Genomic DNA, 57,671 nt, shown 5'->3' on the forward strand with positions numbered 1-57,671 from the left:
TATAGTCTTTGCACCAAAATACAGAAGGCAAATAATATATGGCCAGATTAAAGCGGATATAGGAGTAATATTGAGGCAGTTATGTGATCATAAAGGTGTAGAAATAATAGAAGCTAATGCATGTAAAGATAATATACATATGCTTGTAAGTATACCGCCGAAATTAAGTGTGTCACAATTTATGGGATACTTGAAAGGAAAGAGTACACTTATGATATTTGATAGACATGCAAATATGAAATACAAATATGGAAATAGACAGTTTTGGTGTAAAGGATACTATGTGAGTACAGTAGGAAGAAACAAAAAGGCAATAGAAGAATATATAAAAAAGCAAATACAAGAAGATATAGCATATGAACAAATGAGTTTAAAAGAATATATCGACCCGTTTCACGGGTGGTCATGATTTTATTGGGAATAACTAAATACTGAGATAGTGTAACTGGTTATGCTATTAGTTTAGATAAATAGAAAGTTTTTATACATACTTTTTATAAAAAAATTAAATACTATAGGTACTGTTCAAGCCTATCAGGATACATGATGCTGAGCTGAGCCAGTGTGCTGTGCCAGTTCTGCATCGGCGAAATCCACTTAACCATAATCTTCTCTGTAGCTAGGTATAATGCCTTTCTCAGCGCATCATCAGTGGGAAATGAAGTTCTTACTTTTGTGAAATTTCTTAACTGCCTATTAAAACCTTCAAGAGCATTTGTCGTATAGATTATGCGGCGAATTCCGGAGGAAAATCAAAGTAGGTAGATAGATTACCCCAGTTATTAAGCCACGACTGAGTCACTATTGAGTATTTCTCTCCCCAGGTTTCTTCTAAGGATTCCAGGGCCTTCAACGCTTGTTCTTCGTTAACAGCTTTGTAGACTTCTTTAAGGTCGGCCATGAAATCTCTGCTATCCTTAGAAGAAATATATTTTATGGATTTCCTTATCTGGTGTATGATACAGCTCTGTATATTGACGTCTGGGAAAACCGCCTTAATGGCGTCGGGCAGGCCTTTGATTCACCAAAGCTGCTTTTTATAGTTTTAGGACTGTATCCATTCCTATAATTTCTTGAGTCAGGGGCTGTTCTCTCGTACTTCTCCCTCCCGATGTGCTCTTCCATCTCTGCTTCTAAAAACTGTTGAATTATGTTTCCGAAGAGCCTCTGCATAAGGCCGTTCTTTCCCACTAAATCTTCCATGCTGCTACACTTCTTCAATTCTTCATTAAGGTCTATGTTAGTTAAATTCAAATCAGGCATAATCTCATACTCCTTCTCTTTTTTCTTATAGTTATTATTTCCTATTTTTCCAGTTCACCATACATAGAAAAAACGCCAGAAGATTTGTTTACACAAAATCTCTGACGTTCCCTCTTTGCTTTGATTTGTAATTATATAAACAGATAACAATGGATCCAGCTATTGTCAAAATTAACACAGCAACTGGTAAGTTATCATAATGATCTAAAATAAAATTTGTTATTTCAAGCATATTGTCTCCCCTCGTTATTGTTGTGTGGTACTTCTGTACTATATGATAGTATAACTAACACACTCAATCCCGTCAACTCTATCTGTTTATCCTTACATCTCTCCATTTCATTATATTATGTTAATATAATCACTTATAAGAAACAAACCAGGTTGCCTTTTCATATTATATCAACCTGGTTTATGACTATTTAAAATGTTTTATTTCTTCCATATATTTTTTTGCATCCTTTAAGAAACTCCATACGATTAATACCATGATAATTCCAACTGGAAATGCTGCAATAATACTAACTGTCTGGATATTGCTCATAGAACTGTCTGAGAATACCAATGCGATTGGTAACAAAATCAGTAATAAGCACCATAATAACTGAATAGATCTGTGTGGATGTTCATTGTCATTCAACTCTTTGTAGCTGTAACAAGAAGCTGTATATGCGATAGAGTCAAAGGATGTTGCATAAAATGCAACCATAGTAACCAATACCCAAATTAATAACACTGTTGCCCAAGGGATTGTCTCGATTATATTGATAATCATACCGTACAAATCTCCTGTTTTGCTGTATTCTGCAATAAAGTCTGCGATTCCAGATGTCTGTAATCCCAAAGAATAGTTTCCAAATACCACAAAACTAATAATTGTGGAACCTACACCGAAGATATATCCTCCTAAGATTGTCTGACGTACTGTTCTTCCTCTTGAAATGTTTCCGATAAAGAATGGAGCCGCTACACACCATACCATCCAGTATGCCCAGTAATAAATTGTCCAATCTTGTGCAAAGTTTGTTGTTCTCTGTGGATCGATATATGTAGATAATCCGATAAAGTTCTGGATCATTCTACCAAATGACTCAATTCCTGTTTCAATAATGTACTGTCCCTGTCCTCCTACGAGAAGAACAAAAATCATCAAACCATAAAATAAATAAATACATACATTTGCAAGAATACTGATCCCCTTAAATCCATGAAGGAGAGAATAGGTATAAACTGCACATGTAATTAAAATAATAATAATTGTAATTGCTGTTCTGCTGATAGTTACATGGAACAAGCTCTGAATAATTGTTGCCATTAATGGTGTTGCTACACTAAATGTTGTCGCTGTTCCTGCCAACAAAGCAAATACTGCTAACAAGTCAATTACTCTTCCCCAAACACCATCTGTATGTTTTCCCAATACCGGACGACATGCCTCTGAAAATCTCTGTTTATTTCTTTTTCTTACGTGGAGCATAAAACCAAATGCTACTGCAAGTACAAGATAGAATCCCCAAGGGATAAAACTCCAGTGGAACAACGGGAATACTCCTGCCCATTCCTGAACTGTTCCCAATTCAGCAATATGTGGGTTTGTAGCATACATTACCCATTCTGAAAAAGAATAGAATAAAATATCCGCTGCAAGACCACAAGTAAACATCATACTTCCCCATGCAAAGAATGAATACTTCGGCTTTTCATCTGGTTTACCAAGTACAATATCGCCATACTTTGACGCACATACATAAAGTGAAACTAAGAAAATTCCCAATCCAACTACAATATAAAATGTTCCCATTGTGTCACCAAAGAAAAAACGTACCTGGCTCAACACTGCATTTGACTGTTCTGGAAATAAGAGGAATAAAATACTCAACCCTCCAATAATCGCCAATGGTACCAACGTAATCATCCAATCAATTCTCTTTTTCATTCATCTTTCTCCATTCCTTGAGTCTCATAAAAATATCTGTATCTGTCCCCTGCGCAAAATATAAAGCCGGCCGCTGCATTATTTTTATCCTTAAATGCTTTGATCTCTGTCAAATTTTTTTCTTCCACGCCCAACTCTTTTGCACATTTCTGCAAAATGCAAGAACCTGTTTCGTTCCAGTAAGCCGGATCGAATTCTCGAAGTTCATCCCAAGGTATCAAATTCAAAAATAAAACCTCCCGGATACTTTCGAATCTTTAAAGGAAGTTCCTGCATATGCTCGATGTAAATTAGTCTCCCAAAGCTTATCTACCGTCTCTGGCTTCTCATATTCTTCTTCCAAGATTGATAAGAACTTTTGAGAAAACTCATTAGACCAGAATACATGTCCCAACATGATCCATGAATCTGTTCCGCCTACCTTTACATCCTGAATCCATCCATCTTTCTCTGTCACACACCACTCTTCTGTACTTCCCTCTGCATACACACAAGAATAGTAGGAATCCTCTACTTCACATTCAAAAGGATCCTGTAAAAAATAGTTATCTGAAGAACAAATGTAAGAATTCTTCAAATATTCACGGGCTGCAAAAATGCTTCCATTATTGTTTCGATTCAAGAACTCTGGATTGTGTACTAAAATCACACCAAACTTCTCTTTCAAATACTCAAACTGTTCTGCTTTATATCCTGTAACGATTACAATTTCCTCAATTCCAGCCTCTCGCAACTGACGAATCTGTCTCTCGATCAGGACCTCCCCTCTCACTTCAATCAAAGCCTTTGGCTTCTCATAAGAAATAGGAGCAAATCGACTTGCGGCTCCTGCTGCCATAATAATTGCATTATCTACTTGCATTTTTCTAACTCCTCTTTCACAATCTTGTAGTAATCTTTTGCATAACGATACTGTCTCAAAGAATACTCACCAAATTCTACTCCCAAGTTTCTCTTATATTCACACCAGTTACTCCATAGCAATCCACATACAGCAATATAACAATATATTTTAATTCTTATCTCATGAGGGCATCCTTCTACAAAATACGCATCAATCAGACTATCGACTTGTTCTTTATTGTAAAGAGAATATATACAAAACATAGCTACATCAACATGTGGATCTTGCATTCCAGCGTATTCCCAATCAATCAAACGAATTTCTTCTTTGCCATATTTTTCAATAAACAAAAAATTATCGGGAACAGCATCTACGTGTGTCAATACCTTTTCACCTACATGCGTGTTAATATATTCTTTTAAAGAATATACTTTTTCTTTTGTTTTTGTATAATCCTTATAGATAGATGGCGTTCCTTCCAATAATGTCTCATAAAACTCCATTTGTCCAAAAATATCAAATTCGTGATCTACTTTTAATCCTAACTCGTGAAATTCACGTAGCCTACACATACATTTTCCCACATCATCTCTATTATCAGGATTACAAACTCTTGCATTTTCTAAAAACTCTGTGATTTTATAACCACTCTTTGGATTGATATAAGCAATATCATCACAAATTTGCTTGCCATCAATAACACCATAAACTGAAGCTTCTTGTCTACGGTTAATTAACTTATCTGTTCCCTCTCCTGGAATACGCATAATATACTTTTTATTTTTACAAGAAAAAAGAAAAGAACGATTTGTCATTCCTTTTTTAAGCACAGTAATATCAGTTATTTCTTCCTCTCTTGCATCTAATGCATCACAAATTATATGTATAGCATCTGTCTTTAATTGATTTGAATCACTATCAAGTTCTCTAAGTTGTTCATATGTGTTAATCTCAACTACATTTGCTGAATGAACTACATTCGCAGCCACGATCATACGGTCTTTCTGATACAAAGCTTCTTCCCAGAATACGCCATCATATCGTGGTTTTCGGGATAACGCTTCAATCTTTTCAACCACTACTTTCGCATCTTTCTCAGCCAGATAACAAATTCCAATCATGGCATTTCCAGCGGAACTCTTTGGAACACTGACCAATTCCATCTTACGATTCACACGCACATCACTTTCATCGTCTACCAGATCACTTACCATATACCAGGAGTACATCTCATGTCTGTGGAACGGATTGTTATTACACCAGATATCACAAGGAATCACGTAAGCATTGCTCATATGCTTTGTAACCAACTTCATAGAATGAAGATTGTTCTTTGTCGCATAATCTGCATTCACAACTAACTCTACTCCATATTCATCTATCAAATATTCATAGCGTTCTTTCAAAAATCCAACAACGACATAAATCTCTGTGATTCCAACTTCATGCAGCTGCTTAATGATTCTCTCGATCAATGGCTCTCCATTGACTTCCAACAGTCCTTTTGGCATTTCCGTATTGATTGGAACCATACGCATTCCAAATCCTGCTGCCAGAATAATGGCTCTGTTTGGAGTTTTTTCCTTATATTCCTCCATCGCCTTTTCTGTTGGACGAATCTCTTCATCGATATAACCAAGTTTTATCAAATCCTTCAATGTACGGTTGACTACACCCAATGAATGACCCGCTCTCTCAGCGAGCACTCTCTGATTAATATATGGCTCTGTTAAAAGTGTATTTAAAATATCGCTCTCTTGTTTGTTCATATTTTACCTTCCTTCATTTTTTATGAACACTGCCTCGTAAAAATTCTACTCTCTCTGCCGTTCTTCACAACAAGCATGACAAAAAGCGTAGAATCATAATTTGCCAAAATATCTTTTAGATATCACGTTCACGTTACTACAAAAATTATTTTCATGAACAACGTTATGTTAACACATTAAAAACGGAAATGCACCTATTTTATATCTTAAGCGCATAGTTTTAGTCTCGTTTGAAAATATCTCTAGTGTATACTTTTTCTTGGACATCATCCAATACACTATCATATCTATTAGCAATAATTGCCTGGCTTAATTCTTTAAATTTTTTCATATCATTAACAACTTTAGATCCAAAGAAGGTTGAACCATCTTCCAATGTTGGCTCATATACGATAACTGTTGCGCCTTTTGCCTTAATACGCTTCATAACACCCTGAATAGATGATTGACGGAAATTATCAGAATTGGTTTTCATTGTTAATCTATACACACCAATCACGCATTCTTTTTCCTGATCTGCTGCAAAGTCTCCTCTATTATAGTAATCGTAATATCCAGCCATAGACAATACTCTATCTGCAATAAAATCTTTTCTTGTACGATTAGACTCTACAATAGCTGACATCATATTCTGAGGGACATCCGCATAATTAGCTAATAACTGTTTTGTATCCTTTGGAAGACAATATCCACCATACCCAAAAGATGGATTGTTGTAATGAGCACCAATTCGAGGATCCAAGCATACACCATCAATAATCTGATGTGTATTCAATCCTTTCATTTCTGCGTAAGTATCTAATTCATTGAAATAAGAAACACGCAATGCCAGATATGTATTAGCAAATAACTTCACTGCTTCTGCCTCTGTAAATCCCATAATTAAAGTATCTATATCTTCCTTAATAGCACCTTCCTGCAGAATCTGAGCAAATGTATTTGCTGCCTTTACAAGTCTTGCATTTTCTACATCTGTTCCCACAATAATTCTGGATGGATATAAGTTATCATATAAAGCTTTTGATTCACGTAAAAATTCAGGACTAAAAATAATATTATCGCAATGATATTTTTCTCGTACATATGCTGTAAACCCAACTGGAATTGTGGATTTGATTACCATAATCGCATCTGGATTATATTGAATTACCAACTGAATTACTTTCTCAACTGCTGATGTATCGAAAAAATCTTTTTGACTATCATAGTTTGTCGGCGCTGCAATCACGACAAAATCTGCGTCTTTATAAGCCTCTTCCGCATCTAGTGTTGCCTTAAGGTTTAACTCTTTCTCTGCCAAATACTTTTCAATATATTCATCCTGTATTGGACTAATTCTATTATTTATTTTCTCTACTTTTTCTGAAATAATATCTACAGCAATTACTTCATTATTTTGAGACAAAAGTGTTGCAATAGATAGCCCTACATACCCTGTTCCTGCTACTGCAATCTTCATCATTACTCATCCCCTTCCAAATTCTTCAAAAGTGCATAATAATTACAAATGTATTGCTCATCATCTTTTTAATATTCTAATTGTCGCTTGCATAATATAAATCTCTTGCGCATTGCTACCTATTTAATTCCTTTAAGAACAAACGCTTGTGCCATTAATTTTACATTTGGTCGCATATCCTTTATAAAACAAGGAATAATCATGCTTGTTCCAATCTGAGTAATCACCGAAGCTAACGCTGCACCAGACGGTCCCCATAACGGAATAAATATATAGTTAAGAACAATATTTAAAATAGCCGCAGTACAATACATATATTTCAAATACTTTTGTTTATTTTCACAAACAACCCATGCATTTCTCGCCACTCCAAGATATGAAAATATTGTATACCATGTAATAATTTTTAACGGTTGAACAGATGCCATGTAAGCATCACCATACAATATTGTAATTATATATTTTCCAAAAACAATAAAACTAAACGCAACAGCTATTGAAATATATATAACAATTGCATACAACTGCCTATTTTTACGTTCAAAGGCTTCTTTATCTTTTTTGTGCAACTGCATAATTGTTGGAAATAGCGAATCTATAATTGCTTGTAGTACAAATACCCACATTAAATTTACTGTTAAAGCTAATGAATAATAACCAACAGAGACTTCATCCATCATTTGCTTAAGCATAAGCTTATCTGTCTGAGCGTAAATAGCAACCATCATTCCTGACAATATATAATGATAGCTTTTTCTTAAAAGATTTTTTCCTTTTTCCCAAGAAAAGGATAACTTAGGTCCCCCATTTTTTTTGTAAACTATATATAACATTGTGCCTAAACAAATATAGTCCACTGATGTTGCAAATGCAAACCAATCCACACTTTTGCCAGTAACAAGTAGAAAGATACGATAAGCCGAAGTTACAAGATATGCAATTAATGTTGCTATCGATGTAATCTTAGATTGATATCTGGATTGAAACCAGTAATTAATGGTATCGAGTGTTTGAAAAATCAAAGCAACACTACACAATGCTGTAACCGCTAATGTCAATGGTTCATTTTTGTCAATAACACTTACAACCCCTACTATCATAATAGATGATACTAGTGCAGAAACTAATCTTAATACTAAGGTAGTTCCTATTGCTTTTCCTTGTTCATTAGGATTATCCATAAAATCTTTTATAATAACGTAATTAATTCCCAGCGAACAGAAAGATGTAAAGAATGCCACATATGCTCCTGCATAATTAATTATGCCATAATTACCAGGGCCAAGATACCGAGCTGTAAGAATACTAATAAAAAAAGACAAAATCATTTGTACAACGCGACCACCAATTAACCAAATCGCATTTTTTGCTTCTTTACTATTCATCACTTTTATTTTTATTAATCTCAATATCCTATGCAAATCATATCCTCCATAATTAATACTTTTGAAACCTATTTATTTTAATTCAGCAATTATCTATTTCCATACATTTTTTTATAATAATTTTGATATTCTCCAGAGATAATAGTTTCCCACCACTCTTTATTATCCAAATACCACTGGATTGTTTTTTTAATACCATCAGCAAACTTAGTTTCCGGTAACCAACCAAGCTCATTATGTATTTTAGTCGGATCGATTGCATAACGCATATCATGTCCTTTTCGATCTGTAACATATGTAATAAGGCTTTCTGGCTTTCCAAGTTCCTTGCAAATAATCTTTACAATATCAATATTTCTCATTTCATTATGACCACCAATATTATAAACTTCTCCAATACGTCCCTGGTGTATAATTAAATCAATTGCTTTACAATGATCTTCAACATACAACCAGTCTCGTACATTTAAGCCTTCCCCATAAACTGGTAATGGTCTATCATTTAATGCATTTGCAATCATTAAGGGTATCAATTTCTCTGGAAAATGATATGGTCCGTAGTTATTGGAGCAACGGCTAATAGTTACAGGTAAATTATATGTTCTATGATACGCAAGAACTAAAAGATCCGCACTAGCCTTTGATGAACTATATGGACTACTTGTGTGAATTGGTGTATCCTCCGTAAAAAACAAATCTGGTCTATCAAGAGGAAGATCACCATATACTTCATCTGTTGATACCTGATGACATCTCTGTATTCCATACTTACGGCAAGCATCCATAAGAACTGCTGTACCTTTAATGTTGGTATCAAGAAAAACTTCCGGATTGTGAATAGAACGATCCACATGACTTTCTGCGGCAAAATTTACGATAATATCTGGATTTTCTTCTTCAAAAAGCTTATATACTGCATCTCTATCAGTAATACTCTCCTTAACAAATCGAAAATTCGTATTATCCATAACTGGCATCAACGTTGACAAATTGCCTGCATATGTTAAACAATCTAAACAAATAATACGATAATCAGTATATTTCTTTAACATATGAAATATAAAATTACTACCTATAAATCCAGCTCCTCCAGTTACAATAATTGTCTTTTTCATAAATCTCTCTCCAATCTTATAATTTTACCTCTTTGTTGCAAGTTACTTTTCTTTGTCCTAATTAATGAAACAGAAAGTCCTAAAAGCAAATAAAAATAAGGTTCTGTCAAGTAACTACCTGATATGAACAATTTTACAAACCCCATACAGAATGAAATTAAATATATACTTCTAACACATGAATCCTCACTAACAATCCTTAAACCTGAAACTATTTTTACTAACACTATGATAAGAATTATTCCTCCAATAATTATTCCAAAATTGATCAACAATTCCAAAATAATACTATGTGCATACTGCTCTACAAAATATCTATCGCTTCCAAGTCCATATCCAAATGGATATTGAGCCAATCGCTGCCAAAGGACTTTTTGAATATCCAACCTTCCGCTATCAAAACTGGTACCTGCCGTATATTCACCTAAAAAAGTCTGAAATACTCGCGTGCTTAAGTTATGATCTAATGCATACTGATAAAGTCCCTTAAGTGCAATATCATATAAATTTGTAAACGTCGCGATAAATATAAAAACACCGATTCCCAAAAGTAAAAGTACTCTTTTTTTTACATTCATACTAATTGTTTTATAAATTGTCAATAGTAGAAACATTACTAGGAAACACACAATAGAACCTCTATTTCCAAGCATTACCAAATTAAAAAAACCGTATAAAACTACTAATAACTTTATGATAGACATTTTTTTGAAAATATCCGCCATAAGCAGTAATATATGTGGTAATAATGAGTAAGGTATATATTGATTCGATGACCACTCGTATTCAAAACCTCCGTTGGTATTATTAAATACAATAGTCAATATTAGAATACTTAGAATAGATACGATACTCAATATATTTAAAAGCCCATTATCTATGTGTAACTTTTTATGTAATGCAAGTCCCACATAATACATTACAAAACATTGTAGTAAAAATTCTGGCCATATTTCATTAAACGGTTCTGTTGTTTTTGCATTAACAAGTAACGTTACTAACACAACAATAATAGCAAGGAATCCCAAAAGCAAATCCTTACTTCGAACACATTTTGAAATATAAGGAATTGATCCGATTATTAGAAAGGAAACGATTAATGATAGAAAAATAAATCCAATACTCGGAATTCTCTTCAACACTATCCCAAAGTAGCGAAAAAAAGCATGATACCCCCATAAAAAGGTAACTAATCCTAAAAATATCTTCTCACTGCTCATTCTTCGTATCATTTTTCCCTTACACCTCATTTATTTTCAAGTTAAAACTTCAATATTCCATCGGCAACTTTATGTAAATGTTCGCCATATGGAGATTTCCCATATCTATTGGCAGAAGCAATCAATTTTTCTTTACTTATCCAGCCTTTACGGAAAGCAATTTCTTCTGGTGCAGAAATCATTACACCCTGCCTTTTTTCCGTAATCTGCACAAATTCAGTTGCTTCAACTAAACTATCCATTGTTCCTGTATCAAGCCAAGCAAATCCACGTCCTAATATTTGTGCTTTTAATCTATTTTCTTTTAAATACATATCATTAAGAGAAGTTATTTCAAGTTCTCCACGTGCAGATGGTTTCACTTTCTTTGCCATCTCACACACACCCTTTGGATAGAAGTAAAGTCCTGTAATACAATAACTACTTTTTGGCTTAGTTGGTTTTTCTTCCACTGACAAAATATTCATATTCTCATCAAATTCCATGATTCCAAAACGTTCTGGATCATTAACATAGTAACCAAAAATAGTTGATTTATTATCTTCTGTATTTTCTAAAGCTATTTTTAAAAAACTAGATAATCCACCACCATAAAAAATATTATCTCCAAGAACCATTGCGCATGAATCATCTCCAATAAATTCTTCTCCAAGAATGAATGCTTGCGCAAGCCCATCTGGATTAGGTTGAACTTTATATGCAAAATTTACTCCAAACTGTGAACCATCCCCCAAAAGTCTTTCAAAATTAGGAAGGTCAGTTGGTGTTGATATAATTAATATATCTTTAATACCTGCTAACATTAGAGTTGATAATGGATAATAAATCATCGGTTTATCGTATATAGGTAAAAGTTGTTTTGATGTAACCATTGTTAATGGATATAATCTTGTACCTGCCCCTCCTGCTAAAATAATTCCCTTCATTTTATACTATCTCCTTTTCCTTAATAACAATTGAATTTTCTTAGGTATATGGATTAACCGATTGAAATTAAAAACTAATTTCACTTTAAGTTCCAACCTTTTTTTCTCAACTCTTTCTTGACTATCTAATTCACCACCAAACTTGTACAATAACCAAGTAAAATGAAATAATTCACTCGGTATATTTTGCACTAAGACTGCTACACTATCTTTATCTTCTTGTGAATAGTTCTTGAAAATATACCGAAAATCATATAGATGACGAATAAAAGCTTCTTTTTTTAACATTTTATTTATATTAATTTCCAAATCATAAAGAATCATATTTCTAAAACATCCATAAACCCTTTTTTTTCCGGTCCACAGTCCCTCACCTGTTAAATTATACTGTGCCCATAACTTGTCTAAATAGTATATCTTTCCGTACTGCAAAATAATATAGGTAATAAAATTGTCATTAAGATAATCACGATATTTTTCATCTAGCATCTTTTCTTTACATATGCTTCTAAACAAAATCGTATTTGTGTGAAAATATAACTCTTTCCAATATTTTCTACTATCTACACGACCTTCTCTTAATCTATTCTCCATTAGAGGATATTTTCGCTTTTCCGATAAATCATTTGCCAAAATATTATGTGCAACACAAGAACAATCTATATTTTCTGGTTTATCTAAAATCTGAACTTGCCTTTTTATTTTCTCATTACCCCGAAAGCAATCATCTCCATCCAGATAAATTAAATATTCTCCTGTAGACTTTTCTAATAAATTCGCTCTATTCCTTGCGGCTCTTTTACCATCCTTTTTAGTATTTACATCCCTTTTCATTACGAATAATTTAATATTCTCTGGATATTTTTCTATCCATCCATTAATAATAGATACTGTACTATCACTAGATCCATCGTCTCCAATTAATAATTCCCAATTAAAAGGCATTTCTTGAACAACTACACTTTTAATTGCATTATTTATGTATTCTTCACAATTATAACATGTCAGCATTATACTCACTTTTTTTTTCATTTTCATACCCTATCTTCTATTTTTTATTTTATATTGAATGATACTCTATTGAAAACGTTCTTTCATTCTTCTTAAAAATTTTCGAGTATTCGTGAGAACATAGTAAAAAATAGTGTCTACATATGTCAACATAATACCAGCTTGTTTAATCACACTCTTACCATCTTCTTTTGCCTTTGCCATATCATATACAAATTTACTTAATCTAACCTGCTCAGTACAATATATCTTTCCATATATTTCCGGATGCTTTGCAATATCTAATTGTGCATACGTTATACAATCCTGATAATACAATAATCTTCGAGGTGCAAACAACTCACGTGAAGTAGATATTCCAACTTTCGCTCTGTGCTTAACTGAATAATCATTGAAAAATGATAATTTTTTATTTGCCGCTAAAAGTCGATTAGCCAATGCAATATCTTCAATCAGTACATATTTTTCATCACAAAATCCTCCATCTGCAAAAAAGTCTCTTCTATAACAGACAGCTTGATTAGCAATTGGAAATATATCTTTTTTAGCTATGTATCTTCTTCCACTAATATAATCCATATGCAATACTTTTTCTAACGCATTGTTAGACTTTTCTACTCGCGGATCATAAAGTGAATTCATCATATGATCACATTGCTCTAATTTTCCTACTACAGCAATAGAATTATCTTTTTTCAATAATTCAATCATTTTAGAAAAGGCATCAGGAACAGGATAAGTATCATCGCCACCCAATATTCTAATATATTCTCCTCTAGAAATAGCAAGTGCATTATTAATATTTTTCACAGTCCCAATATTTTTTTCTCGATGTATTATTGAATAAGTAACATTTCCATTTGCATTATTATCGATATATAATCTAATCTTTTCTTCATCAAAATCCTTTGATCCGTCATCTGAGATAATTAACTCAATTAATGGATAATCTTGTTTGATAACTGATTCAATAGCTTCAAACAAATACTCACCAGAATTATAAGACAAAAGAATAACTGAAACCATATCTTTAATTACTTCATTCTTAAATCTACTAGCCATTTTAATTCACCATTCACACAAATTATTTAAAACTATTTATGCAATCAATCACATATTGAATTTCTTCATCTGTCATTCCATAATACATAGGAATACTAAGTTCAGTAGCACTAATCTCTTCTGCAATTGGAAAATCGCCTTTTTTAAACCCAAGATTCTTATAACACTCTTGTAAATGCATTGGAATTGGATAATGTTTATTTGTAGATATCCCTTTTCCATTAAGGAATGCTTCTAACTCATCTCTTCTTTTACAACGAATACCAAAATATGCCAAACAGGAACCATATTATCCGCTACATAAGGAAGAATCACCTCTGGATTTTTAATCTCGGCTAAATATCTATCTGCAATTCTTCTTCTTTCGATATTAATTCTGTCAAGATGAGGAAGTTTAGCAGATAAGAATGCAGCTTGCATCTCATCGAGTCTTGAATTATTTCCCTGATAAATATGATGATATTTATAATCAGATCCATAATTTCCTAATGCACGTACCATATCAGCAATTTCTTTATTATTAGTAACAGTTGCTCCGGCATCGCCTAATGCCCCAAGATTTTTTCCAGGATAAAAACTAAAACCTGCCACATCGCCAAAAGAGCCTACCGTTTTCCCTTTATATGTTGCCCCATGTGCCTGTGCACAATCTTCAACAATATACAAGTTATATTTTTTTGCAATTTCCATTATTGGATCCATGTCACAAGCCTGGCCATAAAGATGAACTGGCATTATTGCTTTTGTTTTTGCTGTAATTGCTTGTTCTATAAGGCTTGGATTAATATTGAAGGTTTTTAAATTCGGCTCAACAAATACAGGTTTAGCGCCAACATAAGTTACTGCAAGTGCTGTCGCAATATAAGTATTAGATGGAATAATTACTTCATCATCGTCACCTATGCCCAATGCTTTTAACGCAAGCATTAATGCATCTAAACCATTACCTACGCCAATACAATATTTAGTGTCACAGAACTCTGCAAAAGCTTTTTCAAATGCCTCATCCTCTAACCCCTCAATATACCAAGATCTTTTATATACCCTTTCAAAAGCTGCTCTTAACTCTTTGTCTAATTCGTGCTCCATTGGAAGGAAACTAACAAATGATACTTTCATATCAATTCTCCTTTTTTATATATTTTTTAAATTCATTATAATCTCTAATATAATCTTCGACTTCATAATACTCTGATGCCGCTACACATAAAACAGAATCCTTCTGCAACCACAACATCTCTCTCCATGTTGGACGATCAATGACAACTCCAATTGAAGGATCACTTAATTCTATTTCCTCTCTACCCAACTCATTTTCTAAAATAAGTTGAATTCTCCCATATGGACAAAATAAAAGTTGTTTTAACTCTTTATGTGCATGAAATCCTCGCCTTATTCCTTCGGGTACTTTTGAAATATAATATTGTCTCTTAATTTCAAAATCAATGTCGTGATTAGCCTCATAAAACGACAGTTCTCCTGCTCCTACTGTTGGAATTGTTTTTATATGTACAATTTTGCATCCTACTACTGTATCGCGATTTTCAAAGATATCTCCTCTTAAAGCTGAATACCACTTTAAATCATCTTCATCACTATATCGATTTAAGATTTCAGGCGCTATATCAATAGCTTCATGAAAACTATGCTTATCGTAAAATCTAACTGCTCTATTATTCTTCCTTGATACGCACCAATAAACACTTTCTAAACCATATTCCGAAAATGCTTTTTCAATAATGGCTGTCATTCCAAACCATGAGTACCCGCGCCCCATTGCTTCTTTACGAACTGTGATTGCAAACTCTGCACTTGAATTTTTCTTGTCAATATGCTTTAAACTGACTGTTCCCATATACTCATCCTCATCAGATGCAATCGCTAAATTTACATTTTCAGTAAAACTCTGATTATTTTTAATAAATTCTTCACAATCACTTAATGTTTTAGATTTAAAATTTATGTGTAAATCTTGAACCACACTTTCATCATGCATCCATTCAAGCATTAATGGTGCATCTTTAAGTTGTAGTTTTCTTAAATACATAATCTACCTACCTTTCTATATGTTCAATTAATACATTTACTAACTTTTTATAATCATATTCTTCTGCTAGCCTTCGAGAATTTTTGCAATACACAGAATACTCTGACTTATCCATTTTTTTAAATTTTTCAATAGCATTTGCAATACTTTCTGGATTGTTATCGACTGACATGCCTGCTTTATTTCCTTCGACTAAATCATACTCCGGTTTTATCATTGACAATACCGGCTTCCCACTGGCGAAATACATAAATAACTTATTTGGGCTTACACCGTACTTTAATAAATTTGTATTTTTAAATGTAAATAGTGTCAAATCACTTCGAGATAACAGATTCATCGCATATTTCTTATCTAATGCACCTTTAAATTTAATATTACGTAACTGCAAATCACTGCACATCTTTTTAAGTCTTTCCTCTTGATTACCATATCCGTACACTAAAATGTCAACATCTTGAATAGAACGATCCTGTAATTCTTTTGCTGTTAACACCAGAACATCCAAACCATTAAATTCACTCACTGATCCTAAATATACAACTTTAAATTTATCATTTTCTAAATCATTATCAACTAGCTGAAAATCTTCTGTTTGTTTATCTACTGTTTTAAGATCCACTCCATTATTTAGATATCCAATGTTCTCTGTATCAACATCACCACCAAATTCTTTACTCCAACCCTTATCAATAATATATTGTTTTCCTCCTTCGAAGGAAAAAACAATTGAGTCTGCTTCCCTATATGATTTATGTTCCAACTTATACAAAGCTTTCGTTACAATTGAATTTTTCCTCATATGTCCCATATCTACAAAAAGCTCAGGCCACAAATCAAGAATATCAAAAATAACTTTTGTATTATATTTTTTCTTCCACTTCAAGGCAATATTCCCAAACAATCCTGCAAAATCACTGATAATTACATCTGGCTTTGGTATCTGATTTCTTAATTGCCATAACCTTAATTGGAATTGAAGCGCGACTACAACCCTTTTAATATTTGAATTATAGTCATCCGTTCGAATCACATAAAACTTCTCACCATCATGTTGAACAAATTTTATTTTTTCATTTTTACTCATATAATTAGGTCCATGCTTATAATCAGCACTTCCAGCTATTATAAAAACATCATATCCTTTTTCTCTCAAATGTTCACTCAACACTATTTGACGTGTTCGAATACCTGCATTTGGCCCATTATACTCGTTAATTATCCACACAACTTTTTTCTTATTCATTATATTTACGCACCTTTACATTCAGTAACAGTAATAACCACCCAAATATATTTCTCACCTTAACTTATGTCCAACAAACATCTTAATTTGATCAACATTTTCCCATTCAGTAACTCTAAGGATTGCGTCTGTTCCTAATACATCAAAATAATTTTCTTCAATATGACATATCTGACCAGGTATACCTATTACATTTTTATTCTCTACAACTTCTGCCCTCCATATAATAATCTGGTGTAAATTATCATACATACCAAAAGCACCAGGATATGGATGAGATACCGCTCTTATCAGCCTATGTATGTTATAAATAGGTTCCTTCCAATCAATACGACCATCTTCTGGTCTTCTAATTAATAGGTACGTAGCATCTTCCTCGTTTTGTTTTTGAGGCACTATAGAATTTTGCATCAAACCTTTTAAAACTTTTTTACTCAAAGACCTCAATGCCACACATAGCTTTTTTTCTACATCTTTTGCATAATCTGTCTTTTCAATTATGTACTCCTCCTGTCCCAAAATATCTCCTGAATCTATTCCTTCATCAATCATAAAAAGAGAACATTTTGTTTCATGAACCTCTAATAAAACTTGCCATACCATTGCTGCTCTTCCTCTGAATTTAGGAAGCGGAGTTGGATGAAAGCCCACACATCCTTTCTTGGGGAGATTTAATATTCTTTTGTCAATTAATTGAGATAATCCTATTACAAATATGTAATCTGGCCTTATTTCCCTAATTACTTTTATATTTTCATCAGTACTAATTTTTTTAAATTTTTTATATGGTATATTATGTTTTTTTGCTGTTTCATGAATTGGATAATATCCGGAAACATTATCAGAATATTTTTCATCTAATGAAAATACCATATCGATTGGAAACCCTGTTTCTATCATCTCCTCTAACATAATTTGACTTGAAATAACAGAACCAACTAATATTCCTTTCATCTCGACACCTTACCTTTTTGGATTTTTAAATCTATTTTCTCCACAGAAAACGACCATCACAGTTTTTATCAAAATCTTACAATCTAACAAAATATTAAAATTATTCACATACTCCACATCATAATCAATACGTTCTTCCCAACTTAGTGCAACATTTCCATTTACTTGTGCCAATCCTGTCATACCAGGTCTCATATTTAAACGTTGACGTTGGTAATCATTATATAAATCTGTTTGTTCTTTTACAGTTGGCCTTGGTCCTACTAATGACATATCTCCACGAAAAACATTAATAAGTTGTGGTAACTCATCAATCTTAAACCGTCGAATGCAATTTCCAAATATTGTCATACGTTCTGCATCCTTTGTAAAATCATGCTTTGCTTCTACTTCTTTATCAACTTTCATACTTCGAAATTTAAGAATATTAAATGTTTTTCCATCTTTACCAACACGGCATTGACTAAAAAAAACAGGTCCTGGCATAAATATTTCCAACAAAATCACTGTAATGATTAAAATCGGTGATATAATTATCAATCCAATCCCACTTCCAAAGATATCTACAAACCTTTTTATTACTAAATTAGTTTTCCTCATACTTACTTTATCTCCCTAATCAAACTAAATGCTTCTGCCACTTTTAAATTTACAGTTGCTCCTCTGAACTTTGCTAAAGCTTCAATTGCTCCAAGGGATCTAGCGTTAGGAAAATCAGATAGTTGTGAATGAAATTCATTCATTGCTTGTATTTTCAACGCATATGTATTTGTAATATCTTCATATACTGTGGGAATAAACTCATTTACAGTATTAGGAATATTCCATCCTGTTTCAGAAAGAGTTTCATACGAATAAACTCTCTTAGGATATTTTTTTCCTCGAGGCCTTACAGCAACCATAACTGCATCAACCACAATTTGATGGTCAAGTTGCATATCTCCACGATGGGGGATATAAACTTCATCTGGCTCTATCTTTTGTACAATTTCATTTATTTTTCCATTTAAAATATAACGTGGTACGGATTCAAGCATCACTGCTGGAAAATCAAGAAATATTGTTTCCTTTACACCAATTATCTCGTCTGCCTTAAGACATTCCCTTCTTCCCTGCTCAATAAATTTGACATCGAAAAGAGGTTCTACTCCTTTTGTCACAACACATACATATACTTCGTCACCTAATTTTGCTCTTTTAGCAATAGTTCCACCAACCCCAATTATCTCATCATCTGGATGAGGAGCAAAAACTAATATCTTCATCATCTAACCCTCTTTACTGGAACCCCTATATAAGTTCCTGATTTAACCAAATCACTAACTACAACTGCACCTGCACCTATCATACAATCGTTACAAATATTAACATTATTACTTATTACCGATCCTGCTCCGACCCAAGTTCTATTACCAATTTCACATGTGCCTGCAACATGAGCACCTACTGAAACATGGACATAATTATGAATCATACAATCATGATCTACTGTTGCTCCAGTATTGATAATGCAACCATCACCAATTAACGTATCAGAATTGATAATTGCCCCTGCCATTACAACAGTTCCTTTTCCTATATGTACTCTTCTGCTAATTACTGCAGCAGGATGGATTAATGAAATAATATTATCTAACTGATTTTGGAATTCACATCGTATATCAGCATTACCAATGGCAACTATCTTGTCTCCAAACATATCTTTAGCATCAGTTGTTTTCCCTACAATCGGATATCCAGCACATTCTTTTAGACTTGCATCATCATCAAGAAAAACAATATCTGTGTACCCTTTTTTTATTGCAATATCTGCAACAACTTTCCCATGTCCACTTGCTCCAATTATAATTAACCTATTCATCCTACTAAATTCCTCACCAAAATAATTACTCAAAACAAGCTCGAATCACTTCTATAATTCTATCCTGCTGTTCTGGTGTCATTTTATTATCACTTGGTAAACATAATCCTCTTTCAAAGATGTCCATACCAACATCGGCCACCCCACCTGTAGTAAATGCATTTGTTCTTGCACGACCATTACCATCTCATGTAATAAATGGATTTAATCTGTAAATTGGCTGCATGTGCATTGGCTTCCAAATTGGTCTACCTTCTGCATTGATAGATGCAATAGCTTCTAAAATCTCTGTTGGACAAGTTTCTCCTTCTTCTTTGATATAGCACACATCCTGTTCACCACGTACCTGTTTGCACATTGCGTCTTTATCAATAATCAAACACGAAAGCCAATAGTTTGGCTCACAATTTTCATAATCGATTGGATTCATAGAAACTGGCAATCCCTTAAAGCCTTCTTTGTATCCTCCATAAATTGCCTTTTTCTGTGCAATATGTTCATTAAGATATGAAAATTTCCCCCTTACTACACCTGCAATTACATTACTCATGCGATAGTTGTATCCAAGCTCTTCATGCTGATACCAATCTGCATTTTCTCCTGCCTGTGTTGACCACTTACGGACTTTATTTGCAGCTTCTTCATCATCTGTTAAGAAACATCCACCTGAACTACCTGTAATAATCTTATTTCCATTAAAAAAAACTGTATTATATTTTCCAAAAGTTCCTGTCTGTACTCCTTTATATGTAGCCCCCATGGATTCTGCTGCATCTTCAACAAGAATTGCATCATGTTTTTTAATGATAGCATTTAATTCATCAATTTTTCCTGGAGTTCCATATAGATGAGCAATAACTACTACTTTTACATCTGGATATAATTCAAATGCTTTTTCCAATGCCACTGGATCCATATTCCATGCTTCATACTCTGTATCAATAAATATAGGTTCTCCACCTTCATATACAACAGGATTTACCGTTGCATCAAAAGTCATATCAGAACAGAATACTTTTTTCCCTTCCAATGCACCATGTCCAACCTTTGGCATACCATAAGCAGCAATTCCTGCAAGCTTCATTGACATATGCAAAGAAGCAGTTCCCGCAGATAATCAACCGCATATTTACATCCAATATATTCACAAGACATTCTTTCAACTTCAGAAATATTTTTTCTAACTGTAGACATCCAGTTCATTTCATATGCTTCTTTTACATATTCTATTTCTGGCCCATGCATTGTAGGGCTGCTTAACCATACTTTTGAATCAAATTTTTCAAATCTGTTTTCTTCTTTAAACATCTTTAGCTCCTCTTTTTATGCTTTATCATTCTCATACACTGTCTCTTTTAATTTGAAACAGTTTTATTGATTTCTTCAGGGTTTTTAAATGTAGGAACAGCCTTTCTTAACGCTTCTTTTGCTTTTAAATCATCTCCCAAATCACAAGCTTCTTTAAGCATTGACAGTTTATCTTCAATATCGACTTTACTCAAAGGCACATCACGTTCTACAAAGATCATACTATTAGATGTCTTATCTAATTCTTCTGTTTTTACCAAAAGCTCTTCAAAGAGTTTTTCACCTGGACGAAGACCTGTCTCAACTATCTCAATTCCAGGTACACCAGATAAACGAATCATATTTTCAGCAAGATCAAGAATCTTGACGGCCTTCCCCATATCCAAAACGAATAATTCTCCATTTCTGGCAAGAGCTCCACTCTGCAATACAAGCTGAGATGCCTCTGGAATCGTCATAAAATATCGAATAATACGTTTATCTGTAATGGTCACCGGTCCACCGTTTGCAATCTGACGTTTAAAAAGTGGAATAACAGATCCAGCACTTCCCAGTACGTTTCCAAAACGTGTTGCACTATATTTTACTTTTCCGTATGTACTTGCACTCTGAACAATCATCTCACATACGTTTCGTAGCACCCATTACATTAGTAGGGTTTACTGCCTTGTCTGTAGATATCAGAACAAATCTCTTGACTCCATATTTATCTGAACATTCAGCAGTGTTTAAAGTTCCATAATCGTTGTTTTTTATGGCTTCCTCCGGATTAAACTCTATTAACGGCACATACTTATGAGCTGCAGCATGGAAGATTACATCCGGTTTATATTCACCAAATACTTTTTCTAGCCTTCTTTTGTACTTTACAGTAGCTATAATCACTTTTAAATTAAGCTCCGGATATTTTCTTAAAAGCTCATTTTGTATATCGTAAGCATTGTTTTCATATATATCTAATATAATAAGTTCTCCTGAATTATAGTTTACTATCTGCCTGCAGAGCTCCGACCCAATAGAGCCTCCTCCTGTGACAAGTACAGATTTACCGGTAAGATAATCAGATATACCTTTATTATCAAGAGTTACAGGTTCCCTTCCTAATAAGTCTTTAACATCCACATTTCTCATCCTGCTTAAAGAAACCTTTCCGCCTAAAAGCTCATATACTCCAGGGATTATCTTAGTCTCACAGTTTGAATTATTACATATTCTTACCAGATTTTTTCTTTCCTCCATGGATAATGACGGAATTGAAATTATAATTAAATCTATATCATATATAACAGCTATTCCTTCAATATCATTACGGTTTCCCAAAACCCTATGACCTGGATAATATAATAACTGAGTAAGGCATTCTATTTTGAAAAAAGAACTCAGTATAAGAATAGCAGAGTTTGCTTCAACATTACCCAATCCTCCTAAAGTGAATTCATCTATGCTGGCAAGGCTCCAAAGACTTTTGTAGAGGTTAAATAAATAAAATATAGCAATATATATTAATGTAACAACAAGAGCTGCTCTTTTATAACCAGAAAGATAAATTTCAGGAATATCAGTATCAAAAATGCAACCGCATCTTTCAGATATCAATCGCTCTACTTCGTTAATATTCCTTCCTACCGTGGAATCCAATTTGTTTCATAAGCCTCGGTGACACACTTTAATTCGTCACCGTGCATTATGGGCGATGACAGCCAAATTTTGTTTTTAAACGGACTAATCTTCATCTCTTTTTCTACCTTTCACATTCAACATCATCAATTAGCAGGGACATATTGGGACTATAACACGACAATTAGCCGAGAATGGTAAAGCTACCACTCCTCGGCTAAGTCAACCTCCTTATCCAATTTTGTACGCTTATCAGATTGGGTCAAAATAAGCAATCAAGAAGCCATTTTGACTTTTCACCGTCCTCAATTGCTACTCCACCCAATTCGCACAAAACTACAGAACGGGACTGACTTACGCCGTGACAACGCTTGAAAAATCAATGTTTTTCTTGGTTGTCCCTATTATATCTCTTACCCCTTTAATTATATTAAAAAGTTCTGGAAGTTCATCCAAGCTAGTACTTCTTAAGAACTTACCAAAGGGTGTAAGTCTAACCTCTTCGGGAAGAAGTTCCCCATCATCATCTCTTTCATTCTTCATAGTTCTAAATTTATAAAGAGTAAAGATTTTTTCATTTAATCCAGGTCTCTTCTGCTTAAATATCACAGGACTTCCCAGTTTAACCTTTACCAAAATCCCTATAATAATTAATACTAGACTGAGAATCACTAATGCAAGTAAAGATAATACAAAATCCATGGGTCTTTTTAAATAATCCCTGTATATTCTTCTTTTCTTTTTATACTCTGGTCTTATTTGAATCTGAGCATTCATTCCATAACCCCTTTATTATTTTACATACTCTATCTAGTTCCACGTCACTCATTTTTGTATCACTTGGCAGGCAAACACCATTCTCAAATAACCACTGTGACTTACTCACTTTGTTTTCCGAAGTAGCTGCTACTTCCTGCATTGTCATATCTTCAACTTCTTCATATTCACTACTTATAAAGTCATACTTCTCAAAAACAGGCTGCATATGCATAGGCTTCCATATAGGTCTTGATTCGATATTTTCCTTTTCAAGGGCTAATATCACATCTAAAGGTCTAACAGCACCACTTAGCATCATACAGCTAAGCCAGCAGTTTGGCTGATTCCATTCATTAACTGGCATGAAGTCAACTCCATCTAACCCGCTAAGTTCTCTCTTATAGTATTCATATATATACCTCTTCTTAGCCACTCTCTTATCCAGCACCTTGAGCTGTCCTCTTCCTATACCGGCTACTACATTACTCATTCTATAATTAAATCCTATCTCGCTGTGCTGGTAGTGTCTTGCTTGATCTCTAGCCTGAGTTGCCCAAAATCGAACTTTTTTAATTTTTTCTTCGTTATTGGATACAAGCATTCCTCCCCCGGAAGTTGTAATTATCTTATTACCGTTAAAAGAAAATACGCCATAATCTCCAAAAGTCCCCGTATGCTTTCCTTTATAATAGGTTCCTAATGATTCCGCTGCATCTTCAATTAATGGCACATTATGCTTTTTACAAATCTCAGATATTTTGTCAATATCAGCTGACAGTCCATATAAATGGACAACAATCACAGCTTTGACATTAGGATATTTCCCAAAAGCTTTCTCTAATGCTTTTGGACTCATATTCCAAGTTTCATAATCACTATCTATAAATACGGGAGTCGCATTTTGATAAATAATTGGATTTGCTGTTGCTGAAAAAGTGAGCGACTGACAAAAAACTATATCTCCTTCCCCTATACCAACAGCCTTCAAAGCCATGTGAATAGCAGCTGTACCGGAAGTTAATGCTGCTGCATGTTTTGCTCCAACCTTAGCAGCAAGTTCCTTCTCAAAACTATTTACATTCTCTCCAAGAGGCGCAATCCAGTTTGTATCAAAAGCCTCTTTTATATATTCCATTTCATAACCCTCATCACTCATATGTGGAGATGATAGAAAAATCTTTTCACCCATTCCCCTTATTCTCCTTTGCTTGATTTTAAAAATCTATTAGTTAAAACTCTTCCCTACAGCAACTTCGTCAAAAACTTCTCTCATATTGTTTTTTCTAGTGTCAGCTGCAACTGTGGTATTTAAATTTCTTTTATCCTGAATCATTCTCTTATATGTAGGAACCATCTCCTGTATTTTTTCTAAAATCTGATTATCTGTTCCAAACTGTATTATATCAATAATATCTCTTATCTGAGCTTTTAATTTATCAATATCATAGCTTGCAGGCTTGCCAATAAAGATTTTATTATGTTCTGTTTTTTGAAGTCCTTCTTCATCCATAAGAAGCTCTTCATAAAGCTTTTCTCCTGGCCTTAATCCTGTTACTTCAAGTTTAATATCCACATTGGGCTCATAGCCGGAAAGTCTTATAAGATCCTTTGCCAAATCGTATATTTTTACCGGACTTCCCATATCCAATACAAATATTTCGCCACCCTTAGCATATGCTCCTGCTTGAAGCACCAACTGCGCCGCTTCCGGTATAAGCATAAAAAATCTGGTTATCTCCTTATGAGTTACTGTAACAGGACCGCCCTCAGCAATCTGTTTTTGAAAGAGAGGGATTACTGAACCGTTACTGCCTAATACATTTCCAAATCGTACTGCTACGAATTCGGTTCTACTCTTAGCATCTATAGCCTGAATTACCATTTCGCACATCCTCTTAGATGCACCCATTACATTAGTAGGGTTTACTGCCTTGTCTGTAGATATAAGAACAAATCTCTTAACTCCATACTTATCTGCACATTCAGCAGTGTTTAAAGTTCCATAAACGTTGTTTTTTATGGCTTCCTCCGGATTAAACTCCATTAACGGCACATGCTTATGAGCTGCAGCATGGAAGACTACATCCGGTTTATATTCATTAAATACTTTTTCTAGCCTTCTTCTGTCCTTTACAGTAGCTATAATCACTTTTAAATTAAGCTCCGGATATTTTCTTAAAAGCTCATTTTGTATATCGTAAGCATTGTTTTCATATATATCTAATATAATAAGTTCTCTTGGATTATAATTTACTATCTGTCTGCAGAGCTCCGACCCAATAGAGCCGCCTCCTCCTGTTACAAGCACAGATTTACCGGTAAGATAATCAGAAATACCTTTATTATCAAGAGTTACAGGCTCTCTTCCTAATAAGTCTTTAACATCCACATTTCTCATCCTGCTTAAAGAAACCTTACCATCCAAAAGCTCATATACTCCTGGAATTATCTTGGTCTCACAGTTTGAATTATTACATATTCTTACCAGCTTTTTTCTTTCCTCCATGGATAATGACGGAATTGCAATTATAATTAGATCTATATCATATATAACAGCTATTCCTTCAATATCATTACGGTTTCCCAAAACCCTATGACCTGTGATAACTTTTCCCTGTTTATTTTTATCATCATCAATAAAGCCTATTACCTGGTATTTCATTTCATAATGCCTGTAAATTTCCTTGACTATGGTTATTCCTGCATCTCCTGCTCCAACCACCAGCACTCTTTTAAAAGAGCTTTTATCTGCTCTTCTGCACATCAAAACCACTCTTCTGTAAATTCTAAAAAGAAGCCTGAAACCTAATGTAAATATTGTTATAAATATACCAGATAATATAATAACTGAGTAAGGCATTCTATTTTGAAAAAACGAACTCAGTATAAGAACAGCAGAGTTTGCTGCAACATTACCCAATCCTCCTAAAGTGAATTCATCTATGCTGGCAAGGCTCCAAAGACTTTTGTAGAGGTTAAATAAATAAAATATAGCAATATATATTAATGTAACAACAAGAGCTGCTCTTTTATAGCCAGAAAGATAAATTTCAGGAATATCAGTATCAAACCTGAATAAAAGTGCTAATACAAAACTAAAATTAATAAAAATGATATCGTAAAATAATAAAGCAAATTTCTTATATTTCACAAAGACCTTCATTTAACCCCTCCTTAATATTAATTATCCTTCGCTCCAACACTACTTGTAATAAAAGTAAATTAATAAACAATATTTTTAATATAACATTGAATAAAATATAAATTTATAATAAAACTACATTTAGTTGTTATTTTATCCATTTAAAATAAATGTTACCATTTTATTAACAGTCTGTCCATGTTAATAAGGCCAGTAATCATGTGAAATAATCCATAAAAGTCTTTATTTCTCCTTTTTTGATGTTTTTTTAATTAAAGTTATTTTTTTACATAAAAAGTTAATTAAATTCCTTTTTTTATAAGATTATATAGAAACTAAAAAATATATGATTTATGCGATTGTTTATCATTACATATAACTAATCACATTAATATAATACTTGGATTATTTTGCTGAAGAAGTCCTTTAAGCTATAATTTGCTTTTATGATTCTATAACCTAAGGAGACTAATTTACCAGTGAAAATTAAAAACAGAAAAATCAAAATATTATTAGTAGTTCTTACTTTAATAATAGTTCTATCCGCTTCCACAGCAATTTATCTAAACTCTTTGCTAAACAAAACAGAAAAACATATTTTTTCAAAAAAACATAGTTAATTAGGAATAGCTAAGAATATATCGGAAAAGGCTAAATCAGAAGAAATCGTTAATATAGCTTTATTCGGAATAGATGCTCCTAAAGGTAAACGTGGAAGATCCGATGCTATAATGGTTATGACTATAGATAATTTTAATAACACCATTAAGCTTTCTTCAATAATGAGAGATTCCTACGTTTCTATAGATGGTCATGGTATGGATAAAATAAATCATTCCTATGTCTTTGAAGGACCCCAGCTAGTAATTAGGACTCTCAATCAAAAATTTAAACTTAACATAAAAGATTGTATTACAGTTAACTTTTCTACTCTTCCGGAAATCTTTGATGCTATCGGCAGTGTTGAAATCTAAGTAAAAGATTATGAGGTGTCTCACTTTGCTAATTACGGTATAGAAATACTGGAAAGTATAATTTAAACGGAATACAAGCATTAACTTATAGCAGGATAAGAAAGTCAGGAAACGGTGATTACGAAAGAACGGATAGGCAGAGAGATGTACTGAATGAAGTCTTTAAAAAAATCACCTCTAACGAAGCTTTAAAATTCCCAGGTTATGTTTCGAAGCTTCTTCCTCTTACTGAAACAAGCCTCTCAAATATAGATATATTAAAGTTAGGTAAGGATACCTTATCTGCCGGAAATCTTAAATTCAGCAAAAAAAGATTCCCTCAGGAGGGATTCTGTGAAGGAAAAGTGATAAATGGTATATATTTATGATAAGGGCAGCCAGCTTTACTCAAACTCTGTTGCAAGTTATCACTAGCAATAAAACTAAATCTCTTTGAGATTTCTTGAGGTATGCTGGCTTACTTAGTTACTGTTACTATGTGTAATTATAATTCTTATACTTTAAGAAGTTATAGTAGAAATTAGGTGATAATTAAATTTTTCTGATAGCCGTCGTATGCCAAATTTAAATTGTTCTAATTTCATCATCAATTAGACAGAAGTGTTACACCTTAAATATATAAGCTGATTTTGTTATTTCATATATTGTATTAGCTTATATAACGAATCTTCAAGGATTAATTAGTCGCTTTAGTGTTCGAAATCCTTTTTCCCCAATCACTTCTTTCATTATATTCTTTACAGCTCCCTTAGTTGTTGTTTCCAAGTTATTCATAATTCTTATAGCATTACTTTCTTCTTGGCTATCAGTGAAAACTTCAAGTAATAGTGGTTTTTCCAACTTATCCGGGGTAAAAAAATGATCCATCACTTTTAAGTATTCATTTTTATTTGTAGCGCAAAGATATTCGAATCCTAAATCTTCAACATAATGTTTTACCAACTTAGAGGATTGATTACCAAAATGACCTGCTGCAGCCATATATTTATCTGCCTCTTCTCCAAAATAAGCTGCATTATGATTATAATTTCTAAATTCTGTTCCTCGCCCATTATTTACTACAATTAATCGAATATTATTACTTACATGACGGTTTCCGATAACATTCATATCATAAAAGAAAGCCAAATCTCCAACTACACCAAAATAAATCTTATCTTTATCCACTAAAGAGGCTCCAATAAGTGAAGAAACACCTCCATCAATTCCGAATCCGCCAGTATTGGAATAAACCTGAACACTATTTGGAACTTCAAAATAATCCCACACCCTAAGCGAATTCAAAATTCCCAAGTGCAAAACACTTTCTTCTGGCAAGTGGGATATCGACTTCTGTGCTACCCAAGCATTAGAAAACGGTAACTCAGGAACTTTTCTTAAAAGCTTTTTGCATTCCTCTCTGCATTCATTCACATAAGAACTGACTTTTGATTCTTCTGTTGTCATTTTTAGATAAGCCTCAAAAAAATCTTTTTCTTCCAACTCAAAAATATAAGAGAGTTTTCTAAATGTATCTCGAATCACACCATCTGGATTAACTCTCCAAACTTCGCGAGGATGCATATTTATTGCAGAACCAGAAATATCCCCCAAGTGTATCATCACATCCAAAGTCCTGCACGGTGCATCATACTGTTCTTGGCTACACATCAGACTAGCATTTACACCATACTTCCCTTTATAATTGCTTGTGTGATCACAGAAAACCACTCCATTATACTTTTCACAAAACCTATCTACAACAGCAATTAATTCTTCTGACCATTTTTTATGTGCGCCAACAAAGATTCCAACCTTCTTACACTTCAACTCCGGAAATAGATTGTTACAAGAAATTCTACGTATTACTCGTGCAGGGGGTAATTCTTTTACCGTAAAATTCATACTGTAAACAGTTGCTAAATTAATATGAACCGGTCCTCCTCCACGGTGATTTAATTCCAAAAGTGCACTATTTAATTTGACTTCGCAAGCCCACTCATCCTCCGCATCATGAATAGTGGGGATTTGGACACTCATATTAACAGTATCATTTAATGATGTAGTTCTATCAATAACTTGAGGCATATTCTGCCCAATTCTGCCACTATGCTGCGTGGATGTAATGGCAAGAACAGGTAATTTTCGGTAGTATGCCTCTGTTAAACCTGACATATAATTTCTAGATGCTGTTGCACCGGTGCAACTCAAAGCAACCGCCTCTCCACTTTCCGCAGCTAGACCGCAAGCAATATAAGCAGCTGAACGTTCATCGACAGAGGAATATATCTCAAAAAAAGAGTCCTGCTGTATGCTAGCAATGAAACTAATATTTGTTGTTCCTGGGCTGGCAACTACCTTTTTAATACCATGTGCTTTCATTAAACTAATCAATATTTGTACGCTACGTTCATCTGTATAAAAAGTATCCATAGTAACTCCTCTCTTCAACAATTATATCTTTAACTAAAAATCCGTCCTTTTCTTAATACTAATTAAATTTTTTATTGCTAGAACTATAATTTTTCGCTTAACAATCAAAATAGTTGTAAAGACTAAAATCAATAAGTATCTAACTACAACATCACGATAAGTAATCAAGAATGCAAAAGCAATAGCCATGAACACAACTGTGATAATCAATAAGATTTTATCATTATAGGCCTCCGCCCCATTTAGATATTCCTTACATATTTTTTTCATGAAATAGTAATGTAATATCGCATAAATTACATAACATAATAATGTTGTGTAACCTGCAGCATAATAGCCCCATATTCGAATTGCATGGTAATTCAATACAATGTTCAACACTGCTCCAGCAACTGTAGCAAATGTAATATAATGCGTTTTTTCGAAATAAAATTCAAATACTGCAAAAAAAGTATATGCAAACATAAAAAAAACACTCATTGCTATAGGGGGAATAACCCAAATTGCATCCATATATTCTATAGGCGCAAAAATAGCTATAATCTCAGGTGCAAAGGCAATTAAAATAACATTCACACCTGCAATAATTATAAAAGTAGGATATGCAATTTTAGAAATACCAGCAATTTCTCCAGCTTTTATTTTTTTATAAAGCCATGGCTCTACAGTTTGAATCAATGCAGTATTAAACATAGTCATAATTAATGATACAGAATATGCTAAATTATATATACCAGCAGCATCTTCTCCTACCATGTAACCAATCATAATTCTATCGGCACTACTTAATACAGATGTTGACAAATAATGCGGTAACAAAGGTAGATTAAACAGCAAGGCATATTTCCAAAATTTCCTAACGCAAAACTTTCTACCACGGTACATTTGAACAGCAAACAGACCTGTATAAGCAACAACTTCTACCAATAACAGCCCCAAAATACGTGCAGTTACCTTATCTGTAGAATTTAAGACTAAGAACACTCCTAATACCGGTTTTGCAATAGATACTAGTAAAGTAATTAAAACTAATTTACTATACTTAAAATCTATCCTTTGTTCTACAGACCAAAAATTGAAACATGCTGTCGTCCAAATCATTAAAAGCATTGCCAACATCTGAACCGTAGTTAGTTCAAATAGATTATTCAGCCAATCATGAAAAATTAGATATATTATTGTCCATGCTACCACTAACGTTAAACATAATCCCTGTAAAGACGAAGCATATTGCTTACGCTCACCTTCAAATTTAACCATTCCCTGAGTATAAACCCCACTATATAAATTTAAAGACACGAACACAGTAATAATACTTAACCAAGAGTTAAATACGCTATACTTTCCATATTCAGAAGTTGTCAATATCCTAGTAAAAATAGGGGTGGTTATAAGCGAAATTCCTTTTTGCAGGAATGTACATATCAAAAACCAAAGAGAGGCTCGCACTTGTACTGGAATTGTTTTATATTTATCTATTATTTTACCCAACATAGTACCCCTTTCCTGCATAATGTAAAATCTATACCATTTCCATATTCACCAGTATTTTTCTATATCTGCGAAATAATCTGCTCAATATATCTCAGTGATTTTTTCTTTTCAACCGTAAGCTTTTGTTCTACAACACTATAATTAATCATTCCCTTTTCTTCTACACTATTGCAAAGATAACGCTCTGATAAATCAACTATTTCTAGCAAACTCACAATCCGCCCTCCCATCGAATTTCCTATCCCATCTCGCGGAAAAACATAAAATTCTTTCTGATATATAATTGAAAAAACCGTTCCATGAAATGAATCAGTAACAACATAATCACAATTGTGAATTAGATATAAAAACTCGCTAGGACCTATAAATCCATACCATTCATCCGAATGAATATCAATAATCTCTATTTTTTCCCTATCTTTAATTGCTTTAATAAAATCACTTGCTTCCTTAGATATAGTCCCTAAAAAATATACCAGTACATATCTCTTATTACTTATAACCACATTTGGCTTTTTTTCTAATTGAGCCCACTCAGAGTCATTCAATAATAATGTTGGATCTAAATTAACTTCAATGCTTTTATTGGTCATTTCTTGCAGAATTGAAACGCACTCCGCTTCACGTACCGATATATTATCCAAATCATTTATATACACACTGAATTCCTTTTTTCGTTCCTCAGGGATATATTCAGCTCCCATACTTGCAGCATATGAAGATTTTTTTCCTGCTTCCACAAATCCCAAAAAATTCACGCAACCGTTTTGTGGATAGTTTGGATTCCAAATCTGATCACTTCCACATATAAAGTAGTCATAAGACTGTGTTATTTCAACTGGTATTTTTTCATTCCACAACTTATATTTAGAATACTTTATATATCTTCTGTCAAACTCATTGAACAATAAATGTCTCTGTCTTTCTTTTTTCATTTTAGGTAAATAAATAGACATACATTTCTTAATTGTCCTTTTGGTTTTATCCAAAAGTGCTTGACTTTCTGTACACAAGTTTTTTAATGTTTCTACCTTTACGCAATTCTTTTCAAGAACTCGTTGTAAAGCATAATTCTGTAATCTATTTCCTTGATTTTCACCTAGTATTGTCACAATTGCAACACTTTTACTTGTTTCTTTTTTAATCTGCAATTTGGCCAACCTCCTGTGCTTATGCTTTTTCATCTATAGTCTCATGGAGTATACTAATAAATTTGTCTTTAGCAAATTTATAATTAAGCAATGCTTTTACCCTAACATTACCTTTTCTTGCTAGAAGAATGCGCTTTTCATTGCCTTCAATTAACTTTTTACATGCACTGTACATTGATTCTGTATCGTGAATATCCACAAAAATTGCACTGTCTTCGTCTGCGTATTCCATTACCCCTGTAGTGCGTGTGGATACCAGTGCACAACCGCACATCATTGACTCAGCACCAGTTAAACCAAAACCCTCGTTCCAACTTGGGCATAAATAAATTGCAGAATTATTATATATTCTTACCAATTCTTCAGATGTTGCATTGTATGTATACTCTATCCAATTAGGCAAGTCTGATGGCTTTTTAACAACCCCAAAAAGGTGTGCTCTTAAATCGGGAAAATCTTGCTTTAATTTTTTTAAAACTTTCAAACCTTCTTTTGATCCTTTGCTTTCTAAATCATGATATAGCATACAAATCGATGTAGAATTTCTTTTTTCTAAAGCCTTAGTTATCCTGAAAATTTTACCATCTATTCCATTTAAAACTACAATAACATTCTGATTTGCATACTTTTCTATGGTGTTTTTTAGCCATTTTGATATTGTTATAATTCTCATAGGATATTTATATGTTTCTAATAACTTTTCTTCATTTATAACCCATGTTTCGTACCCCTGCACAAAGTAATACTTCTTACCTTTATTGCCAGATAGTCGGTAAACACTTTCTGCTGTATCTGCTGCAGTAGCAATAACCACGTCTGCATCTGGAATAGTATCATTTGAAACAAACGACACTACTTTTCTTTTAACTTTACTATTTAATGCAAACCAACTCGGTCCCCTTTGGGCTAAAAAATTGGCAATTTGCATCTTTATCCAAAAAGGAAATTTATAATTTGAAAACAACCTATTTTTGTGGCAATTATATACAATCAATACTTCGTCACCGTTATTAATCAGTTCATCTGCGTAAGTATAAACCATTTTATATCCGCCACTTGCTTCCTGAATCGGTTCGTTAATAACAAATGTCACCTTCATCTCTTTACTCCATTAACTGTTCTTTATTTCTTACTATTACCACAGAAATAACAATAAGCGTCATGTAAATATTTCCAAGTACATTAGCCACTCCATATAAAAAGACTCCAGACACAAAAGCAGCCAGAGGATATAACATTTTGTTACCCTTATTTCCAATTTGGTATGCAATAAAAGCAAAATAGCAACAAAAACTAACTAAGGTTACTATGCCACCCATCAGTAGAAATTCCAAGTACATATTGTCAATCAATAAATTTGTCCCCGCAGACTGCCAAACATTGTGCCCAAATAATATCTGGAATACATTTCTCTCTTGTATCTTAACTAATACATTTTCCCAGTTTATCAAACGCAACTTAGCACTCAACGTATCAGTTAACACATTTGCAGTTGCATTTGGGGAAACCTCCCCTAAATAACTAAAAATCCATGTATATAATGCCACAGCAAAAATCACAATGGATGAACAAATCAAATTTTTATTTCTTCGTTTTTTAATAATATTACACACATTAACAAAGACTACTACAAACGCAAATAATATGTAGATATTCCTAGTTCCTGTAAACCATATCGCAATAACAAATAAAATAGTTAAAAAAATTTTATTCCACTTTTTAAGTTTCGGAATACTCCACGTTAAACTTATACCAAATACCAATAATACACCTGCATCTAAACCAGATATACATATACCAGGACATCTTACCATTCTAGAATTAGTGTTATAATAGCCTTCTGATATATAAAAAAAGTTATTTCCATTTTCATCAACTCTAAAAGGCCATAAAATACTATTGGAAAAATGCTGTACTAAAATCAAGATAGAATGAATAAAAATAATGAACAACAATACCTTCATAAATCTATTTAATTCTATTTCAGTTTGATTCGAAGCTACTACAACTATAAGGGGTAGAATCCAATAAATCACATAATAAAATCGCCAGTATAAATCCACTTCAGGATTAATTATTAATCCTATTAATCCAATAAATAACAACATTCCAAATAAGCAAATTGCACCTTTAGAAATACTATCAATTCTAATTTTTGCTGCCTTAAACACAAATAGAAGAAACAAAATCATTCCTTCAATTATAGCAAAACTAGAAAGCGTTAGAATTCTTTTCCCGAACAACTGCATTTGCAACTGTGCAATAGGTAAATTAAATAACCATATAAACATGTGAATCCATAAAATACAAGCCAATATTCTGCTATCAAATGAGGAGTATTTTGACTTGAATGTTTTACTATTTCTCATATTCTAATTTGCCTTTTTACCCTTTCTATAGCTTCCAAATATTTATATTTATTTACTACATCTGGTTCAAGATAGGCACTTTCCCCCCATTCATTCCATGCATTAATGAAAAGAAATTCTTTATTAGTAACACAGCTTTTTTGATAAATTTTACTTAAGTACTCCTCAAATAGAGTAACTGATCCCCCCTTAAAAACTATAGATTTTCCCCTATATCTTGGAGTATTATCCCATTCAGTGAAAAAGCCATACAATTCCTCCGGCAGCATTTCTCTATCTAGTATCGCATCATAAGCTCTTTTTATATTAAATTTTTCTTGAATCAGATGTTTTTTTCTAATCTTATTATTCGCTCTTATAAAAACTGTCCTGATTCTTCTCAAACTCGTATAAATACGATTTCCCGAAAATCCATTAGAACGATAATTCATTGGCTCAAAGATAAAAACTCTATTAATCCACGGAGATTTTAATAAATCACTGGATCTAAGATTCGTATTGGATTTTGTGGCAATAAGGAATATGCCATTATATCCTTTTTCTTTAGCCATTTTATTCCACAACCTCATCATATCGTCAAAACAATCAATATGAAAAATATCATATATCGCCAAAACTGGTTTTCCATCAATTTTAATATATCGCTTATCCTGAAAAAATTTACTTAAATAATTGAAATGATTAATCCAATCTTCTTGTTCACCGTACTCCTGTTTTCTTAATAAGCGGCCATCACCATCAAACCACTGTTTTCGAAAATCATGATTTGCCCAGCTAAAAAAATACTCAATTTTAATATCTGTATTCTCCAACAATATTTCTGCAGGCTTTCTCATTTGCAATAACCCATTAGAGTAATAATGATAAATACAAAATCCATCAACAGAATATTTTTTAGCTAAATCAGCTTGCCAACGCAAAGTTTCTACATTATCAAGTCTATAGTAGTTATTATTAAGAGGAACTCTTGGCTGATTATGTCCACAATAATAGGGCTTACTTTGTTTTACTGCATTCCAATCGGTGTACCCCTTTCCCCACCACTCATTATTTTCCTCAGTCTCGTGATATTGAGGGAGGTACATAGCTATGACTTTACTTTTTATCATTTTTATCCTCCAATTCTAAAATCACTCTCTGTAAACCCTCTAAATATTTGAATCCATGTTGCTCGGATGGTTCCAGCACAGGGCCTTCTCCCCATTCATTCCACGCGTTGATAACCATATACTCTTTAGAAGAATTCTTTCTATTATTGTTAGCTAACAAGCGAAAATATTTTTCAAATTTTTCAGGTGATCCACCCTTTAGAACCAATCCTGCTTTACCTTTTCTTGGAGTATTATCCCACTGTGTAAAAGCACTTTGAATGATTTCTCGCCCACCGTATATCCGATTACGCTTAAGCAAACTCTCCCAAATTTTGTCATAACTCAAATATTCAGTGGTTTTTAATCTTTTACAGATAATTCTGTAAAACTTCTTGAACGCACTAATTCCAAAACGATTTGAATACATAGGCTCAAATTCAGTAACGCCCTTGGAGAACTTACTCGCCGCATTAGGATTTACAGTACTAATGAATTCTACTAAATAAATATCATCAAATCCGTACTCTTTCACTCTCTGGTTCCAATACTCCATCATATCATCGAAATATGGAATTCTACTAGCAGAATACACAAATAGCATAGGACTATTATTTCTTTTTATATAACGTTCATCAGTAAAAAAAGTCAAAAAATACTGCAAATGATTTTCCCAATCGTCTTTCCCACCAAAAGTCTGCGGCATAAGTATTTGCCCATCTTTACCATCCCATGTTCTTGCCCATTGCTCATTAGCCCAACACAAACAATAATCGAATTTTACTTCTTTTGAATCACGATATATTTCTACAGGTTTTTCAAGCAATAATTTTCCATTGAACCAATAATGATAATATACGAATCCACCAAGTCCATATTCTTTGGCTAATTCTGCTTGATGAATCACATCTTCTTTTTTTGACAGATCATAGTAATATCCTTGATAAGGAACCATCGGTTGAACATGGCCTTTATACAAAGGTTTTCCTCTCCGCACATTATCCCATTCAGTAAATCCTTCTCCCCACCAAGCATCATTTTCTGGAATTCTATGAAAAGCAGGCAAATTATAAGCTAATATTTTCATTTTCATTCTCCTTAAGTCATCGCAAGAATGTCATATAAAACCATTCTCTTAATTTATTTGGCATCAGACAAACAGCAGCCTGCCCTCCAGCACTAATTATAAAATCCAACACTGACATATATCCTTTTTTTCTCATATAATTTTTAAATTTTACAACTGTTTTTAAATACTCAACACCACCTCTACGCATGTAAAACTCAGGGTTAATACGAATATAATACAGTACTTCCTGGATATTATAGCTTTCATAGCCCCCAAACACCAATCTTGCAAATAAATCATAGTCTTCATATAATTTAACACTACGATAATTTCCTATTTCAAGCACTGCTTCCTTTCGAAACATAACAGTTGGGTGTAACAATGCACATCTCCTTCTCATAAAAGCAGCAATCTCTTTATGAGTTTCTGGCACTTTGTGTATCGCTTTTACATCATTTATAGAACCAACAAATTCTGCTTCAAAACACCCCACAATTTTCAAATTTTTGTTTTTTTGAAAACACTCTAATTCTTTTGCACATCTGTCAATAGTACAAATATCATCAGAATCCATTCTGGCAATAAGACTATTCTTACAATGTTTAATTCCCTCGGCTAAAGCCATCCCTAATCCTACATTTTTAGGCAGGGATATAATATTAAACAGTTCCGGATAATTATTTATATATTCATCAATAACTGTTTCTAGTTCAATCCCTATAGGACCATCTTTAACAATAACAAAATCATTAGTCTGCATAGTTTGGTTTAAAATGCTCTGTATACTGGTTTTTAACCAGTCAGGTTTTTCTTTGTAATAGACCGACATTAATACACTATATTTTTCTTTTTCCATCAGTTTTATTAGTCACCCCCATCAAAACATCATAAAATTAAACTAATTATTAAGCCTAATATTTCTAATTCTTTTCACTCAAATCAATTTTGGTACTATTTTTCAAAGTATAGTTTTCTACATTATCATCTTGCCACTTTCGCCCCACCTGTACCCATTTAACACAGATACTCTTCCATTAATATTGCTTCAAAATACCAATGATTACTATTTGAATTACCTTCCCATATATGCTAATAAAATACTTACTTATTTTGATCTATCCATCCTTGTTATCCCTAATCTCATTATTAAATTGAACCCATTAAATATATTGCCTTCATTCGTTTCCTAATAGTATCTTTATTTTTTAGTCTCTAAATAAGATTTTTATCAATATTATTGACTACTGCTTATTTATTTCTAAATAGTTTTATGCTACTTTCACGAAAAGGGATTTGTATACTTCCTAGTAATGCAATATTAATTTTTTCAGCTTAGTTCATTTTTATCATGAGAGTATTCATGTGATAGCGATAATTCTTAATTACAACATTAATTACTTCACCAGTAATATACAAATAACAACGTTATTCTACATAGTTCGACATTTCCAGTACATAATAAATATTATCATTTCATTAACAATATGTCCATATTTTAAAACTATGTTATTATCCAAAGTAGACATCATCAGTTAACCACTTTTTTGAACTAGAATTTCTTTTATCGTGTTATGGAGTAAAACAATATTAACCAGTGAAAATTAAGATTATAAAGACAATAAATGCTTTTGGTAGCATTTGTTTTATTATCATTACTTTCTAGTTCAGTAATTAAAAATTAGTATGCAGTTACGCTCTAGATTCATTAGTATGTAATCGATACTATAGAAAGGAAGAGAATATTTATTATTGAAATATCACATTTTACTAATCACTGTATAAAAACTCCAAAAAATATAATTTGAACAAACAATGAATACTTTTAAGGCATTATAAAAAATCAGTAAATGATGATTCCAAAAGAATATATAGACAGCTAGCGGTGCTGAATGATGTATTTAAGAAAAAACCAATAGAGAAACATTAAACTTATACAGTCATATATAGAATATTATTCTTCTTAGAGAAAACAGCCAGTATAATATAGAAATATTAAAGTTACAAAAATTAAGGAGCAATTGACAGAACTTATATTTAAGTAAAAAGACAGATATAAAAGCTTATATAAAGCTTTTATATCTGTCTTTTTATAAATATTTTTTATATATTTTTATATGTATTTCAATTTGAGTTTAAACCCTAAATATATGTTTCTATTTCAACTAATAGTAAACAGCATATATTTATCTAGCATGCTTGTCTCCTAAAAGAAGAAACGCTGTTTTAAAGATAAGTTTAATATCTATCCAAGTATTTCTTTCCTGAATATATTTAGCATCTAGTCTCATCCATTCTTCAAACCCTATATCATTTCTACCACTTACCTGCCAATAGCATGTGAGTCCAGGCTTGGCAATAAACTTATTTAGCATCCATGGCTCAAACTCTTCAACTTCCTTTGGAAGATTAGGTCTTGGTCCTACTAGAGACATTTCCCCCTTCAGAACATTAAACAACTGAGGAAGCTCATCAATGCTTGTCTTTCTAATGAACCTTCCAACTTTAGTTACCCTTGGATCTTCCTTCATCTTAAACATAGGTCCTGACATTTCATTTTTATTCTGAAGCTCCTTAAGCTTTTCTTCCGCATTCTCAACCATTGAGCGGAATTTATACATTTTAAATTTCTCTCCGTTTTTCCCCACTCTGATTTGTGAAAATACTATAGGTCCCTTGGAATCTAGCTTAATAGCCACTGCCACAATTAACAGTATAGGACTTAAGAAAACAATGCCTACTAAAGAACCAAGAATATCGATAATTCTTTTTAAAAAATAATAACCTACACCTTTGTTATCCCGAATCCTTTCTTCCTGCAAAACCAAAGGATTCGTATACCCCATTTCCTGCAAACCTCACACCAACTTTCCATTAAACGTAAAATTAACGCAATTAATGCATTTTGTATTCTTAACAAAATGTTAGCATTCCATTAACTGTTTGTCCAATTCTCCAACCCTCATTATAACCATTTATAATCAGCTTAAGCTGTTAATCTCCATTTTTTAAGGAATATTGCAACTGTAATTTTTTTACTATATTTTTAATTAAACCTCAATTATCTCTTTATTCTAACTAAACAAATATAACTATTGTTCTACAACTGCGAAAAAAATCCTATGATTTAATTCTCATAGGATTTTTAAAATCTATATTACACTTTTCTTTTTAACCAGCAACGCATTTATCTCTCCGCCTATAAGTAATATAACCGAACTCAGGTACAGCCATGTAAGAAGTATAATTATAGCTCCTAAGCTTCCGTATAGCCTGGAGTAGTTTGCAAAGTTATTTACATAAAAGGAGAAACCAAGAGAGGTTATTAACCATCCCAAGGAAGCTGTTACTGCTCCGGGAAGAACTTCCATCCAGCCAAGCTTTTTTGAGGGTGCAAAGTGGTACAATGCCGCAAAGGTTAAAGTGATAAAAAATATTATCAATGCAAATCTCAAAAACTGCCATAATAAAAGCATAAAATCGTCAAAGGGCAGGTACTGCATCAATATCTTTTTAAAGACATCACCTAAAACAAAGAAAAATAAAGCTGCTAAAATGGCTAGTGCAAAAGCTATGGTAGAAAAGATTGAAATTATTACAAGTTTAAAATATCCTCTTCTTTCGTCCTGATCATAAGCTTTATTTAAACCTCTGATAACTGCAGCTATACCTCTTGAAGCACTCCATATTGCAAAAAGGAGCGATGCAGGAAGAAGACCGCTTCCTTTTCCTTCTAACACCTCAACTACGGTGCTTTTTACTAAATCATAGGCGCTTGTGGGAAGTATGCTGTTTAAATAAGCAAGTACAGAATCACTGCTTAAAGTGCTTCTTCCTACTAAAGTCATTAAAAATATCAAAAAAGGAAAGAATGCTACTATGAGGCTGTATGCCAGTTGAGAAGCAAGCATGAATACATCATCATCTTTAATCTTTTTAATTAAGAATATAATAAATCTAAAGAAACTCCATTTTTCTTTAGGATATTCCCTTTCCATAAATATCATTCCCTTCAAGGCTCTTTGGTAATTGTATTATGTACTAAACCACCTAACCTCCGTTAAATGGTTCAGGCTATTACTATTATACTATATACTTTCTTATTTTATTAATTAAAGAATTTTTAAAATTGTAAACCTTTCGGTAACTGATGTCTTTTTTCTCTGCATATTCCGTAAGACCTCCATGTTTTTTCCCAAAAGCATAGTATAAAAGTTCTTTTTCTTCTTCTGTTAATTTTTCAAGAGCCTTTCTAAGCTTTAGTTTTAGATCTTTTTCAATGACGTATTCTTCTAAATTAAAATCCATGGATATGTGAGCTTCTAATTCAAAACCATCCTCCTGAACTTCATTAAGGCTTTTTACATAGTTTTCTCTGCATTTTCCTCTGATTAAGTACCTGAAATTGTTTACTACAGCGGTTTTAACATAGGCAGAAAAATTTGTATTTCTTTCAGGATTGTATTTTTCTATTGCCTCTAAAACGCTCTTTACCCCTGTTTGCCTAAGATCCTCGTCACCGTAGCCTATGATGAAAACCTTAGAGCTTGCCTTGTAAATTAAAGGCATATACCTGTTTAGTATTTCTTCTTTGGCAGATTTGTCACCTTTCTTAGCCCTCTTTATAATCTCTTGCATACTTAACCCCCCTTGAAGTCTTTCCTATTAATCCCATTATAACCGAACATATGTTCTATGTAAATAAAAATATTATATGAGATTTAATAATTAAGTATGCAGAAATGTATATATTTTTTATATTTTCTCTTATTTATTCAATATGAGAACCGGTACATTGACATATAAAAAACAGGGTGGTATAATAAAACAAATTTCAGGGGAGCTTGTAAAGCAGGCTGAGAGGAAGTTATCTAACTTCGACCCTTAAACCTGATGCGGATAATGCCGCCGTAGGAAGTCATAGTTTGATTTTTCCCGGAGACACCAAATCAGGTGTCTCCTGTTTTTTTTACTCATTTTGAAAGGATGTGAAAGCAGTAAGCAGGGTTAGTCCCTGCCGGGCAGAGGGGGAGCGCCCTGTGCCTTGTATAACAGCGATGGGAAGCCGTGTTCCGGCGTGAGAGGAGACCACTAAGTCTCGACCGAACTTTCCGGGCAGATAACTATGCTTTATCTATGCCCATTTTGGGAAAGCGACGCTGTTGTTGCCGTTTTCTCTATACTATTTCAAAGGAGTTTTATACAATGAAAAAAAATAATATTAAAAAACTAGCCATGGCAGGCATACTATGTGCTATAGCCGTTGTAGGAAGCTTATTTTCTTTTCCGGTGTTTGGAAGTAAATGTGCACCTGTTCAGCACATGGTAAATATTATTTGTGCGGTACTTCTCGGTCCCGCTTACGGCGTGGGGGTTGCATTTGCTGCAAGTTTGATAAGAAATCTAATGGGACTTGGAAGCTTGATGGCTTTTCCCGGAAGCATGTTCGGTGCTTTTCTTTGCGGGCTTGCTTATTGGAAAACAAAAAGCCTGTCACTGACTCTACTGGCAGAAGTCTTTGGAACTGCTATTTTAGGCGGGCTTTCTGCTTATCCCGTTGCAATCCTCTTTATGGGAAAAAGTGCCGGTGATATTGCTTTTTATGCTTATATCATTCCCTTTCTTATTTCTACCGTTGGCGGTTCGATTTTGTCCGGTGTACTGATTTACTCATTACAAAAAGCAGGAGCATTAAAAATGATACATAGCAGCTCAGAGCAGTAAGAAAAGATAACTGTTCTGATTTCTGTGTAAATAAATAATTTATATACAGGGGAGCTTGTAAAAGCAGGCTGAGAGGAAGCTGTAAGGTTTCGACCCTTTACCTGATACGGATAATGCCGTCGTAGGGAGCATATTACGTTTCCTTGATTAGGAGAGTTACCCAAACAGGTGACTCCCCTCTTTTATTTTCCCCTGAGAAAGAAGGACAGTATGGAAAACAAAAAAACATCAGTATTCTCAAATGGACTGATTTGGTTCGGTGCAGCAGTATCTATCGCGGAAATCCTCACCGGAACTTTGCTTGCACCTCTTGGCTTTGCTAAGGGTATTGCAGCAATTCTTATAGGTCATTTAATCGGCTGTATACTTCTGTACCTTTCAGGTCTTATAGGAGGTAAAACTGAAAAAAGCGCAATGGAAACTGTTAAAATGTCATTTGGTGAAAAAGGTTCTCTGCTTTTTTCCTCTCTAAATGTTTTACAGCTGGTAGGCTGGACTGCAGTTATGATTGTCAGCGGAGCAGCAGCAGCAAATGCTGTTATAAGTATTGGAGGAGGTTGGGTTTGGAGCCTTATTATCGGCGCTTTAATCATAGTATGGGTGATTATCGGAATTAAAAATCTAGATAAGCTTAATATTATAGCTATGTGTGCATTGTTTATACTTACAATTGTTTTGAGCACAGTGATCTTCAGAGGAAATTCAGCTGTGAGTGTTTCTGAAACCTTAAGCTTTGGCGCTGCAGTGGAACTATCCGTAGCTATGCCCCTTTCATGGCTTCCATTAATTTCAGATTACACAAGAGCTGCAAAGAAACCCAATGCAGCCTCAGCAGTAAGCTCAATTGTATATTTCATTGTAAGCTCATGGATGTATGTCATAGGTCTTGGTGCCGCTCTTTTTGCAGGAGAAAGCGACATAGTAACTATTATGATTAAAGCAGGAATGGGCATAATTGCACTTATTATTATTATATTTTCTACCGTTACAACAACCTTCCTTGATGTTTATTCAGCGGGAGTCAGCAGTGTCAGCGTTTCATCAAAATTAAAGGAAAAGCCTGCAGCTATTGTGGTTTGTATTTTAGGTACTATACTTGCTATATTTACTCCTATTACACAGTTTGAAGATTTCCTTTACCTCATCGGCTCAGTGTTTGCCCCAATGATCGCTATTCAAATCGTGGACTTTTTCATTATTAAAAAGGATGTATCAAAGGAAAAAGCGGATATTAAAAATCTTGTAATATGGCTAATAGGATTTATAACATATCGTATATTTTTACATATTGACACACCTCTTGGAAATACATTTCCTGTTATGATAATTACCGCAGTGCTATGCTATGGCTTTCACAGGATAAAAGGTATTAATCAAAAATAGTGCGTTTATTGAAAGGATTGTAATTATGTTAAAGGATATTCTTGAAAATGTAAGAGAAAAATGTCCAATTATTCACAGCATCACAAACTATGTTACGGCAAGGGACTGTGCAAATATCCTCCTTGCTTGCGGAGCATCACCTATTATGGCAGATGACAGGGATGAGGTTGAAGAAATCACCTCTATTTGCTCCGGTCTTAATATCAACATCGGAACACTTAATCAAAGGACTATTCCCTCAATGATTGCCGCAGGGAAAAAATCCAATGAACTTGGACATCCTGTTCTCCTGGACCCTGTGGGAGCAGGTGCCTCCACTCTGCGTACAGAAGCAGCCTTAGAGCTGATGGATAAAATTAAATTTACGGTAATAAGAGGTAATATTTCAGAAATTAAAGCTTTAGCTTCAGGATACAGAACTACAAAAGGTGTTGATGCAGATGCTGCAGACAGGGTTACTGAAGAAAATCTTGATAGTATCACAGCTTTTGCTAAAGGATTTTCCAGGAAAACCGGTGCAGTTATTGCAATTACCGGTGCTATTGACATCGTTGCAGACAAGGATAAAGCTTACTGCATTAGAAACGGCCATCCAATGATGAGCAGCATTACCGGAACGGGATGTCAGCTTTCTGCACTGACCACCGCTTTTATTGCGGCAAATAAAGACAATGTCCTTGAAGCTGCCGCTGCGGCTCTGTGTGCTATGGGAATCTGCGGTGAAAAGGCCTATGCTCGTATGACAGAGCTTGACGGAAATTCCTCTTATGGTAATTACATCATTGATGCAGTTTACAATCTTACTCCTAAGGATCTGGAAGGAGGTTCCAAATATGAAGTGCGATAAAAAATCAATGATGCTTTATGCAGTTACCGACGGCGCCTGGGTGGGAAAGCAAAGCTTGTATGAACAGGTGGAATCTGCTCTAAAGGGTGGTGTCACCTGTGTTCAGCTTCGGGAAAAAGAGCTGGATGAAGCTGAATTCCTTGCGGAAGCTATAAAAATTCGTGAGCTTTGTAATAATTATCATGTACCCTTTATAATCAATGACAATGTAGATATAGCCATAAAATCCGGTGCCGACGGAATCCATGTAGGCCAGAAGGATATGACAGCTTCTGATGTTCGTCAGCGTATCGGAGACCATATGATTCTGGGTGTATCAGCCCACAGCGTAGAAGAAGCGGTGGAGGCAGTAAAAAACGGTGCAGATTATCTTGGAGCAGGGGCTGTATTTTCTACTTCTACAAAGCATGATGTGGTAGGACTCTCTCAGGAAACCCTTCAGGAAATATGCAGTTCCGTTAAAGTTCCTGTGGTGGCAATCGGCGGTATAAATAAAAATAATATAGTCAAGCTTTCAGGAACCGGTGTAGACGGTGTTGCTTTGGTATCCGCCATATTTTCTGCTGATGATATTGAAGAGGAATGCCGTGAACTGCTTTCTCTTTCAAAAAATATGGTAAATGAATAAATATAATAAGCAACAGCAAAGGAGATGTTATTTCAATGAAAAAGGTTTTAACCATTGCCGGCTCCGACTGCAGTGGAGGAGCAGGTATACAGGCAGATATAAAGACAATTACCGCTCATAAAATGTATGCAATGAGCGCTATCACTGCTCTTACCGCTCAAAACACAACAGGTGTTTACGGAATTATGGAGGCTTCACCGGAATTTGTGGCAAATCAGCTTGATTGCATTTTTACCGACATCATTCCAGACAGCGTTAAAATAGGTATGGTCTCTAGCAGTGCCATTATCAAAGTGATTGTTAAAAAGCTAAAACAGTATAATGCTAAAAATATTGTAGTTGACCCAGTTATGGTTTCCACCAGCGGTTCAAAGCTTCTTTCTGATGAAGCCCGCAACGCCCTAATCAATGAATTAATGCCCCTGGGAAGGGTTATTACTCCGAATATTCCTGAAACAGAGGTGCTTTGCGGATTTCCAGTAAAGAACGAAGAAGACATGATTGCAGCAGCAAAAAAAATATCCGAAATTATCAAAGGATCTATTCTTGTAAAGGGAGGACATCTAGTAAATGATGCCATAGATCTTTTGTATGAAGAAGGTAATATTCACTGGTTTAAATCAAAGCGCATCAATAACCCTAATACTCACGGTACAGGCTGTACCCTTTCATCAGCAATAGCTTGTAATTTAGCAGCAGGATATTCCCTTGAAGAAAGCATTAAAAATGCCAAAGAGTATCTTACCGGAGCTTTAGGTGCCATGCTGGATTTAGGAAAAGCTTCCGGCCCTCTTGATCATACCTACAATATCAAGTAAGAAGAAGCTTTTATCTATATGAAATGCTCTGTGTTCCTTGGGATTACTTCCCTTAAGAACACAGAGCATTTATCATAGCCCTTAATTATATTTTACTTTATAAGCTTTACAGCCTGCATGGGTACATAGGTATCTTCTACGCTGTATCCTTTAGAAGTCTTATTTGTCACTATTACTCCTTCAAGCTTAATTTCTTTTCCGTCAATCCTGGCTACATTGCTGTACCCAAAAAGCTCAAGAGTCTTTTTGCCCTTTTTAACCTTCAAAATAGGATTGTCCTTATCTGAAGTATCCATAGTTATCTCTGCATCTTCAAAGGCTTCTTTAGCATTTACAAAAAGTCTTTCCGAGGTCTTGTCAAGATCAAGGCCTAAAACCCTTGCCATATATCTTCCCACCTCAGTATTATCAACTACGCCGCCAAGCTTTTCAGAACCAATAGGAGCGTAATTATATAAACCTACATCTCCTCCGTTATGCCCTCCGTAAGCCCAGCTGATATTTGCTCTGTTGCTTATAACCTTATTAATCTTTTCATTCTTCGCCATAGCTATTTCCTCAGCAGTAGGGTCATTTATGCCGTAGAAATCTTTAAATATCTCTCTAACCTTATTATCATCTGCACCCTTTAAAAGAGTATTTGCATATTCTAAGGATATCTTTGCGCTCTTAAGCCTATCTATACTGTCTTTAAAGGTTACACTGGAATACTTAGGATTTATCCCTCCTATAATAGGACCGCCTGTTCCATGGTCAGCAGAGGAAACCACCACTGTGTTTCCATCCTTTTTTGCAAAATCGAGAGCTACTTTAACAGCTGCATCAAAGGCTGCTATATCTCCAGCCATTCCTGCAGGGTCATTATCATGAGCTGCCCAGTCAATTTTACTTCCTTCTATCATTAGGAAAAACCCATCCTTATCCTTAGATAATATTTCTATAGCCTTTTTCGACATTTCTGCAAGGGTTGGTTCTTCGGATTTAGCAGCTATACGATCTATATCATATTGTAAGTCCTTATCTGCAAAAGCTCCCCAGAGTTTTGAAGAATTGGATTCCTTCATCCCTTCTTTTGTAGTTACATATTCATAACCTAAACCTTTTATAGTTTCAATTAAGTCTTTTCCGTCTGCTCTCTTTCCGCCTGCTTCAGGAGTAAAAAATCTATTTCCTCCTCCTAAAACTACATCTAAAGAATTATATATCTGCTGCTTCATAAGAGAATTGTAGTTGCCTCTGTCAGGATCATGGGCGGTAAAATCCGCAGGAGTAGCATGCATAACCTCAGAAGTTGCAACTATACCGGTGGATTTCCCTGATAATCTTGCCGCTTCAATTAAGGTGGCTTTAGGCTTACCGCCTTCTATTACCCCCACATGCTTATCATCGGTTTTATGGCCTATGGCATAAGCGGTTCCTCCGGGAGCGGAATCCGTTATAGGACCGTTTCTCCAGTGAGTTCTAGTAAGCCCCACAGCAATTTCATCCATTGCAAAGGGTTTTCCGCCATTATACCACCTGGCTATGGTAATAGCCTCAATGCTTGTCCCATCCGGTATAAGCATTATTACATTTTTTACTCTGCCATTCTTAGCTTGTACATCAATATTAGAATTAAAGGTCATTAAACCGGCTATCATGAGAACTGCACAAATAAGTGCTATTAGTGATAACCTCTTTCTTGATTTTTCAAGCTTAACCATACAATTACCTCCTATTTTTAAAATACAGCGATGGTTTTAACAGTTTACCAATTCACCGTTTTATTATATCCATATTTTACTATATTTTTAAGATAATTGTAATGGTTGAATTTAAATTTATATTAAAGTTCATGTTTTGTTTATAAACCTTTAAACTTTGTCCTTGTCCAAGTTCTATTCTGCTATTTATACCTTCACTCTAAAATTTCAACTGGTGATTTTCTTCTATATAAACTTAAAGCCACTTTCTCTTACAGTAAATAAACCACCTTTCGGTGGTTTATATAACTGTTTAACTTTTACCCGGTAGTTGCAAAGCACTAGAGCAAGGAATCTAATAAATCAAGGTTCTTATAATTCTGATGTTTTGGAATCTCTTTCAGTGTATACTTAAAATAATTATTGCATAATATGCAGGAACAGGGATGTCAGCACTTAAAAAACATGTAGGCGATAACAAATCTTTTATCTATCCTAAAAACAGGAAATTATATATGGATAATTATCTTCTATATGAAAGGCGTTCCATTTCTAAAAGTGCCAGTGGAAAACTCCATATCCTATCCACTATTAAAACAAATAAATAGATATTTTTGGATACATTTAAAGGAGAGTCAGCTAATACTACAGTGTAGTTAATTATTAAACTAATACTGTTTAGCTATGATTTCTTTATCCACTCTTCGAAGCCTGCTTTTTCCCATGGCATTCCTCTATGAAAATTATACATCCAAGGGTAAGCAGGTTTACCAGTAAACTTATTCTTTATTTTATCTGCTAAGCATTTTTCCTTAGCAGGATTACCAACTACAGCCATGCCTTCTGTCACATTTTTAGTAACAACTGAACCTGCTCCTACTAAGGAGTTTTCACCAATTATCACTCCGGGGAGTATTATGCTTCCTGCTGCAATTGATGCAAATCTTTTAATTCGTACAGGAGATATTTTATTAGAAGGAGGAGTTGGATCGTTTGTTATAACTACGTGAGGAAACAACCACACGAAGTCTTCTATAATTGTTTCTTCACCTACAAAAACACCACTATGTATAGATACATAATTACCTATTACACTTTGATGCTGTATATCAGAGTTAGTTCCAATCCTTACATTTTTTCCTATCCTACTACCTTCTCGTATAGTAATTCTATGTCCTGATTGGAAATTATCTTCTATAATAACATCGCCATATATAATAGCCCCGCTTCTTATAACTGAGTTTTTACCGATTATACATATGTGCTCTTTATTATTACCTTTAAAAAAATCTCCTAAATATTCACCTATGATACTATTTGCTCCTATAAAGCTCCCTTTTTTTATTATTACATTATCCCTTATTATACTTCCGCTATCTATGTAAACATCATCTTCAATAGTTACATTATTTCCTATATATACATTTTTCTTAATTATGGCTTTTAAACTGATATTTCTCATATTCTTCACCTATCCATATTTTATATGTTAGTTTTTTTACCATCAATTAGTTTACTTCCCACCTCATTCCATCTTCTTAAGGTTTCATTTTCTGTATAAGATGAGGTCATTGACAACTCGTACGCATTCATAGAATATAATTCATAATCCTCTACTATTTCAGATACGTATCTTGTTAAATCATTTATAATATATTTATATAAAGTATTACTTTTATATTTATCTATATAATTAGCAGTATTTACACTCCCGAAAAAATCTAAAGGATAATTAGGCTTCATATCTTCATCCCAATATTTTATTGGATTTTCTATCAAAAATCCATTTTCCCCATGTTGTATATATTCAGGAATTGCATATGTATCTGTTGCAATTACAGGTAATCCTGACTTTAATGCTTCCATTATTACAATTGCAGTAGAGTCCATAAATGTCGGATGCAGCAAGATATGGCTACTTTTATAAAGATTATGGAGTTCGTTATTATCAAGATTATTATTAAAAATATGTATTGACGGATCTTCATTAATATAATCAAGATACTTATTGGGAATAGTATTTGGGTTAGTTACCATTGTAAGTGTAACATCATATTTTCTCTTTAACTCTAAATATGATTCTATAATCTCACATCCTCCTTTTAAAGAGAACATGCTAGAAATATACAGAAGATTTATTGACTTATTTTTTAAGTCTTCGGCTCTCTCTTTTATAAACATCTTATCTATAAGAATATTATCTTTAACAAAAGGATATATAACACTTTGAAATTTAAATTCATATGGAACAATATCATTAAAATATTTATAAAATCCTTCCTTGCTTCTCTCGGAGTAAAATATGAATCCTTTAAAATTTTCGTCATTCACACATTTTTTTATTTCATTAATCATTATATTTCTATATTTTAAATTTTCATATTTTTCATAATCATAAGCGAATATAGAGTGAGAATTCTCTATATATACCATATAAGGAATCTTGCATTTATCGCTATCTTTAAGAAAGAGCTGGCTAAGTACAGCTCCATCATAATTTTTTATTTCGTTTATTTTATACTTGTGCACATAATTATTTTTAAATAACTGATACCGAAACTTATATGTCCCCAACTTCCGCATAAACTTATATTTCTTAAGCTTTTGTTTTAGCGTAACCTTTTCTGTAATAGTATCTTGATCATGGCGTATATCAGCCTTTGGACCGAAATCGAAGTGTTCGAATTGACTATTAACAATATCATTGTCCCATTTTCTTCTTGGATATGTATAATATATTTTTTTCTTTTCCATCAAACTACTCCTAGATCAATTTAATTTTTTATTTATTTTATTCTTGACAAATTCTATAGCCATAGTAACTTCACTCTTGTCAATATTTATTTTTATCCATAAAATCAAAATACCAACAGAAATTAGTATTTCTGTACCCTTACTAATAAAGTATGAGGAAGCAAGAGTTAAAGCTAGTGCAATAACTGATGTTATTATGAGCTTAAGGTTCTTTTTTATTAATTCAAAATCTATTGTTTTCTTCATGTAAAAATAATATGTAATTGAAAGAAGAAGCTGAGAAACAAAGTAACCTATGCCTATACTGAATAGCCCTACTTTATTAATAAAGAAAGCAGTAAATAGGATCATTACCCCATCATATATAATCTCAGCAATAATTTGCATTTTTAATTTCGGTATAGTATAAAGGGGCATACCTAAGCACCATGCTATTGTTTTAAAGAAATCAGCTATCAAGAAGATTGGCACTATAATAGAAGCCGCTACAAATTCTGCAGAGTATAATACTCTAATAAGTATCCATCTTGTATTAAGCACCAATATCAGAACTGGTACAATTAACTTTAATACAAGATTAAGGGTGTCATTCATTTCCTTTGACATTTCATCCTTCGTACCCTTTGAACATAATGTGGGCATATAGTATATCGTAAGTGCTGATAAGATCAGCATCATGTATTGATTAGTCATTGCCCATACAGATTGAAATATTCCGTTTGCTTCTATACCTAAATTATTTATTATTATTGTTCTTATAAAAAGCATAGAATAGTTTGTTAATACCGACGTAAATATTACAACAATTCCATATCTAATTAATGGTTTCATAACACTAATTTGAATATCTTTGATGTTTATATGTGTTATTGTTCCATTTGATTTAAAACACTTGCTTCCGTAAAAAAAGTATACAATACAAGTGATAAATGCAGTTACAGGAATAGAGTATACAGCACCTTTAGTTTTAAAGAATAAAGTCAAAAGCGTACTCACTATTAAACTTACTATACTAGAAATTACATTTGCTTTCCCTAATTCTTTAATACCACTAAATCCATTTATAACTGATATATTTATTAAATTTAGGGTTAAAAACGGAATAGCAATGCTAGAAATTATTATATAGCTATAATAGCTGGTATCCTTAAGAATTCTCTCAGCTATATTTTTTGACATAAAAGCTATAATTAAAACGGCTATAATGGATAATACAGTAGTAACAGCATAAGATGTTGCCTCAACTTTTTTAATATATTCTTTATTATCCTTATCCTTGCTTATTTCCTTTATTATTCCATTGTTTATTCCTAGATTTGTAAATGATGTTATTGTTGCTATAAAATTATTTAAATATGATGTTATACTTATACCAAAAGGTCCGAGAATAACAGCAATTAGCTTAGTTCTTAATACGTTAATAAGTACCTGGATTACTGAAGCAAATCCCATAGTTAAAAAAGCCTTAATTCTTTTCCCCATACTATCTCCTTTGATTAATCACTTAATTCTAATAATTCTTTCTCAATCAGTTTATAATAATTTATTATAAATAACAAAAAATCCTACCAACATTTGATAGAATTTTTGTTGGAATTTATAAATATTTTGTCTATTTACCCCATAGATTTAAAACATCAATAATATATTGAATTTCCTCATCTTTCATTCCAGGCCACATTGGAATGCTTAGAACCTCATCTGATAGTTTTTCAGATATAGGAAAACTGCCTCTTTTAAAGCCTAGTTCTTTATATGCAGGCTGCAAGTGAATAGCTATAGGATAATGGATTAAGGTTTCAATACCTTTTTCTTTAAGATAATTTTGAAGTTCATTTCGTTTCGTACTTCTAATTGCAAATATATGCCATACAGGATTTACATTCTCAGGAACATAAGGAAGTATTATATGTTCATTCTTAATTTCTTCTAAGTATCTTTTAGCTACACGTTTTCTTTCATCATTCCATAATTCTAAGTATTTAAGCTTAATTGATAAAAATGCTGCTTGTATTTCGTCCAGTCTAGAATTATTTCCTTTAAATATGTGACTGTACTTTTTATCTGAACCATAATTTCCAAATTGTCTTATTTTTAAAGCAAGTTCTGAATCCTTTGTTACTACAGCTCCTCCATCACCTAATGCTCCTAGATTTTTACCTGGATAAAAACTGAACCCCGCAGCATCACTAAGATTGCCAACTCTTTTATCTTTATATACGGCACCATGAGCCTGTGCAGCATCTTCGATAACTTTTAAATTATATTTCTTAGCTATTTTATTTATTAAATCCATGTCTGCAGGTTGTCCATACAAATGTACAGCAATAATTGCTTTTGTTTTATTAGTTATTGCACTTTCAATTAGTTCTGGATTAATATTATATGTATTTATATCAGGTTCTACAAAAATAGGGGTAGCTCCTGTATAACTTACAGCTAATGCTGTTGCGATATAAGTATTAGAAGGAATTATAACCTCATCTCCATTACCTATTTGAAAAGATTTTAAAATTATGTATAATGCATCTAATCCGTTTCCACAGCCAATACAATTATCAGCACTACAAAAAGAAGAAAATTCTTTTTCAAAATTTTTAACTTCTTCCCCTAAAATAAACCATGATTTATTATATACTTCAGTAAATTTTGATACAATTTCTTCTTTTATCGGTTCATGCATATACTGAAAATTCAAAAATGGTATTTTCATATAATAGCCTCCTAAAATCTTTTTCCCGCTTCTGCTAAATAGAAATCATAGTTTCTTATATAATCCTCTTCATCATAATAATCAGATGCTAAAACTAGAAGCACTGCACCTTCTGTAAAGTCAAACATTTCTCTCCAAATCATGGGACCTATATAAAGTCCTACAGATGAATCATTAAGATCATATATTTCTTCTTCATTAGGAGTTTTTACTCTTATCTTCACACTACCATTTAAGCATACGAGAACCTGATGAAGTTTTCTATGAGAATGATATCCTCGAGTTATATCCTTATCTACTTTGGTTATATAATAAACTCTTTTAATCTTAAAAGGGATATCATAACCGCTTTCTATAGGGCTTAAATGACCATATTTATCTACATATTCTTTAAATTTTAACAGGGATACATTAAACATACTGCTTATCCTCTCTATACATCGTTTATTTTTAATTTATTTTTTATTTTCTCTATATCTAAGTAAATTAATTGACTTTTTACTATTTCTAGCTTTTGTATTAGCTTATTAGTTTTACGTCCTTTATTTCTAATATATAATTGAGATAAAGCTTGCCGTTTAATTTTAAAAGGTACATGGTATGTATTAAAAAAACATCTTAATATTTGTTTTTCTTCATTAAACATTTTTGATTTATTTGAAGTTGTATTTTCTCCATGTAACCTATAATAGCAAAATGGTTTGTCTATAAAATCTATTTTATATTTTTTAGCTACCTTTACATAATACGGCCAATCTTCTATGAAAAACTTATTATCGTAAAGTCCTATTTCCTCTATTACTTCTCTTCTCATAACAATGGTGGGTGTACTGATAAAATAATTTACTATTAGATTATAGAATTGAGAATCTTCTTCATATTTTTTCTTTAATTCTTTAGTAATAACAGCTTCATTAGTTTTAATATCATTTCTTATAATAAGAGAATTACCACAGCTTATGAATGAATTATTCTTCTCCATAAATTCAATTTGCGTTAGCAACCTGCCTTCTATCATCATATCATCAGAAGCTATTATTGAAATATATTTTCCTTTACTTAAGTGGTAGCCTTTGTTTATGGTAGCTACTACCCCTTCATTAGCCTTGTCTATAAATATGAACTCATTAAAATGCTGTTGATTTAAATCTTTAAATTCACATATCAATTTGGCAGTATTATCTTTTGAACCATCATTAAGCACTATTAACTGAATATTTTTATATTTTTGCAATAATATACTATTTAAACAATCAAGAATATAATTCTCATGATTATAAGCCGGAATTATTATGCTGATTAATGGTAAATCATTCACCTTATCACCTTCTTACCTTTAATGTGTTAACTCTTCAGTATTTGAATCAAATTTTCAACTGCTTTATCCCAGCTTAAACCCATAGCGGTTTTAAATCCATTTTCAGATATACTTCTTAATAACGTTCTATCCTTTAATATTAGCTGTATATTCTTTGATAATGCCTCAACATCACCTGGAGAAGATGTAAGAGCATTAACCTTATTTATACCAACTTCCATCAACGCTCCTACATTACTACCTACTACAGCACATTTACAAGCCATTGCCTCTATAGGAGTTAACCCCCAGCCTTCTTGATGACTAGGAAATATGTACACATCTGCATTACTATATAACTCTCTAAGCTGTTCTTTATTAGGTTTCATATAAAACACAGCTCCTTCAGGGATATCTTTGCATTTATCTATTCCAAATATAGATAACTTAGCTTGAGGAAATATTTTTTTAACATCTTCATAAGCTTTTACACCATCACTATATCCCTTTGACTTTAGGGGATGATACATTAATAATAAGTTATATGTATCATCATATCTTTTTTCATTATTATAAAACTCAGTTGTATCTATTCCATTATATACTATTACGGAATCATTCCTCTGGAATTTCTTTTTCAATAATTCATCTAACCAAGAGGATATTACTATAGGCTTTAATGGCAATCTATAGGTATCATCTACCAATTGATCATCTCCACTCCATCTCTCATATCCTTGTACAAAATAAAACTTCTTACCCTTTGAATCCTTTAGATTATTCACATCATAAGCAGTGGGCCATGCTGTTGCTATTATAATATCTCCGTCTTCAATAAAGGAATTTTTTATTGCCGGAACTAATTTTATTGGAACTTTTACGTCAAACCAATCTACTTTAGTTCTTCTTTTTAATGTATTTCCTATTGATGCCTTTACTGTTTTAAAAAAGCCACTGATTCCTTTGTTATTAAAGCTATATGCCTTCATTGGAACAAATATTGTTACATCGTGACCACGTTCTTTCAGCCTATTTGCATACTGGAAAATTATTTTGATACCTCCGGTAGATTGAGTAAAAGGAATCACAAAGCTAATCTTCACCAAAGTCACGCCCTTCCTTGTCCAAGGTATTTAGAAGTACACACGATATAAATATAACAATAAATAGAAATATATCTTCAAGAACATTTAATATTCCCATAGTAAATATTGAAGAAAGATATATAGCGAATATTAATAATAAAGTATTACTTTCCGCACTTTTTATTATTTTCAAATATAATCGCCAAATGAATATAATAAAAACTATAACTCCCACTATTCCTATAAATCCTAAAAAGTTTATATACATATTATCCACAACCAATTCAGGAACATTATATTTAATAGCTCTTTCCCCTTGAATTTGGATAGAAAATCTTCCAAAAAGCTTATCAATAAGATTCCAAGAGAAAAAATCCTTCATATAATCCTGCCAGAAAATTATTCTTGTTAGAAAGCTCTGTGCCGAAAATAGGCTTGTTGTAGGATTTTTAGATGTAATAAAGCTCAAAACAAGAACTGCTGTAATATATAATATAGGTACTATTAAAGGAAAGAGATATATGTGCAATTTTCTCCATTTACCAGCAGTAAGCCTATATATAAGTAAAAAAGCTAATGTATAAAACAATATAAAATAAATATTTCTAGTATATGTAAAGAATATAGTAATTCCTATAATTATGACTGAAATAGCATGTAGGACTTTTTTTGATTTCTTTAAAGCATTAAAATCATATAATAATTTGTATGCTGAATAGGCAGCAGCTGGTATAAGCAAAAGACCTAGCTTTAAACCTGAAGCCGTTGTTCCCATAGCTCTTACCTTTCCCCCAAGGTTAAAGGTCTCTGATTGAAACAAAGAGTTACCATTTACATCCTCGCTATAGATATAAAAAGGAGAATTAAAAATATGCTGAATAAGACCTAAAACTACATTTACACATATTATTATTCCAAATGTTAAAAATATGTTTTTCAGCTTTTTTTGCGATAGCTTTTTAGGAAATATTAAAACTACAAAAGCCATAAATAAATAAAAAATATTATTATATACAAAAAGTATATATTCATATGAATAACCTAATCTAAATTTAATAACAATTCCGTCAATAATTATATATAACCCCAATAGCAATGCACTTATAGTAAACTTTGTTAATCTAGGTTTATTACCTTCAATCATATAACAAACCACATAAATAATTGATATTACTGCAAGGAGTATTTGAAAATGCATTCCTCTCACCAAAATATTATTAAACAAAGCCATTTGTAACTGCATCATAGGAGTTATAAAAGTT

At 33.0% G+C, this 57,671-nt stretch carries 48 protein-coding genes, 5 pseudogenes and 2 riboswitches (1 of these 55 running past the window's edge); of the genes and pseudogenes, 8 read left to right on the forward strand and 45 right to left on the reverse strand.

All coding sequences use genetic code 11. From position 1 onward, the window contains the following. Position 1 precedes the first annotated feature (1 nt). Positions 2-409, forward strand: a complete 408-nt coding sequence (gene tnpA, locus TA89_RS11525; protein WP_052447460.1) for an IS200/IS605 family transposase — start codon at positions 2-4, stop codon at positions 407-409. 103 nt (positions 410-512) lie between these two features. On the opposite strand, the pseudogene TA89_RS18030 reads toward tnpA, so the two are convergent. From TA89_RS18030 to TA89_RS11640, 25 genes and pseudogenes are all read right to left on the reverse strand, one after another. Then, positions 513-1,021: pseudogene (locus TA89_RS18030) on the reverse strand (IS256 family transposase); the annotation flags it as partial. Further along, the gene (locus tag TA89_RS19355; RefSeq protein ID WP_479723475.1) at positions 946-1,263 is read right to left on the reverse strand and encodes a transposase; all 318 of its coding nucleotides are present in this window, start codon (positions 1,261-1,263) and stop codon (positions 946-948) included. The pseudogene TA89_RS18030 and the gene TA89_RS19355, both read right to left, overlap by 76 nt. Positions 1,264-1,681: 418 nt before the next feature. Continuing rightward, the gene (locus tag TA89_RS11535) at positions 1,682-3,199 is read right to left on the reverse strand and encodes a BCCT family transporter (protein WP_040213523.1); all 1,518 of its coding nucleotides are present in this window, start codon (positions 3,197-3,199) and stop codon (positions 1,682-1,684) included. Then, positions 3,196-3,426 carry a hypothetical protein gene (locus tag TA89_RS18885; RefSeq protein WP_242850130.1) on the reverse strand — a complete coding sequence of 77 codons (231 nt, stop codon included), beginning with the start codon at positions 3,424-3,426 and terminating at the stop codon, positions 3,196-3,198. Before TA89_RS18885 ends, TA89_RS11535 begins: the two co-directional genes overlap by 4 nt. Further along, a complete protein-coding gene (locus tag TA89_RS11540; protein ID WP_242850131.1) occupies positions 3,423-4,037 on the reverse strand; it encodes an NTP transferase domain-containing protein in 615 nt (204 codons plus the stop codon). Before TA89_RS11540 ends, TA89_RS18885 begins: the two co-directional genes overlap by 4 nt. A 14-nt stretch (positions 4,038-4,051) precedes the next feature. After that, positions 4,052-5,812, reverse strand: coding sequence for an NTP transferase domain-containing protein (locus tag TA89_RS11545; RefSeq protein ID WP_040213525.1), 1,761 nt, complete (start codon positions 5,810-5,812; stop codon positions 4,052-4,054). Positions 5,813-6,032: 220 nt separating this feature from the next. Continuing rightward, a complete protein-coding gene (locus TA89_RS11550) occupies positions 6,033-7,271 on the reverse strand; it encodes a nucleotide sugar dehydrogenase (protein WP_040213577.1) in 1,239 nt (412 codons plus the stop codon). Positions 7,272-7,390: 119 nt separating this feature from the next. Then, positions 7,391-8,656 carry a flippase gene (locus TA89_RS11555; RefSeq protein WP_040213579.1) on the reverse strand — a complete coding sequence of 422 codons (1,266 nt, stop codon included), beginning with the start codon at positions 8,654-8,656 and terminating at the stop codon, positions 7,391-7,393. 89 nt (positions 8,657-8,745) lie between these two features. Further along, entirely contained in the window at positions 8,746-9,771 is a 1,026-nt protein-coding gene (gene rfbB, locus TA89_RS11560) for a dTDP-glucose 4,6-dehydratase (protein ID WP_040213527.1), read from the reverse strand. Beyond that, the gene (locus tag TA89_RS11565; RefSeq protein WP_207642851.1) at positions 9,768-11,021 is read right to left on the reverse strand and encodes an O-antigen ligase family protein; all 1,254 of its coding nucleotides are present in this window, start codon (positions 11,019-11,021) and stop codon (positions 9,768-9,770) included. The genes rfbB and TA89_RS11565 overlap by 4 nt, the downstream gene beginning before the upstream one ends. A gap of 11 nt (positions 11,022-11,032) precedes the next feature. Further along, complete coding sequence (rfbA, locus tag TA89_RS11570; RefSeq protein ID WP_040213531.1) at positions 11,033-11,917, reverse strand: glucose-1-phosphate thymidylyltransferase RfbA; 885 nt, start codon at positions 11,915-11,917, stop codon at positions 11,033-11,035. A gap of 6 nt (positions 11,918-11,923) precedes the next feature. After that, positions 11,924-12,949 carry a glycosyltransferase family 2 protein gene (locus tag TA89_RS17750; RefSeq protein ID WP_187119296.1) on the reverse strand — a complete coding sequence of 342 codons (1,026 nt, stop codon included), beginning with the start codon at positions 12,947-12,949 and terminating at the stop codon, positions 11,924-11,926. Between the two features lie 45 nt (positions 12,950-12,994). Beyond that, positions 12,995-13,990 (reverse strand): glycosyltransferase family 2 protein, encoded by a 996-nt coding sequence (locus tag TA89_RS11580; RefSeq protein WP_040213532.1) that lies wholly within the window; start codon positions 13,988-13,990, stop codon positions 12,995-12,997. Positions 13,991-14,012: 22 nt separating this feature from the next. Beyond that, positions 14,013-15,109, reverse strand: a pseudogene (locus tag TA89_RS11585) (DegT/DnrJ/EryC1/StrS family aminotransferase). Position 15,110: 1 nt separating this feature from the next. Next, the gene (locus tag TA89_RS11590) at positions 15,111-16,037 is read right to left on the reverse strand and encodes a GNAT family N-acetyltransferase (protein WP_040213533.1); all 927 of its coding nucleotides are present in this window, start codon (positions 16,035-16,037) and stop codon (positions 15,111-15,113) included. A 7-nt stretch (positions 16,038-16,044) separates the two neighbouring features. Then, entirely contained in the window at positions 16,045-17,283 is a 1,239-nt protein-coding gene (locus TA89_RS11595) for a glycosyltransferase family 4 protein (RefSeq protein WP_040213534.1), read from the reverse strand. Positions 17,284-17,337: 54 nt separating this feature from the next. Then, complete coding sequence (locus TA89_RS11600) at positions 17,338-18,237, reverse strand: methionyl-tRNA formyltransferase (protein ID WP_040213535.1); 900 nt, start codon at positions 18,235-18,237, stop codon at positions 17,338-17,340. 9 nt (positions 18,238-18,246) lie between these two features. Beyond that, positions 18,247-18,837: a sugar transferase gene (locus TA89_RS11605; protein ID WP_040213536.1), complete on the reverse strand. Its 591-nt coding sequence runs from the start codon at positions 18,835-18,837 to the stop codon at positions 18,247-18,249. Positions 18,838-18,839: 2 nt separating this feature from the next. Then, complete coding sequence (locus TA89_RS11610) at positions 18,840-19,502, reverse strand: PIG-L deacetylase family protein (protein WP_197073451.1); 663 nt, start codon at positions 19,500-19,502, stop codon at positions 18,840-18,842. Further along, positions 19,502-20,131, reverse strand: a complete 630-nt coding sequence (locus tag TA89_RS11615; RefSeq protein WP_341349998.1) for an acetyltransferase — start codon at positions 20,129-20,131, stop codon at positions 19,502-19,504. The genes TA89_RS11610 and TA89_RS11615 overlap by 1 nt, the downstream gene beginning before the upstream one ends. Further along, positions 20,124-21,406, reverse strand: a pseudogene (locus tag TA89_RS11620) (DegT/DnrJ/EryC1/StrS family aminotransferase). Before TA89_RS11620 ends, TA89_RS11615 begins: the two are co-directional and overlap by 8 nt. Positions 21,407-21,453: 47 nt before the next feature. After that, positions 21,454-22,645 (reverse strand): annotated as a pseudogene (locus TA89_RS19295) (UDP-N-acetylglucosamine 4,6-dehydratase family protein). 732 nt (positions 22,646-23,377) lie between these two features. Beyond that, on the reverse strand, positions 23,378-23,800 hold the full coding sequence (locus TA89_RS11630; protein ID WP_082023923.1) for a sugar transferase: 423 nt from the start codon (positions 23,798-23,800) through the stop codon (positions 23,378-23,380). Further along, the gene (locus tag TA89_RS11635) at positions 23,766-24,971 is read right to left on the reverse strand and encodes a DegT/DnrJ/EryC1/StrS family aminotransferase (protein ID WP_052447465.1); all 1,206 of its coding nucleotides are present in this window, start codon (positions 24,969-24,971) and stop codon (positions 23,766-23,768) included. Before TA89_RS11635 ends, TA89_RS11630 begins: the two co-directional genes overlap by 35 nt. Positions 24,972-25,007: 36 nt before the next feature. Then, positions 25,008-26,945 (reverse strand): polysaccharide biosynthesis protein, encoded by a 1,938-nt coding sequence (locus tag TA89_RS11640; RefSeq protein WP_052447466.1) that lies wholly within the window; start codon positions 26,943-26,945, stop codon positions 25,008-25,010. A gap of 707 nt (positions 26,946-27,652) precedes the next feature. Here TA89_RS11640 and TA89_RS19070 point away from each other — a divergent pair. Both TA89_RS19070 and TA89_RS19305 read left to right on the forward strand, forming a co-directional pair. Further along, entirely contained in the window at positions 27,653-27,898 is a 246-nt protein-coding gene (locus TA89_RS19070; protein ID WP_278246232.1) for an LCP family protein, read from the forward strand. Between the two features lie 59 nt (positions 27,899-27,957). Then, positions 27,958-28,266 (forward strand): annotated as a pseudogene (locus TA89_RS19305) (LCP family protein); the annotation flags it as partial. A gap of 301 nt (positions 28,267-28,567) precedes the next feature. On the opposite strand, the gene TA89_RS11650 reads toward TA89_RS19305, so the two are convergent. From TA89_RS11650 to TA89_RS11700, 11 genes are all read right to left on the reverse strand, one after another. Further along, complete coding sequence (locus tag TA89_RS11650; protein WP_040213540.1) at positions 28,568-30,310, reverse strand: thiamine pyrophosphate-binding protein; 1,743 nt, start codon at positions 30,308-30,310, stop codon at positions 28,568-28,570. A gap of 33 nt (positions 30,311-30,343) precedes the next feature. Then, entirely contained in the window at positions 30,344-31,804 is a 1,461-nt protein-coding gene (locus TA89_RS11655; RefSeq protein ID WP_040213541.1) for a lipopolysaccharide biosynthesis protein, read from the reverse strand. A 59-nt stretch (positions 31,805-31,863) separates the two neighbouring features. Beyond that, positions 31,864-32,955, reverse strand: a complete 1,092-nt coding sequence (locus TA89_RS11660) for a polysaccharide pyruvyl transferase family protein (RefSeq protein WP_040213543.1) — start codon at positions 32,953-32,955, stop codon at positions 31,864-31,866. Between the two features lie 19 nt (positions 32,956-32,974). Next, complete coding sequence (locus tag TA89_RS11665; RefSeq protein WP_052447468.1) at positions 32,975-34,054, reverse strand: glycosyltransferase family 4 protein; 1,080 nt, start codon at positions 34,052-34,054, stop codon at positions 32,975-32,977. Positions 34,055-34,058: 4 nt separating this feature from the next. Further along, positions 34,059-35,324 carry a hypothetical protein gene (locus tag TA89_RS11670; RefSeq protein WP_040213545.1) on the reverse strand — a complete coding sequence of 422 codons (1,266 nt, stop codon included), beginning with the start codon at positions 35,322-35,324 and terminating at the stop codon, positions 34,059-34,061. After that, positions 35,321-36,433: a glycosyltransferase WbsX family protein gene (locus TA89_RS11675; RefSeq protein ID WP_040213546.1), complete on the reverse strand. Its 1,113-nt coding sequence runs from the start codon at positions 36,431-36,433 to the stop codon at positions 35,321-35,323. Before TA89_RS11675 ends, TA89_RS11670 begins: the two co-directional genes overlap by 4 nt. Then, on the reverse strand, positions 36,420-37,499 hold the full coding sequence (locus TA89_RS11680) for a glycosyltransferase WbsX family protein (protein ID WP_040213547.1): 1,080 nt from the start codon (positions 37,497-37,499) through the stop codon (positions 36,420-36,422). Before TA89_RS11680 ends, TA89_RS11675 begins: the two co-directional genes overlap by 14 nt. Before the next feature lie 16 nt (positions 37,500-37,515). Then, positions 37,516-38,337, reverse strand: a complete 822-nt coding sequence (locus tag TA89_RS11685; RefSeq protein WP_040213549.1) for a glycosyltransferase — start codon at positions 38,335-38,337, stop codon at positions 37,516-37,518. 1,327 nt (positions 38,338-39,664) lie between these two features. Then, a complete protein-coding gene (locus tag TA89_RS11690; RefSeq protein ID WP_040213590.1) occupies positions 39,665-40,324 on the reverse strand; it encodes a sugar transferase in 660 nt (219 codons plus the stop codon). Positions 40,325-40,630: 306 nt separating this feature from the next. Next, positions 40,631-41,476 (reverse strand): YihY/virulence factor BrkB family protein, encoded by an 846-nt coding sequence (locus tag TA89_RS11695; protein WP_040213593.1) that lies wholly within the window; start codon positions 41,474-41,476, stop codon positions 40,631-40,633. An 85-nt stretch (positions 41,477-41,561) separates the two neighbouring features. Beyond that, positions 41,562-42,116, reverse strand: coding sequence for a sigma-70 family RNA polymerase sigma factor (locus TA89_RS11700; RefSeq protein WP_040213550.1), 555 nt, complete (start codon positions 42,114-42,116; stop codon positions 41,562-41,564). 188 nt (positions 42,117-42,304) lie between these two features. Further along, positions 42,305-42,412, forward strand: a riboswitch (TPP riboswitch). Between the two features lie 271 nt (positions 42,413-42,683). Here TA89_RS11700 and thiW point away from each other — a divergent pair. The 5 genes from thiW (at position 42,684) to thiD (ending at position 46,878) form a co-directional block, all read left to right on the forward strand. Further along, the gene (gene thiW, locus TA89_RS11705) at positions 42,684-43,202 is read left to right on the forward strand and encodes an energy coupling factor transporter S component ThiW (protein WP_040213551.1); all 519 of its coding nucleotides are present in this window, start codon (positions 42,684-42,686) and stop codon (positions 43,200-43,202) included. 37 nt (positions 43,203-43,239) lie between these two features. Then, positions 43,240-43,347, forward strand: a riboswitch (TPP riboswitch). A gap of 65 nt (positions 43,348-43,412) precedes the next feature. Then, positions 43,413-44,585, forward strand: coding sequence for a putative hydroxymethylpyrimidine transporter CytX (cytX, locus tag TA89_RS11710; RefSeq protein WP_040213594.1), 1,173 nt, complete (start codon positions 43,413-43,415; stop codon positions 44,583-44,585). 25 nt (positions 44,586-44,610) lie between these two features. Further along, positions 44,611-45,432: a hydroxyethylthiazole kinase gene (thiM, locus tag TA89_RS11715; protein WP_040213553.1), complete on the forward strand. Its 822-nt coding sequence runs from the start codon at positions 44,611-44,613 to the stop codon at positions 45,430-45,432. Beyond that, on the forward strand, positions 45,419-46,060 hold the full coding sequence (gene thiE / locus TA89_RS11720) for a thiamine phosphate synthase (protein WP_040213554.1): 642 nt from the start codon (positions 45,419-45,421) through the stop codon (positions 46,058-46,060). The genes thiM and thiE overlap by 14 nt, the downstream gene beginning before the upstream one ends. Positions 46,061-46,095: 35 nt before the next feature. Beyond that, a complete protein-coding gene (gene thiD, locus TA89_RS11725; RefSeq protein WP_040213555.1) occupies positions 46,096-46,878 on the forward strand; it encodes a bifunctional hydroxymethylpyrimidine kinase/phosphomethylpyrimidine kinase in 783 nt (260 codons plus the stop codon). Between the two features lie 92 nt (positions 46,879-46,970). Here thiD and TA89_RS11730 read toward each other — a convergent pair whose 3' ends face one another. The 9 genes from TA89_RS11730 to TA89_RS11770 form a co-directional block, all read right to left on the reverse strand. After that, the gene (locus TA89_RS11730; RefSeq protein ID WP_040213557.1) at positions 46,971-48,581 is read right to left on the reverse strand and encodes an alkaline phosphatase; all 1,611 of its coding nucleotides are present in this window, start codon (positions 48,579-48,581) and stop codon (positions 46,971-46,973) included. A 661-nt stretch (positions 48,582-49,242) separates the two neighbouring features. Continuing rightward, entirely contained in the window at positions 49,243-50,022 is a 780-nt protein-coding gene (locus TA89_RS11735) for an acyltransferase (RefSeq protein ID WP_040213558.1), read from the reverse strand. A 20-nt stretch (positions 50,023-50,042) separates the two neighbouring features. Continuing rightward, positions 50,043-51,314 carry a glycosyltransferase family 4 protein gene (locus TA89_RS11740; RefSeq protein WP_040213560.1) on the reverse strand — a complete coding sequence of 424 codons (1,272 nt, stop codon included), beginning with the start codon at positions 51,312-51,314 and terminating at the stop codon, positions 50,043-50,045. Positions 51,315-51,329: 15 nt separating this feature from the next. Further along, entirely contained in the window at positions 51,330-52,796 is a 1,467-nt protein-coding gene (locus TA89_RS11745) for an oligosaccharide flippase family protein (RefSeq protein WP_040213562.1), read from the reverse strand. Between the two features lie 130 nt (positions 52,797-52,926). Beyond that, positions 52,927-54,027 carry a DegT/DnrJ/EryC1/StrS family aminotransferase gene (locus tag TA89_RS11750; protein WP_040213564.1) on the reverse strand — a complete coding sequence of 367 codons (1,101 nt, stop codon included), beginning with the start codon at positions 54,025-54,027 and terminating at the stop codon, positions 52,927-52,929. Positions 54,028-54,038: 11 nt separating this feature from the next. Continuing rightward, the gene (locus tag TA89_RS11755) at positions 54,039-54,446 is read right to left on the reverse strand and encodes a sugar 3,4-ketoisomerase (RefSeq protein WP_040213566.1); all 408 of its coding nucleotides are present in this window, start codon (positions 54,444-54,446) and stop codon (positions 54,039-54,041) included. A gap of 14 nt (positions 54,447-54,460) precedes the next feature. Next, positions 54,461-55,345: a glycosyltransferase family 2 protein gene (locus TA89_RS11760; protein WP_040213567.1), complete on the reverse strand. Its 885-nt coding sequence runs from the start codon at positions 55,343-55,345 to the stop codon at positions 54,461-54,463. Positions 55,346-55,371: 26 nt separating this feature from the next. Beyond that, the gene (locus tag TA89_RS11765; RefSeq protein WP_242850133.1) at positions 55,372-56,427 is read right to left on the reverse strand and encodes a glycosyltransferase family 4 protein; all 1,056 of its coding nucleotides are present in this window, start codon (positions 56,425-56,427) and stop codon (positions 55,372-55,374) included. Further along, positions 56,417-57,671: the 3' portion of a hypothetical protein gene (locus TA89_RS11770; RefSeq protein ID WP_040213571.1), read on the reverse strand. 77 nt of this gene lie beyond the right edge of the window; the window shows 1,255 of its 1,332 coding nt (coding positions 78-1,332); its start codon lies beyond the right edge, outside the window; its stop codon occupies positions 56,417-56,419. Before TA89_RS11770 ends, TA89_RS11765 begins: the two co-directional genes overlap by 11 nt.

The organism is Clostridium polynesiense (genome assembly GCF_000820705.1).
GTDB classification, from domain to species: Bacteria; Bacillota; Clostridia; order Clostridiales; family Clostridiaceae; genus Clostridium_AA; species Clostridium_AA polynesiense.

Bases quoted from the DNA above. Each gene is read 5' to 3' on its own strand.
- TA89_RS11535 (WP_040213523.1), bottom strand. From the start codon at position 3,199: ATGAAAAAGAGAATTGATTGGATGATTACGTTGGTACCATTGGCGATT.
- thiE (WP_040213554.1), top strand. From the start codon at position 45,419: ATGAAGTGCGATAAAAAATCAATGATGCTTTATGCAGTTACCGACGGC.
- TA89_RS11555 (WP_040213579.1), bottom strand. From the start codon at position 8,656: ATGAATAGTAAAGAAGCAAAAAATGCGATTTGGTTAATTGGTGGTCGC.
- rfbA (WP_040213531.1), bottom strand. From the start codon at position 11,917: ATGAAGGGAATTATTTTAGCAGGAGGGGCAGGTACAAGATTATATCCA.
- TA89_RS11600 (WP_040213535.1), bottom strand. From the start codon at position 18,237: ATGAAAGGAATATTAGTTGGTTCTGTTATTTCAAGTCAAATTATGTTA.
- TA89_RS11630 (WP_082023923.1), bottom strand. From the start codon at position 23,800: ATGAATGCTCAGATTCAAATAAGACCAGAGTATAAAAAGAAAAGAAGA.
- TA89_RS17750 (WP_187119296.1), bottom strand. From the start codon at position 12,949: ATGAAAAAAAAAGTGAGTATAATGCTGACATGTTATAATTGTGAAGAA.
- thiM (WP_040213553.1), top strand. From the start codon at position 44,611: ATGTTAAAGGATATTCTTGAAAATGTAAGAGAAAAATGTCCAATTATT.
- TA89_RS11680 (WP_040213547.1), bottom strand. From the start codon at position 37,499: ATGAAAATATTAGCTTATAATTTGCCTGCTTTTCATAGAATTCCAGAA.
- TA89_RS11695 (WP_040213593.1), bottom strand. From the start codon at position 41,476: ATGGAAAGGGAATATCCTAAAGAAAAATGGAGTTTCTTTAGATTTATT.
- TA89_RS11675 (WP_040213546.1), bottom strand. From the start codon at position 36,433: ATGATAAAAAGTAAAGTCATAGCTATGTACCTCCCTCAATATCACGAG.
- thiW (WP_040213551.1), top strand. From the start codon at position 42,684: ATGAAAAAAAATAATATTAAAAAACTAGCCATGGCAGGCATACTATGT.
- TA89_RS11730 (WP_040213557.1), bottom strand. From the start codon at position 48,581: ATGGTTAAGCTTGAAAAATCAAGAAAGAGGTTATCACTAATAGCACTT.
- TA89_RS11750 (WP_040213564.1), bottom strand. From the start codon at position 54,027: ATGAAAATACCATTTTTGAATTTTCAGTATATGCATGAACCGATAAAA.
- TA89_RS11690 (WP_040213590.1), bottom strand. From the start codon at position 40,324: ATGGGGTATACGAATCCTTTGGTTTTGCAGGAAGAAAGGATTCGGGAT.
- TA89_RS11740 (WP_040213560.1), bottom strand. From the start codon at position 51,314: ATGGAAAAGAAAAAAATATATTATACATATCCAAGAAGAAAATGGGAC.
- cytX (WP_040213594.1), top strand. From the start codon at position 43,413: ATGGAAAACAAAAAAACATCAGTATTCTCAAATGGACTGATTTGGTTC.
- TA89_RS11565 (WP_207642851.1), bottom strand. From the start codon at position 11,021: ATGAGGTGTAAGGGAAAAATGATACGAAGAATGAGCAGTGAGAAGATA.
- thiD (WP_040213555.1), top strand. From the start codon at position 46,096: ATGAAAAAGGTTTTAACCATTGCCGGCTCCGACTGCAGTGGAGGAGCA.
- TA89_RS11685 (WP_040213549.1), bottom strand. From the start codon at position 38,337: ATGGAAAAAGAAAAATATAGTGTATTAATGTCGGTCTATTACAAAGAA.
- TA89_RS11700 (WP_040213550.1), bottom strand. From the start codon at position 42,116: ATGCAAGAGATTATAAAGAGGGCTAAGAAAGGTGACAAATCTGCCAAA.
- TA89_RS19355 (WP_479723475.1), bottom strand. From the start codon at position 1,263: ATGCCTGATTTGAATTTAACTAACATAGACCTTAATGAAGAATTGAAG.
- TA89_RS11745 (WP_040213562.1), bottom strand. From the start codon at position 52,796: ATGGGGAAAAGAATTAAGGCTTTTTTAACTATGGGATTTGCTTCAGTA.
- TA89_RS11755 (WP_040213566.1), bottom strand. From the start codon at position 54,446: ATGTTTAATGTATCCCTGTTAAAATTTAAAGAATATGTAGATAAATAT.
- rfbB (WP_040213527.1), bottom strand. From the start codon at position 9,771: ATGAAAAAGACAATTATTGTAACTGGAGGAGCTGGATTTATAGGTAGT.
- TA89_RS11670 (WP_040213545.1), bottom strand. From the start codon at position 35,324: ATGAGAAATAGTAAAACATTCAAGTCAAAATACTCCTCATTTGATAGC.
- TA89_RS11550 (WP_040213577.1), bottom strand. From the start codon at position 7,271: ATGAAGATTGCAGTAGCAGGAACAGGGTATGTAGGGCTATCTATTGCA.
- TA89_RS11610 (WP_197073451.1), bottom strand. From the start codon at position 19,502: ATGAAGATATTAGTTTTTGCTCCTCATCCAGATGATGAGATAATTGGG.
- TA89_RS11635 (WP_052447465.1), bottom strand. From the start codon at position 24,971: ATGGGTGAAAAGATTTTTCTATCATCTCCACATATGAGTGATGAGGGT.
- TA89_RS11650 (WP_040213540.1), bottom strand. From the start codon at position 30,310: ATGGATACTTTTTATACAGATGAACGTAGCGTACAAATATTGATTAGT.
- TA89_RS11590 (WP_040213533.1), bottom strand. From the start codon at position 16,037: ATGTATTTAAGAAAACTACAACTTAAAGATGCACCATTAATGCTTGAA.
- TA89_RS11545 (WP_040213525.1), bottom strand. From the start codon at position 5,812: ATGAACAAACAAGAGAGCGATATTTTAAATACACTTTTAACAGAGCCA.
- TA89_RS11655 (WP_040213541.1), bottom strand. From the start codon at position 31,804: ATGTTGGGTAAAATAATAGATAAATATAAAACAATTCCAGTACAAGTG.
- TA89_RS11595 (WP_040213534.1), bottom strand. From the start codon at position 17,283: ATGAATAAGAAAAAAGTTGTGTGGATAATTAACGAGTATAATGGGCCA.
- TA89_RS11605 (WP_040213536.1), bottom strand. From the start codon at position 18,837: ATGAGGAAAACTAATTTAGTAATAAAAAGGTTTGTAGATATCTTTGGA.
- TA89_RS11580 (WP_040213532.1), bottom strand. From the start codon at position 13,990: ATGGCTAGTAGATTTAAGAATGAAGTAATTAAAGATATGGTTTCAGTT.
- TA89_RS11540 (WP_242850131.1), bottom strand. From the start codon at position 4,037: ATGGCAGCAGGAGCCGCAAGTCGATTTGCTCCTATTTCTTATGAGAAG.
- TA89_RS11640 (WP_052447466.1), bottom strand. From the start codon at position 26,945: ATGAAGGTCTTTGTGAAATATAAGAAATTTGCTTTATTATTTTACGAT.
- TA89_RS11735 (WP_040213558.1), bottom strand. From the start codon at position 50,022: ATGAGAAATATCAGTTTAAAAGCCATAATTAAGAAAAATGTATATATA.
- TA89_RS11665 (WP_052447468.1), bottom strand. From the start codon at position 34,054: ATGAAGGTGACATTTGTTATTAACGAACCGATTCAGGAAGCAAGTGGC.